Source organism: Comamonas trifloxystrobinivorans, from assembly GCF_043359985.1.
GTDB lineage: Bacteria > Pseudomonadota > Gammaproteobacteria > Burkholderiales > Burkholderiaceae_C > Comamonas > Comamonas trifloxystrobinivorans.
Window position 1 is genome coordinate 1 of record NZ_JBHZGV010000008.1, and the last position, 57,671, is coordinate 57,671.

Consider the following 57,671-nt stretch of genomic DNA (forward strand, 5'->3'; position numbering starts at 1 on the left):
TCTATAGCGGGGTTTGCGGGGCTGACTCATGCAGCAAGCCTACCGCTGGAAGAGCAACGATTTATGCAACAACGCCCATTAGATTTAGAAATTAAATTTTTGTCAAAATCATCATTACATTTAAATAGTTTTATTTTAAAAAATAAGCCAATATTATCTGACTCCTTGGAGCGGTTCGGGCAATCAGCCCCACTGTTACACCGCCTTCTCGTAGCGGGACACAAAACAGGTTACCTTCAGTATATTTTTTCATTGTCATGAAAAACAACCCCATCGGCATTTAAAAATTTACTCTTCATTACCACTATACCTAATAATATTTATTTCACACCACAATCCCAAACACCTCAAGAAATAAATATTCAACCACAAACAAAAATACAGATACTGGGATTTTATTGCATTTCTGGAACAATTACCTTTTTTAAAAATTCCAGCCTAGACTCCAAACTCTCTGCATTCTCCAATGTTGGCTCAACATCCACCGGAATTACGCTATTCAAATCATCGCCATTTCTAACAGCATCCACCCAATCTCCCATAACATCTATATAAACGAGCAATGCCTCCAGAGGCGTTCGCGTATCCCCCTCATACGTAATATAAGCCGAAGGCAGATCACCAACAACCACCCAGACTTGCTCATCCACGTCATCATTTATAGGTTCAATTTTAATAAGAAATATTGCCAAAATACCCGGAAATACAGACCCAACATACACATCATTAATCTTCACACACCATTTTTGACTTGCAATAAAATCCACAGCCTCACAATGCATTTTTATTTGCAAATCCACCGATCCAGCATTTTTTATGCAATTGAGTTGATATAAATTCCACTCAATTAAATTCAAATAATTAGTTTTACTCATATTCACTTAACCATGGACCAGCGGCCCATTTTTGCAGCGCCCGGCGCTATATCACCAAAATCGAGCAGCAGGCTTTTGCCCGCTGGCTCGTCCCCGACATAGCCGCCCAGGATCTGAAAGCTGATTGCCAGACCTTGGCGGTTTTCTACAATTTTGGGCTGGGCCGTGTCTATTTTGGTTTTATGCGAAGCGCCACCGCCCTGGTTTTTGATGCGGACGCCGAGCGTGAAGGGTTCGGCCACTTCAGTCTCAGGGGTGAAGGGGTCGTCGGCGTGGACGTCGCGTGGCAAGAAGTAGTCGAGCACCAGCTCAGGCTGCGGGCGCACAACAATGGCTTCGGGCGCAACGTCGACGGTGTCGGTTTTACCGTCCAAGGTGTAGGTGACTTTGGCGCCTACGTAGTAGACAGCGCCCTCGGGTTTGCTGCCACCGCTGCCAGCGGCGGGGATGATGAGCCAGTGGATGTCGGCAATGGCCTTGGGCTCGATCACGCCGCCGTTGAGGCTGGTGATGCCCGTTACCTGGTCGGTGCGGTAGAAGAAGGTGGCACCCTGGGCATTGGCGTCTGCCGTGGCGCTGACCGGGCTGTTGTTGGCATCCAGAAACAGCAGCTCGATTTGCACGTTCTCCAGTTTCTGGTCGCCCAGGCCGTTGGTGATGACCATCTTGGCGTCAAACGCCTGGCGCTCGAGTGAGAATTTTTGCTCGATGACTATCTTGACTTCGGCACACACCGCATCCGGCGCTTGCGCAAAAGCACTGCTGATGCTGTACAAAGCGCCCAACACCAACAGCACACACAAGCCCAGCCACCTTTTGCCAAACAGGCACTGACGCAATAATTTATGCATTGGACACTTCGATTAATTAACACTATTAATCAAAATGTAAGCAGCCACTCCTTTTGCTCAGCAGATCTAGATCAAAGTTAATTTAATTTCTGAATGAAAATTCAATTTTCAATTGAATCTTTCTTGTTAACCGAAAGAGCTTGTGTTGTATCAGTACATTTTGGGTGAGTGACTTGAGCGAGACCCATACCCATCAGCAACCACTTCGCTCAAGACAAATACTGCTACGCCCATCGCTCAAGACCTGAGACCAGCGTCTAACCAGCAGACTCCACCTGCCACAGCCGGTGCCCACCATTGTCCAGCCAGGTCAGGTAGAGCCGCGTTTCCAGCTCCAGCTGGTGGTACGCGGGCTCCATGTATTCGCAGAGCTGGTAGAAGGCTTTGTTGTGGTCGGTTTCGCGCAGGTGGGCCAGCTCGTGCACGGCGATCATGCGCAAGAAGGCTTCGGGCGCGTGTTTGAAGAGGCTGCCAATGCGGATTTCGTGGCGCGTCTGGGTTTTGCCGCCATGGTTTTTGCCGCTGCGCATGTGGATACCCAGCGCCTGGTAGACCAGTTGAAGCTTGCTGTCATAAACCACCTTGGCCAAGGGCGCTGCATTGCGCATGTGCTCGGCCTTGAGTTCGGTGACATAACCGTGCAATGCCTTGTCGGAGCGCAGCTGGTGCGCTTGCGGGTGGCGCTGCAGCAGCCAGTCGCCCAGCTTGCCCGATTGCAGCAAGCCTGCAGCCTGCTGCTGCAGTGCGGGCGGATAGGCTTGCAAATAGGGCAATAACACGGCTTGGGACATAGGGCTTTCAAACAACAAAGGCAGCGCGCTGGCTGCCTTGGTACACAAAACACGGGCAGCTACTGCTTCTGTAGATGCCGGCGCTTGCCTTATTGGGCAAGCAGCTGTTTCAATGCAAATGGCGTGGACGGCGGCCGCCGCCGTGTCCGCCCGAGCCACCGGCGCCGCGTGGCGGCTTGCCGATTTCCAGCGAATCGACCAGTGCATCAAAGCGCTGGCTGAACAGCTTGTCGATCTCGCCCACGACACCTTGCAGTTCGCTGGCGTCGAAATGGCGTTCCATCATGTTGACCACGTCTTGCACCAGCATGTCGCGCTGCACTTGCATGATAGCGGCCGGCGTGGGACCGACGAAGAGCATCATGAAGTCGTCGCGCGATTCGGCGCTGCGGTCCTGGTCTTCGTCGTCAAACTCGGCGTCGTAGAAGGTGACTTCGATGGCCGAGCCTTGTTCGGCCAGCTCGTTGAGGTTCATGCACATGTCGTCGAGCGACTGGCGGAAATCTTCGTCGCCGCGCACCGTCCAGCACATTTGCAGCATGTGGTCCTTGGGCTCGAACAAGATGCCCGGCTCTTCTTCGTAAGCGCTTTCTGCGCCATCCACCAGCGATTTGGCGCCTGCGTAGTGCCACAGGGGCTTGAGCGCCTCTTGCAACTGGTCAAAACCCACATCGGCGCGCAGCAGCACCTGGCCGTGGACATGGATCTCAAAGGGTGGGTTGTAACTGGGCATGTTCTGTACCTTCCTAAATCGGAGCGGCGGCTTGCACCGCCCGCCCCTGGCCTGAGGGTGCGCCTGCCGCCCACCCGAGCGGCGGCGCCTCCACACTATCTGGTATTGTGCCCGGTTTGTCGATGGACGGCCGAAGAAAAAAGGTTCATCACGAATGTCTCGGGGGGCGCAAGTGTAGTGGCGAAGCCAATTGCCATGCCTTGAAGGGAGTCTTCGTTTTGAGGTGGCGGCAGAGGCGCTTATGCTTTGTTGCGATGGCTGGCCGTACCCAGGTACTGTCTGCGCCATCGACGTCGCGCCTAAGCACCTCTGACGCCATTGTGGAGAACGATTCAAGCGCCCGCTTCTCTGCTAAGCCATGCTGCTCGAATACACGTCCATCACGGCATTGTCTTCCCCGTGAATCCATGAAAAACCAGAAAAAAGCCAACAGGACCGGCCTGTTGGCTTGTTGTTCTCGTGGTGCCTCGAGCCGGGATCGAACCGGCACGCCACTTTCGCGGCACGGGATTTTAAGTCCCGGGTGTCTACCAATTTCACCATCGAGGCAGCAGAGCCCACCATTCTAGCGTTTTTGGCTGCGTTTTCCGGCCAATGGGCGACTACGGCCCGCTACAACTGCGATTCGATGGGCAAAAGGCTGATCAGCCAGGTGAGGCTGCGCAGCGCCCAGCTGGTTTCGGGCTCGCGGTCCCAGGTTTTGCCATTTTGGCTGTCCAGCCACTGCAAGCTGCCGTTGGGTGCCAAGCTGACTTTGTAGCTGGTGTCGGGTTGTTTGGCATCGTCAAACAGGGCAATCAGCTCTTGGGCCAAGGCGGGGTGCTCAAACAGCACGCCCATTTCGGTGTTGAGCGAGGCAGAGCGCGGGTCGAAGTTGAACGATCCGACAAAGCCCCTCTCACCATCGACGATGAAGGCCTTGGTGTGCAAGCTGGCGCCGCTGCTGCCGATGACGGCGGTTTTACCGCTCGAATCCCCGCGATCCTCCGGTGCGCGAGCGCTGCTGCGGTCGCCCGGTTTCAGCTCCCATAAACGCACGCCCGATTGCAGCAGCGGCTGGCGGTAACGCTCGTAGCCGGCATGAACAGCAGGCACGTCGTTGGCGGCCAGCGAGTTGGTCAAGATGCCTACATCCACACCGCGCACGGCCATGCCGCTGAACAGCATGGTGCCGGTGTTACCGGGCACAAAGTATGGCGATATCAGGCGCAGCTCTTTTTTGGCGGTAAAGAGGCTTTGCAATACGTCGAACATCAGCCAGTATTCGGGCGCCCGGCCGGTTTCTACAGGCCCTGCCTTGGCCGGCGGGTCGGACAACACCCGCAGCTGCTTCACCCAATGCCAGCGCTCCGGGCCATACACGGCTTCTGGCTGTGCCATGAGCTGCGCTACAGCGGCCGAAAATTCTGAGGCCTGCAGCTTGGCACGCCACTGCTCGCGCTGAGCCTGTACTTTGTCCAGCAAGCCGACATCGCTCTCGCCGTGCATGGCGGCAATGGGAATGACGGATTGGCTGTTCCAGAATTCGTCAAAAATGGCGCTGGTTTGCGCCACGCCTTCGCCCACCATCAGCAAATCGGCATCGTGGAAGTTGACCTTGGCGGCGTCGAAGTACTCATTGCCAATGTTGCGCCCGCCCACCAGGGCGACGCGGTTGTCGGCCACCCAGGCCTTGTTGTGCATGCGGCGGTTGAAGCTGAATACGCGCAAGACCATTTCCATGCCGCGCGCCCAGGTGGAGCCCCGGTTGCGGGCCGGGTTGAACAGGCGTACTTCGAGGTTGGGGTGAGCGTCCATGGCCAGCAGGCTTTTGTCGAGGCCCATGCCGTTCATGTCGTCGATCAACACGCGCACTCGCACGCCCCGTTCGGCGGCGGTCAGCAACTCGTCTTTGAGGGCGCGGCCGGTCAGGTCGTCGTGCCACAGGTAGTACTGCACATCAAGGCTGCGGCCAGCATGGCGAGCCGTCTGTGCCCGTAAGGCATAGGCCTGCAGGTTGTCGTTGACGAGGATGGCCCCAGTCGTGCCTGGGTGCTCGGCCAATAGCGGCGTGGCCCAGCGATCCAAAGCGGTCTGGTCTGCCGAGATGGGCAGTGCCTTGGTGGCTTCGCCCACCGCACGGCGAGCGAACTGGCCCCAGGACCAGACGGATGCAGCGCCCAGCACCACCAATGCCAAACCTATCACCAGCAGCCATTTGAGCCATTTCATGCGCGCGTCCAGCCTTTCCTTGCTGGAGAGCAATATAGCAGCGCGTGTTCGGAATGCCGTAGGAGCGAGGCGGATGTTGGGCGCACCGCATGCCGAGGGCGTGCAGAAGATGCAGACACCAGACGCAAAAAAGGAGTCCGAAGACTCCTTTTGCTTTATTGGAGCGGGAAAACGGGTTCGAACCGTCGACCTATACCTTGGCAAGGTATCGCTCTACCAACTGAGCTATTCCCGCAGGGCTGGGGCAAAAAACTTTGCTCCAGCTTTGAAACTGGAGCGGGAAAACGGGTTCGAACCGTCGACCTATACCTTGGCAAGGTATCGCTCTACCAACTGAGCTATTCCCGCAATTTGTTCGTTTTTCCACGAACCCAAAACATACTGACCAGCATCTTTTGGAGGCGCGAACCAGAGTCGAACTGGTCTAACCGGATTTGCAATCCGGGGCATAACCGCTTTGCTATCGCGCCTTGGATTGTTTGCTGCCGTGGCGCTAGCCACAACTGCGAATTTGGAGCGGGAAAACGGGTTCGAACCGTCGACCTATACCTTGGCAAGGTATCGCTCTACCAACTGAGCTATTCCCGCGCATCCTTTTTATCGGAAGTCGATCATTATATACCGGCTTCGTGATGAGATGCATTGTAGCGCATATTTTTTCGTCCAAAAGCGAAACAGGCCCGTTTTTCACAACAGGCCTGTTTTATTGCTCTGGCTCCAGCGCTTTTACGCTCGCCTTCCGCGTTGGGCTCAGTGCTTGACGGCGCGTGCGCGGCGTGCCGGCGCGGCCTTGGCAGCTGTTGCAGCCACAGCGGCAGCAGGCGCCGCCTCGGCCACGGCTTCGTCGCTCAGCGGCACGGGCTTGGCTTCCAGGGCGATGTCGAGCACCTTGTCGATCCAGCGCACGGGCACGATTTCCATACCGCTTTTCACGTTGTCTGGAATCTCGGCCAGGTCTTTGACGTTTTCTTCCGGGATCAGCACCGTCTTGATGCCGCCGCGCAGCGCTGCCAGCAGCTTCTCCTTCAGGCCGCCAATCGCGGTGACTTCGCCACGCAGCGTGATTTCGCCCGTCATGGCCACATCAGCGCGCACGGGGATACCCGACAGTGCCGATACCAGCGCCGTCGTCATGGCTGCGCCAGCGCTCGGGCCGTCTTTGGGCGTTGCGCCGTCGGGCACGTGGATGTGAATATCGCGCTTTTCGAACACGTCGTCGCGAATGCCCAGCGAGCGGGCGCGGCTGCGCACCACGGTGCGAGCAGCCTCGACCGATTCCTTCATCACATCGCCGAGCGAGCCCGTGCGGTTGATGACGCCCTTGCCCGGCATGGCAGCGGCTTCGATGGTCAGCAGATCGCCACCCACCTCAGTCCAAGCCAGGCCCACGACCTGGCCGACCTGGTTTTTCTGCTCGGCGTGGCCGTAGGTGTACTTGCGCACACCCAGGTAATCGGGCAGGTTGTCAGCGGTCACCAGCACAGGCGCTTTGTCTTTGCCCAGCTGGATGTTCTTGACCACCTTGCGGCAGATCTTGGAGAGCTCGCGCTCTAGCGAGCGCACGCCCGCTTCACGCGTGTAGTAGCGCACGATGTCGCGCACCGCGTCTTCGCGCAATTCCAACTCGCCGTCCTTGACGCCGTTGTTCTCGATCTGCTTGGGCAGCAGGTAGCGCACGGCGATGTTGGTTTTCTCGTCTTCGGTGTAGCCCGAGAGACGGATCACTTCCATGCGGTCGAGCAGCGCCGGCGGGATGTTCATCGAGTTCGAGGTGGCGACGAACATGACGTCGCTCAAGTCGAAATCGACTTCCACATAGTGGTCGCCGAACTTGTTGTTCTGCTCGGGGTCGAGCACTTCGAGCAGCGCGCTCGAAGGGTCACCACGGAAATCCATGCCCAGCTTGTCGATTTCGTCCAGCAGGAACAAGGGGTTGCGCGTGCCGACCTTGGTCAGGCTTTGCAGCACCTTGCCCGGCATGGCGCCGATGTAGGTGCGGCGGTGGCCGCGAATCTCGGCCTCGTCGCGCATGCCACCCAGCGCCATGCGCACGTACTTGCGACCCGTGGCTTTGGCGATGGATTGGCCGAGCGAGGTTTTACCCACGCCAGGAGGGCCTACCAGGCACAGGATGGGCGCCTTGACCTTGTCAACGCGCTGCTGCACCGCGAGGTATTCGAGGATGCGGTCCTTGACCTTTTCCAGACCGTAGTGGTCGGAGTTAAGCACTTCTTCAGCGGCCACCAGGTCTTTCTTGACCTTGGTTTTCTTGGCCCAGGGCAGGTTGCACAGGGTTTCGAGGAAGTTGCGCACCACCGAGGCTTCGGCCGACATGGGCGACATGAGCTTGAGCTTTTTCAGCTCGGCCTCGGCCTTTTTGCGGGCCTCTTGCGGCATTTTGGCCAGCTGGATTTTCTTCTCCAGCTCTTCCAGATCAGCGCCATCTTCGCCTTCGCCCAGCTCTTTTTGGATGGCCTTGACCTGCTCGTTCAGATAGAAGTCGCGCTGGCTCTTTTCCATCTGCTTTTTGACGCGGCCACGGATTTTCTTGTCGACATTGAGAATGTCGACTTCGCGCTCCAGCTGGTCGTACAGGTTTTCCAGGCGCTCTTGCACCTTTTGCAGCTCCAGCACCGCTTGCTTGTTTTCGAGCTTGAGCGGCAGGTGTGCAGCAATGGTGTCGGCCAGGCGGCCGGCGTCTTCAAGCCCGGCGATCGAGGTGAGGATCTCGGACGGGATTTTTTTGTTGAGCTTGACGTACTGGTCAAACTGCTGCATCACCGCACGGCGCAGGGCCTCGATCTCGCTGGCCTTGTCGGCCGCGTCACCGGCCTCGATGGGCGTGACCTGGGCGGTGAAGTACTCTTCGCCTTCGGTGATCTGGTTGACCGTGGCACGCTGCACGCCTTCGACCAGCACCTTGACGGTGCCGTCGGGCAGTTTGAGCATCTGCAGAATGGTCGAGACGCAGCCGACGCCGAACATGTCAGCCACCGAAGGATCGTCCTTGGCGGCTGTCTTCTGCGCGACGAGCATGATTTTGCGATCCGCTTCCATGGCCATCTCCAGAGCCTTGATGCTCTTGGGGCGGCCGACGAACAGCGGGATCACCATGTGCGGGAACACCACCACATCCCGAAGCGGGAGCATGGGCAGTTCCGAGGGGAAATTGGCTGGGGTATGGGTTTCGGACATGAATATCCTTTAAAGACTTTCACGAAGATGCTTCGCAAAAGTGATTTTTCAAGCCTTGGCTGCTGAAAAGCCCGGGCCCTGGGCAGATGCAGCCCGGCACTTGCACCTGCTCGCCCGCGTACGGGCAAAAATTAGCAAGCGCTGGCAACTATTTTTTGATAGCTGCCAGCGCTTGCCACGTAGAGGTTTTAAGCCTTTTTCGCTGCTTCGCGGTAGACGAGCAGCGGCGGCTTGCCTTCGTTGATCGTGGCTTCTTCCACCACCACCTTGGCGACATTGTCGGTGGTGGGCAGGTCGAACATGGTCGTCATCAGCGATTGCTCCAGGATCGAGCGCAGGCCGCGGGCACCAGTTTTGCGTGCCAGCGCCTTTTTGGCGATGGCGGTGAGCGCATCCGGGCGCACTTCCAGCTCAACGCCTTCCATGCCGAGCAGCTTGTTGTACTGCTTGACCAGCGCGTTTTTGGGCTGGGTCAGGATTTGCACCAGCGCGTCTTCCGACAGCTCGGCCAGCGCGGTGACCACCGGCAGACGGCCAACGAGCTCAGGGATGATGCCGAACTTGATCAGGTCTTCGGGCTCGATGTCACGGAAAGCTTCCGAGATGGAGCGCTGCTGCTTGCTCTTGACCGTGGCGCTGAAGCCGATGCCCGAGGCCTCGGAGCGGTTTTCAATCACCTTCTCCAGGCCAGCAAAAGCGCCGCCGCAGATGAACAGGATATTGGTGGTGTCCACCTGCAGAAAATCCTGGTTCGGGTGCTTGCGGCCACCTTGGGGCGGGATCGAGGCCATCGTGCCTTCGATCAGCTTGAGCAGCGCCTGCTGCACGCCTTCACCCGAAACGTCGCGGGTGATCGAGGGGTTGTCGGCCTTGCGCGTGATTTTGTCGATTTCGTCGATGTAGACGATGCCGCGCTGGGCGCGCTCCACATCGTAGTTGCAGCTTTGCAGCAGCTTTTGCACGATGTTCTCGACGTCTTCACCCACGTAGCCGGCTTCGGTCAGCGTGGTGGCGTCGGCCATCACAAAGGGCACATTCAGCTGGCGCGCCAGGGTTTGGGCCAGCAAGGTTTTGCCCGAGCCGGTGGGGCCGATCAGCAAGATATTGCTCTTGGCCAGCTCCACCTCGTCTTTGCCCGCCTTGTCTTTGTGCAGCAGACGCTTGTAGTGGTTGTACACCGCCACCGCCAGCGTGCGCTTGGCCGCGTCCTGACCGATCACATAGTTGTCCAGATTGGACTTGATGTCGGCTGGCGTGGGCAGATCGTTGCCCTTGACCTTCTCGCCCTCCTTGCCTTCCGCCGCCACTTCGTCTCGCACGATGTCGTTGCACAGGTTGATGCATTCATCGCAAATGAACACGGACGGGCCAGCGATGAGTTTCTTGACCTCATGCTGGCTTTTGCCGCAGAACGAGCAGTACAGGGTTTTTTCGCTGGATGAGCCTTTTTTCTCGGCCATGGGGGCAATGCCTTCAATTCGAATCTATATGGAAACCAATGATAACCAACTACAAAGCGGCCGCAACCCGCAGGGTTTGCGCCGCTTTGTGGGGTTATTGTGCGCCGGGGGGCGTAGGCCTCAGGGGCGCTTTTCGACCACGGTGTCGATCAGGCCGTATTCCTGCGCCTCAGGGGCGGTCATGAAATAGTCACGCTCGGTGTCGTGCTTGACCTTTTCGTAGGTCTGGCCGGTGCGCTCGGCCAGGATGCGGTTCATCTGCTCCTTGGTGCGGATGATGTCGCGGGCGTGGATCTCGATATCGGTCGCCTGGCCGCGTGCGCCGCCCAGCACCTGGTGGATCATGATCTTGGAGTTGGGCAGCGAGTAGCGCTTGCCCTTCTCGCCAGCGGCCAGCAGGAAAGCACCCATGCTGGCGGCAAAGCCCAGGCACATGGTCGAGACCTGGGGCTTGATGAACTGCATGGTGTCGTAGATGGCCATGCCGGCCGTCACGCTGCCACCGGGCGAGTTGATGTAGAAGGAAATGTCCTTGTCGGGGTTTTCGCTTTCCAGGAACAGCATCTGGGCGACCACGAGGTTGGCGCTTTGGTCGTTGACCTCGCCCACCAGAAAGATCACGCGGTCCTTGAGCAGACGCGAGTAAATGTCAAACGAACGCTCTCCGCGACCCGATTGCTCGATCACCATGGGGATCAGACCCAAGTTTTGCATCTCTTGTGCGCTCATTACTTCTCCGTTGAAGAAAGGTTGGTAGCCAGCCCAGTGCCTGCAGCCTGCTGCGGCCTAGCGCCAACTGTACCCCAAGAAAATGGGGCCTGTGCCCAAAAGCACAAGCCCCGTCGATCCTGCGGCTGCCAGCCAACAACGGGCCAGCAGCAGCGGCCAGCCTTTAGGCTTGGCCCATCAGCTCGTCGAACGACACCTTCTTGTCCGTGACCTTGGCTTGGCCCAGCACGAACTCGGTGACATTGTTTTCAATTACCACGGCCTCGACTTCGGCCAGACGTTGGCGGTCACCAAAGTACCAGCGCACCACGTCTTCGGGCTTTTCGTAGCTCGAAGCCAGGTCGTCCACGTGGGCCTTGATTTGCTCAGGCGTAGCTTCCAGCTTGTTGGCCTTGACCAGCTCGGCCACCACCAGACCCAGGCGCACGCGGCGCTCGGCTTGGGGCAGGAACACGTCGGCAGGGATTTCAGCCTTGTCAGCGTCCTTGATGCCGCGTTGCTTGAGTTCAGCGCGGGCGCCTTCCAGCAGGCGGCCGACTTCGGCTTCCACGCTGGCCTTGGGCAGGTCGAGCTCAGCCTTGCCAACCAGGGCTTCCATCACGGCTTGCTTGTTGCGCGACTGGACGCGGAACTTCACTTCGCGCTCCAGGTTCTTCTTGATGTCGGCGCGCAGTCCTTCGACGGAGCCGTCAGCAATGCCCAGGGTCTTGGCAAAGGCTTCGGTCACTTCGGGCAGGTTGGCGGCTTCGACCTTGTTCACGGTCACCAGGAAGTCGGCGGTCTTGCCGGCCACGTCCTTGCCGTGGTAGTCCTCAGGGAATGCCAGCGGGAAGGTCTTGGATTCGCCGGTCTTCATGCCACGCACGGCGTCTTCGAATTCCTTGAGCATCTGGCCTTCGCCGATCAGGAACTGGAAGGCTTCAGCCTTGCCGCCAGCGAAGGGTTCGCCGTCGATCTTGCCTTCGAAGTCCACAGTCACGCGGTCGCCATCGACAGCAGCTGCATCGGCAGGGCGCTGGGCGAAGGTGCGACGCTGCTTGCGCAGAATGTCGATGGTCTTGTCGATGGCAGCGTCGTCCACGTCAGCGTTCAGCTTTTCGACTTCGGCCGAGGCCAAGTCGCCAATCTTCACTTCGGGGAACACTTCGAACACGGCGTCGAAGGCCAGTTCGCCCTCAGGAGCGCCTTCCTTCTCGGTGATCTTGGGCTGGCCGGCCACGCGCAGTTCAGCTTCGTTGGCAGCCTTGGCAAAAGCCTCGCCCACCTTTTCGTTCAGCACTTCGTACTGCACGGAATAGCCATAGCGCTGTGCCACCACGTTCATCGGCACCTTGCCAGGACGGAAACCGTCCATCTTCACGGTGCGGGCCAGGCGCTTCAAGCGGCTGTCCACTTCGGTTTGCACGGATGCGAGAGGCAAGCTCAGCGAAATTTTGCGCTCGAGCTTTTCAAGGGTTTCAACATTCACTGCCATGGTTATTCCTAGTTAGGCACGAACCCTGCTGGCCACAGTACAAAAGCACCGGTTGACAACCTGGGGTCCCGTTGGACAGGCGGCTGGCCTCAAGTCCAGCGCGCCCAATAAATCAAACGATCGCGGCGCCAGCCATCTGCGATGACCGGCAAAAACCAGGGCCTTCATCGGCCCGGCGCCGTTAACCGAAACCGAACATTATATATAAAGCTGCCTCTTTTCCCCGCAGCTTTCCACGGGCTTTGGCGCACAGGCGCCAGCTTTTGCCGCCGCCACCCGGCCAAGAAAAAAGCCGAACTTCGTTCAAGAAATTCGGCTTTATCAGTGTTTTCAGCAATACCAGCATACGCTGGCAGCTATCAATTTTGTGGTGCGCGGGGCGGGACTCGAACCCGCACAGTGTTGCCACCGTCAGGACCTAAACCTGGTGCGTCTACCAATTTCGCCACCCGCGCGGTGCCGGGCCGGGCTGGAGCACTGCTCCGCCCATCCCGTCTTAGGTCAATCGACAATTCTACATGCAAGCGCAAGGCATTTTGGCCAAAACTGGCCAAAATGCGCGCTAACGGTAGCCAACCTGCAGCGGCATGCTGCACCTCAAACTGCGGCCGACAAGGGCACGCCGCTGTGCTCGGTTTTCACCCGGTACCAGGCAGCGTACATGGCCGGCAGCGCCAGCAAGGTCAGCACCGTGGCAACGATCAGCCCGCCCATGATGGCCACGGCCATCGGGCCCCAGAAGATGCTGCGCGAGAGCGGAATCATGGCCAGCACGGCAGCGGCTGCAGTCAGCGCGATCGGGCGCAGGCGGTGCGTGGCCGCTTCGACGATGGCGTCGAAAGTAGACAGGCCAGCAGCATGGTTAGCCTCAATCTGGTCGATCAGAATCACCGAGTTGCGCTGAATCATGCCCATGAGCGCAATCACGCCCAGCAAGGCGACAAAGCCGAAAGGCCGGTTCAGCAGCAGCAGCGCCGCCGTCACGCCCGAGATGCCCAAAAAGCCGGTGATGTAGACCAGCACCGAGCGGCTGAAGCTGTGCAATTGCAGCATCAGCAAGGTGAAGACGATGAACACCATGATCGGCATGCCCGCCGCAATGGAGTCCGAGCCCTTGGCGCTTTCTTCCACCGCGCCAGCGATTTCGATGTGGTACTGGTTCAGCCCCTTGGCCGCCCAGCCTTGCTGCAGCTGCTGCAAGGCCGGCCACAGGCGCTGCGTGACCGTCGGCCCCTGCAGGCCGGCCGCCACATCGCCTTGCACGGTGATCGAGTACTCGCGCCCCTGGCGCCACAGAATGCCCGGCTCCCAGACAAAGCTGGGCTTGGCGATTTGCGACAGCGGTATGGCCCGCCCACTGCTCGAAGCCACGTAGGCATTGCCCACATCGGTGACCGCCTGGCGCTCGTCCACAGGCTGGCGCAAGACCATGTCGATCAGCTTGTCGCCTTCGCGGTACTGGCCAATGGTGTTGCCGGCCAATTGGGTGCGCGTGGCCTGGGCGATGTCCTGGTTGCTCACGCCCAGCGCCCGCGCCTTGCTCTGGTCTACCTCCAGGCGCAGCACCTTGATGGATTCGTTCCAGTTGTCGTTCACACCGCGCATGTCGGGCGATGCCTCCAGCTGCGCCCTCACCTCGTTGGCCAGTTGGCGCAGCAGCACCGGGTCTTGCCCCATCACGCGGAACTGCACCGGGTAAGGCACGGGCGGCCCGCTGGGCAGCAGTTTGACGCGGGCACGCACCTCGGGAAACTCCTGCGCCAGCAAGCCGGGCAGCTGCTTCATCAAACGATCACGCTCGGCCAGGTTGCTGGGCAGCAAAATCAGCTGCGACACATTGGTCTGCGGGAAGATCTGGTCCAGCGGCAGGTAAAAGCGCGGCACGCCCGAGCCTATCCACGAGGTGACCGATTCCATGCCCTCTTGCGCTTGCATGCGGGCTTCGATGCGGCGCGTCACCTCTTCGTTCGCGGCCATGCTTGCGCCTTCGGGCAGCCACACGTCCATCAAAATTTCGGTGCGGTTGGAATCAGGGAAGAACTGCTGCTGCACCTTGGTCATGCCAAACAGGCCGAGCACAAACACCGCAATCGTGATGCCGATGGTGAGCCAGCGGTGCACCACGCACCAAGCCACCGTGCGGCGGAAGGCGTTGTAGAACGGCGTATCGAACAGCTCGTGGTGCACCGCGCCGTCGGCACCGGCTGCATGCTTGGGCTTTTTCAGCAGCACCGTGCCCAGATATGGCACAAAGTACACCGAAGCCACCCAGCTGATGACCAGCGCAATCACCGTCACCGCAAAAATCGCAAACGTGTACTCGCCGGTGGTCGATTTGGCGATACCGATGGGCATGAAGCCGGCTGCCGTGATCAGGGTGCCGGTCAGCATCGGTTTGGAGGTGATGTCGTACGCCGCCGACGCTGCGCTGAGCTTGTCGTAGCCCTCTTCGAGCTTGCGCACCATCATCTCGACGGCAATGATCGCGTCGTCCACCAACAGGCCCAGCGCAATGATCAGCGAGCCGAGCGACACCTTGTGCAAGCCGATATTCCAGTACCACATGGCCAGAAAAGTGGCCGCCAGCACCAGCGGAATCGTGATGCCCACCACCAGGCCGGGGCGCGGGTCCACGCTGATGCGGCGCCACAGCGCTTCCGGCCCTTTGCGGATGTGCAGGCCCAGGCTGAGAAAGCTCACAGCCAGCACAATCACCACCGCCTCGATCAGCGTGTGCACAAACTCGTTGACCGAGGTGGACACCGCCTTGGGCTGGTCTTGCACATTGGCCAGCGTCATGCCGGCGGGCAGGGTTTGCGCAATCTTGGCGCTGGCTGCGTGCAGGTTCTTGCCCAGCGCAATCACGTCGCCGCCCTTGCGCATGGAAATACCCAGCGCCACCGTGGGCTGACCCTGGTAGTGCACCTTGGTCTTGGCCGGGTCGATATAGCTGCGGTAAATGTTGGCAATATCGCCCAGCTTGAGCTGCGCGCCAGCCGGGCCGCGAATCGGCATAGCCTTCACATCTTCCAGCCGCGTGAACTCGCCACTCACCTCCACCTGCACGCGGTCGGCAGCGGCTTGCACTTCGCCACCGCTTTGCACCGCGTTTTGCTGGCCGAGCTGGCCGATCACCTGGTTCATGTCCAGCCCGAGCTGGGCCAGTTTGCTGCGTGAAATCTCGATGAACAGCTTTTCATCCTGCACACCGAACAGCTCCACCTTGGCCACGTCTTTCACGCGCAACAGACTCTGGCGCACGCTGTCGGCGTATTCCTTGAGCTCGGCGTAGCTGTAGCCTTCGCCCTGCAAAGCGTAGATCACGCCGTACACATCGCCGAAATCGTCGTTGAAGAACGGCCCCAGCACGCCTTGCGGCAGGGTGGCGCGCATGTCGCCGATCTTTTTGCGCACCGTCAGCCAGGTCTGCGGCACCTCGGCGGGCTTGGTGTCCTCGCGCAGATTCAGAATGATCAGCGTCTCGCCCGGCTTGGAGTAGCTGACTATCTTGTCGGCGCCCGGCACGTCTTGCAAAGTGCGCTCGAGCTTGTCGGTCACCTGCTCGGCAATCTGCTGCGCCGTGGCGCCCGGCCAGTAGGCCGACACCACCATGGCGCGGAAGGTGAAAGGCGGGTCCTCGTCCTGGCCCAACTGGAAATACGCGCCCAGGCCCAGCACCAGCAGCACGATCAGCAAATAGCGCGTCAGCGGCACATGCTGCAAAGCCCAGCGCGAAAGATTGAAACCCTTGCTGACCCAGTGCTTTTCAGCCGGGGCCGTATTGGCAGGCGAAGCTTCAGAACCCGTAGCAGGCTCGGAAGACGAAGGTGTAGAAGGCGTTGCCCGATCTTGCATACCGCCCTCTCAAGGCTTGGCGGCGGCCGCTGCCGCATCGCCCGCCACCACCGAATTGCCCGCAGCCGCTGCCTGCGGGTCTTGCGTCTTGTCGTACTTGGACTGGAAAACCGTCACCTTCTGCCCGGCGCTCAGCACATGCACGCCTGCAATCACCACTTGCTGGCCAGCCTTCAAGCCGCTTTGGATTACCGCCTCGTTGCCATCAATGCGCGCCACACCCACTGCCTGCGGCTGCACGCTGGAGCTGGCGGCGTCAAACACCCATACCTGGCTTTTGCCAGCCTTCTCCCACAGCGCCGCCAAAGGCAGCTTGATGGCCTGCGCCGCCGGGCTGGCATCGCCTTGCAAGCCTTGTGGAATCACCGTCACCGTGGCGCCCAGCTTGGGCAAGCGCTCGGGGTCGGCCGCGTCCAATGTGGCCTTGACCTGGTAAGTGCGCGTGGCCGCATCAGCGCTGGCCGCCACTTCGCGAATATGGGCAGTGAGCAGTTCCTCGTCGGGCCACACCTTGAGCTGCACCGGCTGGCCAGTCTTGGTCTGCGCAATGCGGTCTTCGGGCACGGCAAACACGGCGTCGCGCGCGCCATCCTTGGCAATGCGCAACACGGGCGCACCGGCAGCTACCACTTGGCCGGGCTCTACGTTGACTGCAGTCACCACGCCGGCCACATCGGCCACCAGGCGCGTGTAAGCCGTCTGATTGCCCTGGGCCGCCGCGTTGGCCTTGGCCTGGTCCAACTGGGCCTGGGCCGATTTGAGCGATGCCGCATGACGCTCCATCTCGGCGGCGCTGATGAAGTTTTTGTCGCGCAGCTCTTTGAAGCGGTGGTAATTGGCCGCCGCCAGATCGCGCTGGGTAGTAGCCGCCTGCACCTGCGCCTGGGCGCCCTGCGCGGCCAAAGCGTAATCAGCGCCATCGAGCTGGGCCAGCAACTGGCCGGGCTTGACGGTCTGGCCCAGCTCGACGTTGCGGCTGAGCACCTTGCCCGCTACGCGGAAACCCAGTTGCGCCTCGGTGCGCGCCCGAATATCGCCAGCAAACTCGGCCTTGGCCACCAGCGGCGCGGCGCCCACGGTTTGCAACTTGACGGCACGCACCGGCTCAGGCGGCGCCTCCTGGCGCGAGCAGGCGGCCAGCAGACACAGCGCCAGCCCGACAGCGCCAGTACGCGCTGCCGTGAAAAGGGGATAAGACATGGATAGCTATCGAAAAAGCCCCGGAATGCTTGTGCGCCCACCGCAAAAACCACCGGAGCCGGGTCACTAATGACCAACGGGTCACTAATTTAGAGACAAGCCCGGTTGCTGTCAATCGGTGCCCAGGGCGCCTTCGGGGTTGTGGATGCGCTAGCATCGCCGCTGTGAACCGCCCTGCTCCCACATCCGCTCCCGCGCCCGCAACTGCATCCGCCACTGCGCCCGCCGTTACCCATTACGAGAACTTTCCGGTCGCCTCGTGGCTGTGCCCGCCGCGCCTGCGCCCGCCCATTGCCGCCATCTACCACTTTGCCCGCACCGCTGACGACATAGCCGACGAAGGCGAGGCCAGCGCCAGCGAACGCATTGCCGAGCTGCAGGCCTACCGCGACGAGTTAGCGCGCATTGCCACCGGCGCAGCACCGGCTGCGCGCTGGCAAACCGTGTTCGCGCCACTGCAAGCCAGCATTGCGCAATGGCAATTGCCGGTACCGCTGCTCGACGATCTGCTCAGCGCCTTCATGCAGGACATAGCCAAAACCGAGCAAGCCGCTACCTATGCCGACTGCGCCGAGCTGCTCGACTACTGCCGCCGCTCTGCCAACCCGGTGGGCCGCCTGCTGCTGCATTTATATGGCGTGAACGACGCGACATCGCTCACCCAAAGCGACGCCATCTGCAGCGCGCTGCAGCTGATCAACTTCTGGCAAGACCTGAGCGTGGACATTCCACGCGGCCGCTACTACCTGACCGACGCCGACCGCGCAGCTGCCGGCATCAGTTTGACGGCCATGCAACAGCGCCAGGATTCGCCCGCGCTGCGCCAGCTCGTCATGCAGCAGGCTGTCTGGGCACGCCAGCTCATGCTGCAAGGCGCACCGCTGGTCCACAGCATCCCCGGCCGCGCAGGCTGGGAGCTGCGCCTGGTGGTGCAAGGCGGCCTGCGCATTCTGGACAAAGTGCAAGCCCTGCAAGGCCGCAGCCTGTGGGAGCGCAAAACCGTAGGCAAGGCCGACGTACCGCTGATGCTCTGGCGCACGCTGGGGATGTGAGCAACCGGCGACTGCGAACAAGGCAGACCGAAAAAAGGCCGAACCCATACGGATTCGGCCCAAGGAGGGCTAAAACCCCCGAGGAGAGTGTAGAGGCAACCGGGCGGTGCAAGTCTGCCGCCCGCCAGGCCTGGCCGGGCTGTCTGCCATCGATCAGCCCAGCTGCACCGGGACGAAAATTTTCTGCCCATTGCGCTCAATCAGCAAGGCCACCGACTTGTCAGACTGCGCCACTTGTTGGCGTAGGGCGTCGATACCGCTGACGGGCACGCCGTTGACCGACAGCACCACATCGCCAGGCTGCACGCCCGCCATGGCGGCCGGGCCGGCGGCGCGCTCCACCACCAAGCCGTTCTGGGCGCCGCTGCCTTGCTTCTCTTGCGGCGTCAGCTCGCGCAGCGCCAGGCCCAGCTTGCCTTTACCCACTTGCTCGTTGGCGGCCTGCTTCACATCTTTGCTGGTGTTGCCCCCCAAAGTGGCTTGCACGCTGGTCGGCTTGCCTTGGCGCCACACCTGCAAATCCGCATTTGCACCCGGGCGTGCCGTGGCAATGGCGGCGGGCAGATCGTTCGACGACACAATAGCCTGGCCGTTGTAGCTGGTGATCACGTCACCGGGCTGCAGGCCAGCCTTGTCAGCAGGGCCGCCTTTTTCCACACTGGCTACCAGCGCACCTTCGGGCTTGGGCAGTTTGAAGGAATCGGCAAACGCCTGGTTCACCTCCTGGATCACCACGCCCAGACGCGCATGCTCCACCTTGCCGTGGGCGACGATCTGGTCCTTGATATTCACCGCCAGGTCAATCGGGATCGCAAATGATAGACCTTGGTAACCACCGCTTCGGCTGTAGATCTGCGAGTTGATGCCCACCACCTCGCCGCGCGTATTGAGCAGCGGGCCGCCGGAGTTACCGGGGTTCACCGCCACATCGGTCTGGATAAAAGGCACGGCGCTGTCGTCGGGCAAAGCGCGGCCTTTGGCGCTGACCACGCCGGCCGTCACCGAGTTGTCAAAGCCAAACGGCGAACCAATCGCCAGCACCCATTCGCCTTGCTGCACGGCCTTGGAATCGCCCAGCTTGGCCACCGGCAAATCCTTGGCATCGATCTTGAGCACGGCAATATCGGTCTTGGCATCCGAGCCCAGCACCTTGGCCTTGAACTCGCGCCGATCCGTCAGCTTGACGGTCACCGTCTTGGCGCCTTTGACAACGTGGGCATTGGTCAAAATCGTGCCATCGGCGCTGACGATAAAGCCCGAGCCCTCGCCCGCCATCGGCACCTCTTGCGGCATCTGCCGGCCAAAGCCACGCTGGCCCTGTTGCGGCATGGGCAAACCAAACTGCTTGAAGAACTGCAGCATGGGATCGTCCGGATCCATCTGCGAGCCGCGGTTGGCCGAGGGCGCTGCATCCGCATCATCGTCCCCATCGTCATTGCCAACCGTGCGCGTGCCTCGCACGCTGATATTCACCACCGCAGGCCCTGCCTGCGCCGTGATGGAGCTGAAATTGGGCAAAGCCACCGCCGCTGGCGCCACCGCGCTGGGCGCTGCTTGCGCCACTACCGCAGGCACTTGCGCCTGCGCATTCTTTTGCAGGTGCTGCACCGCCGTCGCGCCTACACCACCCAACACACCAGCAGCCAGCAAGGCCGCCACCAGTTTTTTGGAACCCAGTTGGAAAGCAGAACCGTTCATCTTGCACTCCTCTAACGCATGTTTTGTCAATGCGCACAGTGTGAAGAGCAAGACTTAGAGGAGGCTTAGAACTTGCTTAGGCGAGGCTTAGGTGGATGATGGAATGGCTGGCTGCTGCGACTGCCAGTTGGCATTACCGGTGTTGGCATTCCAAGTGGCCGTTCAAGACTTGCGATACGGAAAATAGGCAGGTGCTTCACCAATGGCCAGCATGTCTACCTCCACCAGCGCAAGCCCCGGCATATTGGCAAACTGCGCCACGGTGGGTGCCAAGTCATCAGCCAGCGCCACCTTGGCATAGGCCATGCCGGCCGATTGCGCCAGCGATTGAAAGTCGGGTGGTGCCAGATCGCCATAGACCCTGCGCCCGCCAAAGTTCGCATCCTGCATGTGTTTGATCACGCCGTAGCCCGCGTCGTTCATCACGATGCACAGCATGTCGAGTTTTTCCTGCATGGCTGTCCACAGCTCACACACATTCATCACAAAACCGGCATCGCCACTCAACACCACAGTCTTGGCACTCTGGGCGGCAAACGCTGCGCCTATGCCCAAAGGCAAGCCTTGGCCGATGCCAGCGCCTACCGGGTGCATGGCATCGCGTGGGCCATAGATTTCGAACAGGCGATTACCCCAGGTCGAATTGGCTACGGTGATATCCCGCGCCCAGACTGCATTTCTGGGCAGTTGCTTGCGCAGTTGTTCGGCGAAGTGCTCGTAGGGCCCCAGCGTTTTGGCAAACGACTGACGCGCCTGGCGCTTCATGCTGGCGAACTGCTCATGGTAGTGAGGTTCTGCCTGGTAGCCATCGCCCAAGCAAGCCACCAGCCGCTCCAGCACATCTTGTGCATCGCCATGAACGAAGTACTCGCAATCGTAAGCACGGCCATGCGCTGCGGTGTCGATATCGATCTGCACCCGGCGCGCTGGCAAGGCCAAACTCTGGTCAACCGTTTCCTGCCCACGCAACCGGGAACCGACAACCAGCATCAGATCCACTGTCTGGTAGAAGTCGACCACCTCGGGCGCGCCTGTGCCGTTGAGACCGCCGAGGTTTTGCGGATGGTCTTCGGGGACGATGCCCCGCCCCGCCCAGCTCGACACCATGCCAAAGCCCATGTCCAGCAACTGCTGCAAAGGCTTGCTGCAGGCCAAGGCACCACGCCCCACCCACAGCATGGGGCGCTTGGCCTGGCGCACCCGTCGGGCCAGCTCGTCAATGGCTTTATCGCTGGCGCGCACGGGCTCCGGCAGGGCCAGTGGCGAGCTTTGCCATGCAGGAATGGCAACCGGGAGCTTTTGTACATCGATGGGGATTTCCACGCTCACCGGCCCCATGGGCGGCGTCAGTGCTTGCGTGGCGGCCATTTGCAGAATACGGGCGGCATCTTCCGCACGCTCAATCCGGTAACTGGCCTTGCACACGCTTTGCAGCATGCCAAGTTGATCGCGCACATTGTGCGTAGCGCCGGTGTCGCGGCCCAAGAATTGGCGAGGCACCTGCCCGGTGATGTGCAGCAACGGCGTGGAGGCGAACGACGCCTCCAGCAAACCGGAAACCGTGTTGGCAGCTCCCGGCCCCGTACTTGAAACCAGCACGCCCAGCTTGCCGCTGCGGCGTGCATAGCCGTCGGCCATATGGGCAGCGCCCATTTCGCCGCGTGTCATCACCACGCGCATGCCGCCTTGGCGTGCTATACCGTCCATGATCGGAATGTTGTGCACCGAGATAATGCCGAAAATCAGCTCCGTATCGATAGCGTGCAGAAAGCGGGCGACCAGATCGCCGACGTTGGTTATGGACATGGTTTGAATCGCGTTGGAAGTCTTGGGTCTGTTTACTGGCTGGCCTGTACATCGGGCGCCAGCTTTTTGAAGAATTCGTAGTCGTAGGCAATCCGTTTTTTCAGCTCAGCAACGGAGACCGGATCCAGGTCGTAGCCAGAGTTCTCCATGTCAGCCACAAAGCTGGCATCCGCCACAATTTTTTGGTTGGCTTGCGCGAGCGCATCCACTACGTCCGGTGGCGTTTGTGCCGGCGCCAGCAATCCGATCCAGCCTTCAAAATTGAAATCCGGGTAGCCGGCCTCCACCATCGTCGGTGTATCTGGCAGCTTCTTGTTGCGCGTGGGCGATGTCAGCGCCAGCGCCCGCACGCTGCCGCTTTGCACTTGCGCAACTGCCGTCGTGTTCAGATCGAAGAGAATTGCGACCCGGTTTGCCATCAGCTCCGCCATTGCCGGAGCGTTGCCCTTGAAGGGCACATGCGTCATCGACAAGCCCGCGTATTTGCCCAGTAGCACACCCGAGAGATGGTTCGATGAGCCATTGCCGGCAGATGCATAAGTCAGCTGCCCAGGGTTGGCTTTGCCAAAATCCACCAGTTGCTGCAGCGTCTTGTAAGGCGACTGCTGCCCCACCAGCAGCACGTTGGTGTATTTGACCACCGAGCCTATCGGCGAAAAATCCTTGATGGGATCAAAACTGGTGGCCGTGACAGCCGGCGTGATGCTGATCGTCGGGCTGGCAACGAAGTACAGCGTGTAGCCATTGGGCGCGGCGTTTTTGACAAAGCTGGCCGCCACAGTACCGCTCGCCCCGGCCTTGTTTTCCACCACCACGCTTTGGCCCAGCAGCTCGGAGAGCTTTTGCCCGTACTTGCGGGCCACGATATCGACCGAGCCTCCCGGCGAGTAACCTACCACCAGCTTGATGGGCTGGTTGGGAAAAGACTTGGGTTGAGCTGAGGCTATGCTGCCCCAAACACAGCCCAGAGCCAGGGCAAGCACTGCAACGCGGTGGATCATGAGGGTCTCCTGATGGTTCTTATGTCCTCCCTTTATCCGCGAGCAGCCGATAAGCCGAATCCCTGCAAACCCTAGAGGTTCGCAGATTGAATGGAACGATTCTCGTGGCGAATCCCACCACCAGCAGCAGCTTGCGACCACCCACTTTTGCGCTGTTCAGCGCAGCAGCGGATCAGAACACCACCTGCACCCGCAAGCCGCCCAGTTGCGGCGATTCATCCAGCAGCAGGCGCGCCTGGTGCTGGCGTGCTACAGCGGCCACGATGGCCAGGCCCAAACCGCTGCCGTGAGCGCTGGTGCCGGGCACGCGGTAGAAGCGGTCCAGCACGCGTTCGCGCTCTTCGGCGGCGATGCCGGGGCCGCTGTCTTCCACACTCAGTACGGCCGCGCCGTCGGCACCCCAAGTGCATTGCACTTGGCCGCCGGTGGGCGTGTAGCGCAGAGCATTTTCCAGCAGATTGCGCAGTAGCAGCGCCAGCGCATCGGGCTGACCAATAACCTGGGGGGCGGCCGGGTCAGTAGTACACAGCAGTTGCAGGCCCGCTTGCTGCGCGAGGGGCTGCAGCTCTTCCACGCTGCGCTGGCACAGTTGCGCCATGTCGACTGGCTGCGGTGGCGCGGCCTGCATTTGGCCGGCCTCTTGGCGGGCCAGCGACAGGAGCTGCTCGACCATGCGCGTGGCGCGGTCGATGCCAGCGGTAACGCGCTCGCTGGCAACGCGGCGAGCCGCATCGTCCGGTGCGCGCGCCAGGCTTTGCACTTGCAGACGCAAAGCGGCCAGCGGCGTGCGCAGCTCGTGGGCGGCATCGCCGACAAAGCGCTGCAAAGCATCAAACGCGGCTTGCAGACGCGCCAGCAGCAAGTTCATCTCTTGCACCAGCGGCTGCACTTCCTGTGGCAGATCACCCTCGGGCAGCGGCGACAAATCATCCGCCTTGCGGGCTGCCAGTTGCTCACGCGTGCGCTGCAGCGGCGCCAGTGTGCGCGCCACTACCCACCACACCACCAGCATGATCAGTGGCGCCAGCAACAGCACTGGCGCGATGGAGCGCAGCGCCACGTCGCCAGCCATTTGGCGGCGCGATGCCATTTCTTGCGCCACCTGAATCACCTGCGTGGGCGTTTGCAAGGCATAGATGCGAAAAGCCGTGCCCTGCGCTCGCGCATCGCTGAAACCCAGCACTGCCACTTGCGGCAGCAAGCGGGCGTTGCTGGAGCGGTAGAGCATGATGCCGTCGGCGCGCCAGATCTGCACGATCATGTCTTGCGCCCGGCCTTGCGGATCGCTCAGCGCGTCTGACGCCACTTCTGACGCTAGGCCGGCGGATAAGGCCAGTGCAATGCGCTGCATCTGGCCGTCAAACAAAGCCTCAGTCTCGGCGCTCGCGGTACGGTAGATACTGAACGCTTGCACGCAAGCGGCCACAGCCACTACGGCCAGCAATGCCCAACTCAGGCGGGCACGCAGCGAGAAGCTTTTGCCGCTGGTGCGCTGCGCATCGGCCTGGCCGGCGCTGTTCACTCTGCGTTCTCCGCAGGCACCAGATAGCCCAGGCCGCGCACGTTCTGGATCAGCTCGGCGCCCAGCTTTTTGCGCACGCCGTGGATATACACCTCCACCGCATTGCTGCTGACGTCGTCGCGCCAGGAATAGAGCTTTTCTTCGAGCTGCGCACGCGACAACACCCTACCCGGGCGCGCCAGCAGCGGCTCCAGCACGGCCCATTCGCGGGCCGAGAGGCTGACCGGTTTGCCGTCGACAAAAGCCTCGCGGGTGGCAGGCACGATGCGCACGGCGCCCCAAACGTATTCCGGCTCGGCCCGGCCACTGGCGCGGCGCAAGAGGGCGCGAATGCGCGCCAGCAGCTCGTCGAGATCGTAGGGTTTGATGATGTAGTCGTCCGCACCGGCGTCCAGACCGGCCACGCGCTCGGCGATGGCGTCGCGCGCTGTGGCAACCAGCACCGGCGTGCGCTGTTTGCGGCTGCGCATCTCGCGCAGCACCTGCAGGCCGTCCACCTGGGGCAGGCCCAGGTCGAGCAGCACGAGATCGTATTCGCCGGTGGCCAGCGCCGTTTGCGCCATGGCCCCGTCTTTGACCCAATCTACCGCCCAGTGTTCGGCGCGCAGTGCGTCCAGCACCACTTCGCCAATCATGTGATCGTCTTCTACCAAGAGTATGCGCATGGGCGAATTATGAGCACAGAGACGACTTTGTGGCAGCAGCCAGCCTTGCTTGTTGCCAGCCCCGCCATGCGCCTGGGAGCAGAAAAATGGGCTGGCCGCCGCAATGGCTGCCAGCCCTTCTTCATATATTTGAGGCAAAAAATCAGCTGCAAACTGTGCATCAATCACACCGCTTGCAGCTGATTACCACGTAACAGTGTTGGTAGATCCAACACCGGCAGCATCTGCTTTGACTCACCCTCATGAGGCAGATGTGCTCTCCTCTTCCCCCTCCTTGGAGAGTTGAATTATATGCATATAATGATGTTGATTTACGTTTTCTATTGCGCACGAAACTTAATCTGGAACAAGAAACCAACATTTCTTCGCGCTATTCTACTGGGCCTATAAGGAAATACAACAACTTAATTAGTTGTTTTTCCTACAGAAATTGCGATTTTGCCTGACACGAAGCTGACACCTTCCAGACAATGTCAACAAAATTACTCGCCACAGTAAAAACCCGGTTTTGTAAGCGTTTGCCGTTGCACCTGCACCGAAACAGTGCAACACCGCGCATCTCACCCTGCCATCGCCCGCTTGCACGCCAAGCCGCCAGCCCATGGGACAATACGCCCCCTATGACCACGCCCCAGCAGTACGTACAAGACAAGGCCGCCGCCTCGGGCAGCAGCTTTTACTACGCCTTTCTCTTCCTGCCCAAGGACCGGCGGGCGGCCATTACCGCCTTCTACGCCTTTTGCCGTGAGGTGGACGATGTGGTCGACGAGGTGAGCGACCCCGGCGTGGCCGCCACCAAGCTGGCCTGGTGGCAGGGCGAGGTGCGCAAGAGCTTTGCCGGCCAGCCCAGCCACCCGGTGATGCAGGCGCTGATGCCGCACGCGCAGGCCTTTGGTATCCGCGCCGAGCATTTGCTGGCGGTGGTGGAAGGCTGCCAGATGGATCTGGAGCAAACCCGTTACCTCGATTTTGCCGGCCTGCAGCGCTACTGCCACCTGGTGGCAGGCGTGGTGGGCGAAGTGGCAGCGCGCATTTTTGGCCAGAGCAGCGAGCAGACCACGCAGTACGCGCACAAGCTGGGCTTGGCTTTTCAGCTGACCAATATCATCCGCGACGTGGGCGAAGACGCCATGCGCGGCCGCATCTATCTGCCGGTCAACGAGTTGCAGCAGTTCGATGTGAAAGCGCATGAAATCCTCAACCGCAAATACTCCGACCGCTTTGCCGCGCTCATGAAGTTCCAGGCCGAGCGCGCCCACCGTTTGTACGACGAAGCGCTGGCCCTGCTGCCGCCGCAAGATCTGCGCGCCCAAAAGCCCGGCCTGATGATGGCCAGCATCTACCGCACCTTGTTGCGCGAGATCGAGAGCGACCAGTTCCAGGTGCTGCACCAGCGCATCAGCCTCACGCCGCTGCGCAAGCTCTGGCTGGCCTGGCGCATGCAAGCGCTGGGGCGCATGTAAACGGGCATGGCAAGCCAACGCATCGCCGTCATTGGCGGCGGCTGGGCCGGCATGGCCGCAGCGGTGGAGCTGGCGTCTACCACCGCCCACAAAGTGACGGTGTACGAGGCCGCCAGCCACTGGGGCGGGCGCGCCCGCGGCATGGCACTGCAGTTACCCAACGGCCAGCAGGTGAGCGCGGACAACGGCCAGCACATTCTGATTGGCGCCTACACCGCCTGCCGCGCGCTGATGGAGCGCGTGGGCGTCAACGCCGAAGCGGCTTTTGCACAAATGCCGCTGAGCATGCGCTACCCCGACGGCTCCGGCATCCAGTTCCCCGATTGGCCCACGCCCTGGGATGCGCTGTGGGGCATTGCCAGCGCGCGGGGCTGGTCGCTGGCCGAGCGCAGCCAGCTTTTGCTGCGCAGCGCCCGCTGGCGGCGCCAGGGCTTTCGCTGCGCGCCGCAAACCACGGTGGCCGATTTGTGCCATGGCTTGCCGCAGCGCTTGCTGGCCGAGTTTTTTGATCCGCTGTGCATCTCGGCACTCAACACACCCATTGAGCAGGCCAGCGGCCAGGTGTTTTTGCGCGTGTTGCAAGACAGCCTGTTTGCTGTGGCCAAAGGCTCGCAATTCTGGCTGCCGCAGATCGATCTTGGCAGCCTCTTCCCTGGCACTGCCGTGGAATGGCTGGCTGCCCGCGGCCACAACAGTTACAGCAGCCGACGCGTGCAGCAGATCGCGCAAACGCCTCAAGGCTGGCAGGTACAAGGCATTCCGTTCGATGCGGTAGTGCTGGCAACGCCCGCTTGGGAAAGCGCTCGCCTGGTAGCCGCCGCCCTGCCGCAGGCGCAAGAATGGGCGCAGTGCGCGCAAGCGCTGCAGCACACGGCCATTGCCACCGTCTACGCCTGGCAAGGCCCGGGCTGCGGCCCGGCTCGCCTCTTGCCTGCGCCCATGCTGGCTTTGCACAACAGTGCGGAGCAGCCTGCGCAGTTTGTCTTTGACCGCGGCCAACTGGGCGGCCCGGCAGGTTTGTTGGCCTTTGTCATCAGCACCAGCGTGGGCAGCCGCGCCGAGATTGAGCAGCATGTGATCGCCCAGGCCAAAGCGCAGTTGGGGCTGGATCTGCAAGCCCTGCAAACCGTGGTGGAAAAGCGCGCCACCTTCGCCTGCACGCCCGGCCTGTTGCGGCCCGAGTTGGCCATTGCGCCCGGCCTGGTGGCTTGCGGCGACTATATTGACGGGCCTTACCCCGCCACCTTGGAAGGCGCGGTGCGCAGCGGCATTGCTGCCGCTCACGCGCTGCGCTGAATGGTCCGATTTAGCAGCTCGATTCAGCGGCCCAGCAGCTGGCACAGCTCAGCCAGATCGCGCACCATCGCCTGCGGCGCGGCACTGGCCAGCGGCCACTGCAAATGTGCGGCTTCGGCGGCAGTCTGGTGGTGCTCCAACTCTTGGCGCTGTACCCAGGCGGTTTGCATGCCGCAGGCCAGTGCGCCTTGCACATCCAAAGCGGCGTCATCGCCCACATGCAAGAAGGCATGGAGCGGCACATCCAGGGCCTGGGCTGCGGCCTGGAAGATGCGCGCATCGGGCTTGGCAGCGCCCACCTCGTGCGCGCTGGCCGCCGCCTTGAACCAGGGCGACAAACCCACCAGGTCCAGCCGCGCATTGCCGTTGGACACTGCTACCAAAGGGTAGCGGGCCGAGAGCCACACCAGCGCGTCTTCCACCTCGGCAAACCAGCTCACCTGGTTGCGCGCCGCATAGAACCGGGCAAAGGTGGGCTCCACCAGCTCAAGCGAATCACCTGCATGCGCCAGCGCACGGCGGATGAACTCCTGGCGGAAATGCGTCATGTCATGCGCCATGTGCGCAAAATCGGTGCGCACCGACAAGCGGATGGTGCTGGCCGCTGCTTTGTCCTGCAGCAAGGCCGCCGTAGATGGCGCGTGCTCGCTCAAAAAAGCGTGCTGCGCGGCCTCGGCCGCCTTCAAAGTGGGCAGCACGGGCCACAAGGTATCGTCCAGGTCGAGGCTGATGGCGCGGATTCGGGAGATGTCTAGCATGGCCGGCATTTTGCCCGTGAAGCCGGTGCCGGCAAGGCCAAACTGCGACAATCCCTGCCATGGCTCCACGCTTTCGCCCCGAACCGCAGACTTCTCCCGGCCCCATCCGCACCGGCATTTTGCTGTGCAACCTGGGCACCCCCGACGCGCCCACCACCGCCGCCACGCGCCGCTACCTGGCCGAATTTCTGAGCGACCAGCGCGTGGTGGAGATTCCGCCACTGGTCTGGAAGCCGCTGCTGCACGGCATCATCTTGCGCACGCGGCCCGCCAAATCGGCCGCCAAGTACCAGACGGTGTGGACGCCCGAGGGATCGCCGCTGCTGGTGTGGACCACCAAACAAGCCAAGCTCCTGCGCGGCTGGCTCGGTGAAGCCGGCCACCAGGTGCTGGTGCGGCCGGCCATGCGTTACGGCACGCCGTCCATTGCCAGCCAGCTCGATGCTTTCAAGGCCGAGGGCGTAGACCGAGTGCTGGTGCTGCCGCTGTACCCGCAGTACTCGGCCACCACCACGGCCAGCGTGATCGATGCCGTCAATGCCTGGACCCAGGACGTGCGCGCCATTCCCGAGCTGCGTTTTGTCGGCGATTACCACGATCACCCGGGCTACATCGCCGCGCTGGCTGCCTCGGTGCGCAAACAATGGCAAAGCGATGGCCGTGCCGAAAAGCTGGTGCTCAGCTTCCACGGCATTCCCGAGCGCAATGTGCGCCTGGGCGATCCGTACGAGCGCCAATCGCGCGCCACCGCCCGCTTGCTGGCCGCCGAGCTGGGCTTGCAAGAGAGCGAATACCTGGTCACCTTCCAGTCGCGCTTTGGCAAGGCCAAATGGTTGGAGCCGTACACCGAACCCAGCCTGATTGCGCTGGCTAAGCAAGGTGTCAAGCACGTACAAATCATGTGCCCGGGCTTTGCCGCCGACTGCCTGGAAACGCTGGAAGAAATCAACCAGGAAGTGCGCGAAGCCTTTGTCCACGCCGGTGGCCAGCGCTTTGACTACATTCCCTGCCTCAACGACCAGCCCGGCTGGATCACCGCGCTGAGCGAGCTGGCCCAGCAACACCTGCAAGGCTGGTCCACCCAGCGGCGCAGCGCTGCGCCCCAAGCATGATGCAGCTCGTTCCCTACACCGCAGACTGGCACGATCAGGTCAGCCGGCTCACCATCCTTCCGCACCAGCAGCCCTTCATTGGCGATCTGCCAGCGCTGCTGCAAACACTGGGCAGCCAGGGCTTGAGCGGCCACGTCATGGCACAAAACGGCACGGCGGTCGGTTTTTTCCGCCTGGACGAGTGCTTTGCCAGCAGCCACCCGTTTGCGCCCGCCAATGCCATCGGCTTGCGCTCTTTCCTGGTGGGCCAGGATTTTCAAGGCCGCGGCTACGCCAAGCAGGCGCTGCTGGCCTTGCCCGCCTATCTGCAGGCGCAGGCGCTGACCGGCGGCGATCTCTACCTCACCGTCAACTGCAAAAACACCAGCGCCTACCAGCTCTACCTGCACTGCGGCTTTCTCGACACCGGCGAGCTGTACCTGGGCGGCAGCTACGGGCCGCAACACGCCATGGTGCTGGCGCGCAACCCCTGAGCGCCCGCCAGCCAGGCTGCGCTGAACAAGCGCTACAGTAGCTATCCAAAGCAGGCCCGCGTGGCGAGCCTGCCGACTTCTTACCCAAGGAACCGTCTCCATTGTCTGAATCTCGCCCCTCCGCTGTCGCCCATCCCTCTGGCTGTGCCGAGCTGCTGCAGCCCGCTCAGTTGCGCCTGGCCATCGACCCGGCCAGCCTCGGCTTTGCCAGCACGGCCGAACTGCTGGGCACGCCCATCTCCTGGGTGGGCCAGCAACGCGCCCAGGCGGCTGCCGAATTTGGCCTGTCGGTGCTGCAGCCCGATTACCACCTGTTTGTGCTGGGCGACGAAGGCAGCGGCCGCACCTCGCTGCTACGCCAAGCCATGCAAGCAGCAGCCAGCCGACGCCCTGCCGCGCCCGATTTGGCCTTTGTGCACAACTTTGCGCTGCCCGAGCGCCCGCTGGCCGTGCGCCTGCCCGCTGGCCAAGGCCGCACCTTGCGCAAGCGCGTGGAAAACCTGGTCGAAAAACTGCCCGAACAACTGGACAAGCTGGTCAACGAAACACCGCACCGCCGCCAAATTGAGCAGCTCTACAACCAGGCGCGCCAGGCCGAGGAAGCCGGCTTTGTAGCGCTGTGCGATTGGGCCGGCCAAATGGGCCTGCGCATTCGGCGCGACGAAGGCCAACTGGTGGTGGAAAGCGCCAGCAACGACGAAGCCGATGGCGCAGACAACAAACCTGCCAGCCACGCTGACGCTGCCGCAACAAACGCGCCAGAATCGGACAGCGCCCAAAACCTTGGCCTGGATAGCGCGCCCCAAGAAACCAACACCGCGCAGCCAGATTCCCATGTACAAGCAGAACCAGAAAGCTTGGCTGACGCTGCAGATATGGCAGACACCGATGCGGACACCGCAGCCGCTGCGCCAGCCCCAGCGCACGAGCCCGCCGCCGAAGGCTACGCGCAAGCCATTTCGCACGCGGCGCCCAGCGCGCCTGTCGATCTGGAATACCAGCTGCGCTTGCAGTTGGCGCAGTTCCGCAGCCAGATGCGTGCCGCCCAGCACAGCCGCGACCAGGCCTTGCAACTGTTCTACCAATCGCTCGCCACGCCGCTGTGGCAGGCTGCCGCTGCCCAGGCGCTCGATGGCTTGACGCCCGCTGCCGACGACCTGGCCACCTTGCAACGCTGGCTAGCGCAAATGCAGGCCGAATGGCTCAAGAACATGGCTCTGTGGGTGCCACGCAGCATTGCACAAGACGCCGACGCCCTGCTCGACACCACCGACAGCCTGGAAGGCGAAGGCGAAAGCCAGGACGCCCGCGACGAAGCCCGCGCGCGCCAGCACGCCAAGTTGCGTGCGCTCAAGCACCGGAGCCAGCTCAACCTGGTGGTCGACCACCACGGCGAAACACGGGCACCCGTGGTGCTGGAAGACCAGCCCAGCCTGCGCAACCTGTTTGGCACCATCGACCCGGCCGACGACGAAGACCGGCACAGCGATTTCTCCTGCATCCGCGCCGGCAGCCTGCTGCGTGCCGATGGCGGCTACCTGCTGCTGCACCTGCGCGACATGGCGGGCGACGAAGCCTGCTGGCAAGCGCTGCGCCGCGTGCTGCGCACGCGCCAACTGCGCATTGACGATGTGCACGCCAGCCAAGGCCCCAGCAGCGCTGGTGGGTTGCTGCCCGAGCTGCTGCAGCTCAACGTCAAACTGGTGCTGATCGGCTCGGAAGAAAGCTACTACCAGCTGCAAGAAAACGACCCCGACATGGCCCGCCGCTTTCGCGTGAAGGTGGAATTTGCCGAACAGTTCAAAGCCACGCCCGCCACCTACCGCGCCACGGCGGCCTTGATTGCGCAGCGCTGCGCCCTGTACCAATTGCCTCAGTGCGATGCCAGCGCCGTGGCCCGTCTGCTGGAGCAATCGCATCGCGAGGCGGACGACCAGCAGCGCCAAAGCGGCCAACTCGGCCCGCTGGAAGCCCTGCTGATTGAAAGCGCGCAATGGGCCCAGCCCGGCCGCGCCAACCGCCTGGTGAATGCGGCAGATGTGGATGCCGCCATTGCCGCCCGCCGCCAGCGCCACAACGCCATGGAAGAGGCGCTGCACGACGCCATCGACGACGGCGAGCACATGATCGCCTTCAGCGGCACCCGCATCGGCCAGGTCAACGGCCTCTCGCAAATCGACACCGGCGACTACCGTTTTGGCCTGCCTGTGCGCATCAGCGCCCGCACCTATGCCGGCCAAGACGGGTTGGTCAACATCGAGCGCGAAGTCGCCATGTCCGGCCCCATCCACGACAAAGGCGTGCTCATCCTGCAAAGCTACCTGACCGCGCTATTCGGCCATCTGGCGCCGCTGGCACTGAATGCATCGGTGGTGTTTGAGCAGGAATACAGCGGCGTCGAAGGCGATTCGGCCAGCTGCGCGGAGCTGTATGCGCTGCTCTCGTCGCTCTCAGGCGTGCCACTGCTGCAAAACATTGCCGTCACCGGCGCGCTCAACCAGCACGGCGAAGTGCTGCCGGTAGGCGGCCTCAACGAAAAGATTGAAGGCTGGTTCGACCTGTGCGTACAACACGGCCTAGACGGCAGCCACGGCGTGCTGATCCCCGCGCGCAACCAGCGCCACCTGATGCTGGCACCACGTGTGGTGGATGCCGTGACCGCCGGGCGCTTCCACGTCTACACCGCATCGCACGTGGCCCAGGGCCTGGCCTTGATGATGGGCCAGTGCGACCCTGCAACCAGCACCAACGCCGCGCCACACCAGTTGCCGCAAGCCGTGCTCCAAGGCGCCGAAGCCAGCCTGCTGCAATACCGCCGCGCCGTGCAACACGCCGAAACCACCCGCCCCCGCGTGCAGCGGGCGCGCACACGCCAAGTGCGCCAACTGGCGCAGCCGCGAGGCTGAGCTTTAGAAAGCGGGCTCGTCCGAAGCTGGCAGATCGCTGGAATTGGCAGCCGCCAGCTGCAAGCGCAGCTGGGCGTTCTCGTTTTCCAGTTCCTGCACGCGGGCGCGCAACTCGCTGATCTGCTGCTGGGCTTTGTCCAGCGCAGCATCCACGGCTTCGGCGCCGTGGGCCAATGCGGCGGGCGCTTGCTCGGCGGCGGCGTCGGGCTTGTCTTCCTTGGGCTTGCGCTTGGCATCGCGCACACTCTTCACTACTTTTTTCAGCTCGTCCTTGCCGCCCTGAGCTGCGGCCTGCTGCTCGTCCTTGGGCAGGGTGGCCACCACGGCGGCGGCGTTGATCGAGATATCGCCCGCCTTCAAAGCCTCGACCAACTCTGGCGCCGCGTTTTTCTGGATCTTTTCGATCTGCGCCACCTGGCTGCTCGACAGGCGGGCAGCCTTGGCAATCGCTTCGCGGGTAGCGACTTTCTCCAGCTCGGCCGCATCAACCGGCGAGAAGGCCTCGTCAGCATTTGCCACCGCAGGCGCTTCGCCTTCAGCGGCGGGCTCTGCCGCTACCGGATGCGCTTTCTCCAGCTTGCGGTGCTCCAGAATCTCGCGCTTGCGCAGCGCCAGCACGCCCCGTTGAAAATCCGACACGCTGCGGCGGCCCAGGTGCTGGTCAATCATCCACAGATACACATCCTCCATGCTCTGGAAATGCGTGTTCTGCACCGTGTTGAAAGGCAGGCCGTGCTTTTGGCAGATGCCGTAGCGGTTGTGCCCATCGACCAGCACATTGCCCCACAGCACCAGCGCATCGCGGCAGCCTTCAGCCAGGATGCTGCGCTCCAGCGACGCGTACTCGTCCGGGGTCAGTGGGTCGATATAGGCTTTGAGTTCTTCGTTGACAACAATATCCATAACGCAGCACGGCGGCCAATAGCCGCCGCTTGGGTAAACAGTAAAACAATTGCTGCCGATTGTAGAAGCCGCCCCGCGCAGGGGTCGCTTGACAAGGATTTGGGAAACCGTCCCGGCTCGCATGCGGCGGCTCAGCGCCAACAGCATTCCGCGCTGAAGAGCGACCTCCCACCTGCCAGCGCTGCTCGATATAACCTTTTCGTCATATCTTTCATTGTTAAAGATGGTTTGATCAGTAAGCAAAGCGGGGGACAATGCGGGCCATTCCCTAGGACTGTCTCTATGAAATCCCTCGTTCTTGCCGCTGGCCTGCTGTGGGCCAGCGCCTGTGCAACGGCTGCGCAGCCCTTGCTCTCGCCGGCCGAGTTGGTGACTGCGCAGCAGGCCACGCCTGCGCCGGTAGTCATCGATATCCGCGATCCCAAACTCTTTGCCGCTGGCCATATTCCTGGCGCGCTGAACGCACCTTATGGCAAGTGGCGCGGCCCAGCCACCAACCCGGGCGAACTGCCCGACATCAGCAAGCTGACCACGCTGGTGCAGTCGCTGGGCCTCACGCCTGCCACGCACGCGGTGGTGGTTTCCACCGGTGCCGACACCACCGATTTTGGTGCCATGGCGCGTGTGTATTGGACGCTCAAGGCGCTGGGCCTGAAAGAGCTCTCCATTGTCAACGGCGGCATGAAAAGCTGGGTGGCTGACGGCAAATCCGTCAGCCAAGGCGATGCACCAGCCGTAGCCGCCAGCAACTACCAGCCTCAGCTCGACGAGAACCTGATCGCCACCCGCGAGCAAGTGCGCCAGCACGTGGATTTGAGCAACGCCGCCCTGGTCGATTCGCGCCCCGATGCTTTCTACAAAGGTGAGACGCGTGCACCCGCAGCCAAGCTCTCAGGCACCTTGCCGGGCGCGCAACAGCTGGATTTCAACCAGTGGTTTGTCAAAGGCACAACGCAGTTTGTCGACGCGGCTACGGCCAAGCAGATTGCCGACAAGATCAGCCGCAAAGACGGCCAGGACACGGTGGCTTTCTGCAACACCGGCCACTGGGCAGCCACCGATTGGTTCGGTCTGAGCGAGATGGCCGGCCTGCCGAACGTGAAGCTGTACGCCGGCTCGATGGTCGATTGGACGCAGCAACCCGATGCGCCCGCCATGCAAAACCAGCCCGGCCGCGCCGAATCGCTGGCCTATGACGCCAAGCAGTGGTGGCAGCGCAAGTTCAAGTGAACTGGGGCTTAGAGCGCCAGCCACTCTCCAACGGATAACTACAAGATTTTTATGAAGCGACTTCCCTTGTCGGTGCTGATGGCCGCCTTTTTTGGCTGGCTGTTGTGGACCGTGTCGGTGCGCCAGGCGGCGCTGTTTTTGGTGGGTATTGGCCTGGGTGCGATTTTGGCCGGCCAGCGCTTTGGCTTTACCACCGGCTGGCGCATGCTGGTCGAAGACAAAGACCCGCGCGGCGTCTTTGGCCAGTTGCTGCTGCTGGCACTGGCAGCCGCCATGGCCATGCCGCTGCTCGGCTACTTCCCAGAGTTGACCGCAGCGCTCGGCCCACCCAGCATCAGCCTGCTCGTAGGCGCTTTTGTGTTTGGTCTGTGCATGCAAATTGCCGACGGCTGCGGCAGCGGCACGCTGTACAAGGCGGGCATGGGCATCCCCATGAACACGGCGATTTTGCCGATGTTCGCGATTGGCAGCTTCCTCGGTTCGCTGCACCTGGGCTGGTGGCTGGATCTGGGCCGCATGCCGGCTGTCGGCCTGGTCAGCACCTGGGGCTGGGCGCCAGCGTTGGGCGCTACCTTGTTGGCGCTGCTGGTGATCGGCTTTGCCGTGAAAGCCTACTGCGCCAGCGCCAATACAGCCCTGCAACGCAACACGCCACCAGTGTGGCAACGCAAGTGGGTGATGGGCGCTATCGGCTTGGCCATTTTTGCCACACTGAACCTGGTGATTGCCGGCCAGCCTTGGGGCGTGGTTTACGGCTTTGGCCTGTGGGCCGCCAAGCTGGCCAACGGCGCAGGTTTGGTGGATTTGGCCGGCAACTGGTTCTGGAGCCAGCCGGGCAATGCACAGCGCTTGCAAGAGACGGTGTTGCTCGACATCACCAGCATCACCAATATCGGCATTCTGGCCGGCGCGCTGTGGATTGCTGCCGGCAAACCCGCCGCTGCCAAGGCGTTGACGGGCACGCAGTGGATCGTGGCGCTGGTCGCAGGCCTGGTGCTTGGCTACAGCTCGCGCCTGGCCTTTGGCTGCAATGTGGGTGCCATGCTCTCGGGCATCAGCACCGGCAGCATCCACGGCTGGATCTGGGTGCCGCTGGCCTTTGTCGGCACGATTTTCGGGCTGCGCATTCGCCGCCATTTCGGTTTTTAAAGCGCAAGGAATTCACCATGAACACCACTATTTTGCGCAGCGCTTTCTGGATTGTGCTGGTCGCTTTCATCGCCTGGGATTACAGCCACAGCAAGCCGGTCGATCTGCGCTACGAAGCGCCGCTGATCGCTGCCGGCTCAGGCCAACACGCCAGCGGCGGCCACTGCTCGATGCCAGACTGAGCGCCAGCCAGCAACTACACCCCAGCCATGTGCGGCCCAAGCCCACATGGCTTTTTTGTTGTCAACCGCATTCCTGAGCCGCCGGCTACCCAGCACAGACCGTGTTTCGAAAAAGTGACGTCAGCATGACAGTCACATATCCGTCACACACAGCGCCAACAATGGCGCTTTTCCCCGCCTTGGGTGCTTTGGAGCGCTGCGTTGACCGATTCTGACTGGCAGGAGCCGGACTCTCCTCCTTTTTTCACGCCGCCCGACCAAAGCGGCCTGGTCTGGGCCTTTGCGTTTGATGGCGGAGATGCGGCGCTTGCCTTGTCGCCGCAAGAGGTGCATCAGCGCCTGGCTGCCGAGCAGCCGCCGCGGGCTGGCAGCTTTGTCTGGTTGCATTTCAACCTGAGCCATGCGCACTGCCTGCGCTGGTTGCAGCAATATGCCGGGCTGGATGAGCAGTTTTACGAGGCGCTGCGCGAAGGCTTGGCGTCCACCCGCATCGAGCGGCTGGAGCACACGCTGCTGGCCGTCATCAACGATATCGACTTTGATTTCCACTTTGAATCCAGCGACATCCACACCTTGTGGATCCATGTGTCGCCCACGGTGGTGATCTCGGCGCGCACGCACCCGCTGCGCTCGGTAGATACCTTGCGCCAACACATCCGCAATGGCGACCGGCCGCAGTCGAGCACCGAGCTGCTGGAGCGCCTGCTGCGCGCCCAGGCCGATGTGCTGGTGCGCATTGTGCGTGATGTGACCCAGCGCGTGGACCAGATCGAGGACCAGTTGCTCGGCGGCCGCGTGCGCATGCAGCCGCGCCAACTGGGCGCGCTGCGCCGCTTGCTGGTGCGCTTCAAACGCTTGCTGGCGCCCGAGCCTTCGGCGCTGTTCCGCCTGCTGCAGACGCCGCCGCGCTGGATCAGTGAGAGCGATCTGCAAGGCCTGCGCGCTGCCAGCGAAGAGTTCTCGGTGTTCTTGCGCGATATGCAATCGCTGGAAGAGCGCATCAAACTGCTGCAGGAAGAGATTGCAGCCAGCATCAACGAGGACACCAACCGCTCGCTCTACACGCTGACCATGATCACCGTGCTGGCCCTGCCGGTGAACCTGATGGCCGGCCTCTTCGGCATGAACGTCGGCGGCATTCCGCTGGCGCAAGACGCGAACGGCTTCTGGATCGTGGTGGGCGTGATCGTGCTGTTCTCCGTGCTGGTGGCGCTGTGGCTGCTGCGCAAGCGCCGCGGGCCGCGCTCTTAGGGGCTTTTGCAGGGAATACCGGCAACCGTGTTTTGTAGAATCTGCGGCTGGGTGTCGTCACATGGGGTGCAGCGGCAGGTGTAGCGAAGGTCGGGCCGCCTCGCGGGTTGAACGCCGCCTGCTCCCGCATCCAAGCCTTGGGCTGTTGCACTGGCAGGCTGCTCTCGAAAGCGCAGCTCCATGTCTATCGACCACCTCGCGGCCGGCATTTTTGCCGTGGCCCTGCTCCACACTTTTTTGGCCAAACAGCTCGAGCGCCTGTCCAAACGCTACCCGCGCCATGCCGGCGTATTCCATTTGCTGGGTGAGGTAGAAATCGTCTTCGGCTTCTGGGCCATGGTGCTGATCGCCGCACTGGCCTTGGCCGCCAGCCCGCAGCAAGCGGTGCAGTACGCCGAATCGCGCAATTACACCGAGCCATTGTTCGTTTTTGTGGTGATGGTAATCGCTGCTTCTCGCCCTATCGTCGCCACCGTGCAGACCTTGCTGCAAGCCTTGGCGTCTGCCGTGCCATTGGCAACGCCGCTGGCTTTGGCCTGGCTGGGGCTGGCGCTAGTGCCCTTGATGGGATCGCTCATCACCGAACCGGCGGCCATGACGATTGCTGCGTTGACACTGGCTCCGCTGGTTTTCACGCCACGCATGCCGGCCCGGCTCAAATACTTGGCGCTCGGCGTGCTCTTCGTCAACGTGTCAATTGGCGGCACGCTCACCGCTTATGCAGCACCACCGGTGCTGATGGTGGCCACGCCCTGGGGTTGGGACAGCGCTTTCATGCTGCAGCATTTTGGCTGGAAAGCCGCGCTGGCCGTGCTGCTGAACGCCAGCCTGGCAACCTGGTTCATGCGCAAGCATTTGCAGCACGCCGCTGCTGCACCCGCTGAGCACGGCAAGATGCCGTGGACGGTGGTGTCAGTGCACATCGCCCTGCTGGCCTGCGTAGTTTTGCTGGCGCACCACCCGGTACTGTTCATCGGCGTATTTCTGCTTTTTCTGGCCTACACCCACGCCTATGCGCAATACCAAAGCCCGCTTATTTTGAAAGAGGCTTTGCTGGTGGGCTTTTTCCTGGCCGGGCTGGTGGTGCTGGGCGGCCTGCAAAGCTGGTGGCTGCAGCCACTGGTGGCCAGCATGGCGCCGCTGACGCTGTTCTTTGGCGCACTGGGCTTGACGGCCATCACCGACAACGCCGCGCTCACCTACCTGGGCTCGCAGATCGAAGGCATGAGCGACAGCGCCAAATACATGCTGATGGCCGGCGCCGTCGCGGGTGGCGGCCTGACGGTGATCGCCAACGCGCCCAACCCGGCTGGCGTGGCGCTGCTCAAGCACGGTTTCAGCAACGCCTCGATCAGCATTGGCGGCCTGCTGCTTGGTGCGCTGGCACCTACCGCGATTGCCGCCCTGGCCTTGTTACTGCTGTGATAGCCCACGCACCGAGCGCAGGCTTTACTTGTCAGGAGCTGGCTGTTGCTGAAGTCTGGTTTTGGTGCACGCCGTAGCCGGCATCTACCCAGGCATCAATGCCGCCCAGCAGCGGCCGCACCTTGGCCACGCCCGCTTTCTGCAACAGCTGCGCCACACGCGCGGCCGACACCTCGTTCGGGCAAGCACAGTACACCACCACCTGCGCATTGGCATCGATGGCTGGCAGCACGGCCTGCTTGGCATGCGGGTCGTAGGAATGCGCTCCGGGGATATGCGAGCTGTCAAAAGCCAGGCCCGAGCGCACATCCAGAATCACGGGCTGCTCGCCGCGTTCTAGCATGTCGCTCAGTTCGTTTACGGTCAGCCGGTCCATGCGCAGCGAGCGGATCACTTGGCGGCGCGACCACCAGCGCCGGCCAATGAACACGCAAAACACCAGCGCCAGCAGCAGCAAACCCCACTGGCCGAGCTGGCCCAGCACGGCCAGCAGGTCTTCCACCGTGGAGCTGAACAAGCCGCCCAGCAACACGGCCGAGCCAATCCAGAGCAAAGCGCCCAGGCCGTCGAACAGCACAAAACGAACAGGCCGCGTGCCCACTGCGCCCGCCAAGGCGCTGGCAATGGACGCAAAGCCGGGCACAAACTTGGCCACCAAGAGCGATTTGGCGCCCCAGCGGCTGTAGACTGATTCGGTGTTCTGCACGCAGGAATCCGGCGACAGCGATATCTTGCAAATGCGCGAGAGCACGCGCCGCCCGTAGCGCCGGCCCAGCAAATACCAGATGTAATCCGCTATCAGCGCCGCTACCCAGGCCACCAGCACCAGCTGCAGTTGCTGCTGCCAGGCGCCACCGTGCACGGCGGCCGTGACCATCAGCACCGGATACGCGGGAATGGGCGCACCCAGCTGCTCGATCAGCACGTTCAAAAACACAATCCCGACGCCGTATTCCCGGATCAGCGCAATGATGAAGTCCATGGCCTTGCTCTTTCGCTCCTAGCAGCACCATAGCGGAATTCGCAAATACCGATGGCCGGTGGGTGCTCGCGCTGGACGATCTACATGCGCCAGAAAAGACGAAGCCTGCTGAACCGGTCTCTAAACAGCGTCGCTCAGCAGCGGAGCGGGCGCTCGAACCTCTCACCCCAATGGTGAGATGGCCGCGTAGGCGCGACGCTTGGCTGCAGACAGTACCTTGGTACGGCAAAGCCGGATGGCCGGCCCCGCAGCAACAAAGCATTCGCGGCCATATCACCACCTCAAAACGAAGACTCCCAACACAGGCATTGCAGCCCGTTCCGCCACAACACTTGCGCCCAAAGAATCTAAAAAAGAACCAACAATAAAAAAGGCAACAAGCCGGAGCTTGTTGCCTTTGCTTGGTTGCCGGCGCACTGTGCACACCGGCAAGCAACTCTTTAAACGTGTTCGCCGTAAACCGAAACGTTCACTTCCACCACCACGTCGGTGTGCAGAGCCACTTCGACGGTGTTTTCGCTCACGGTCTTGATAGGACCGTTGGGCATGCGAACTTGCGACTTCACCACAGCGAAGCCCATCTTGTTCAGTTCTTCAGCGATGTCGTGGTTGGTCACCGAGCCGAACAGACGGCCGTCAACGCCGGCCTTCTGGGTCAGCTTCACGGTTTGACCAGCCAGCTTTTCGCCGGAGGCTTGGGCAGCAGCCAGCTTTTCAGCGGCAGCCTTTTCCAGTTCGGCGCGCTTGGCTTCGAACTCGGCCTTAGCGGCTTCGGTGGCGCGGCGTGCGCGGCCCGAAGGGATCAGGAAGTTACGTGCGTAGCCGTCCTTGACCTTGACGATTTCGCCCAGGTTACCCAGGTTCACTACCTTGTCGAGCAGAATGATTTGCATGGTTCGTGCTCCTTAGATCTTGTGCTGGTCGCTGTAAGGCACCATGGCCAGGAAGCGAGCGCGCTTGATGGCAGTGTTCAGCTGACGTTGGTAGATGGCGCGCGTGCCGGTCAGGCGTGCGGGGATGATCTTGCCGTTTTCGGCGATGAAGTCACGCAGGGTGTCAACATCCTTGTAGTCGATTTCTTCGACGCCAGCCACGGTGAAGCGGCAGAAGCGCTTGCGCTTGAACAGCAGCGACTGGGTGTTGCGCTTGGGGCGCTTGTCTTTGTTGAATTTCTTGAACGTGGCCATTTCGGACCTCTCAATAAGTATCTGGTTGAATATCTTGGATGTGCAGAACCAGCGCTTTGCTGTTGCGCGGTGTGGCGAGAAATCCCTGGAATGTCCAGACACTTCCAATCGCCTGCCGGGCCAACCGCTCTGCCAGTGCGCCAAAGGCCACGGCTTTGAGCAGTGCGTTCACTTGTCTTGGCTGGCCTGCCTCGGTTTGCGTGGAGCGGTGCTCCAAAGCCATGTCGAGTGCAGGTAAACCGGCCGGGGTGTATCGCATGGTTTTGACCTCTGCGAGTGTGGCCGTGACAAGTACGCGGTTCTCCACCTCCTGCTGTGAATTAACGCTCGGCGGCAGCGTGCTCGGCTTGGGTAGCCTTGCGAGCTTCTTCGCGTTCCACGGTCTTCATCATGGCGGAAGGAGCGGTTTCAGCCTTCTTCTTCTGCACAGTCAGTTGACGCAGCACGGCATCGTTGAACTTGAACGCGTGTTCCAGTTCAGCCATCACAGCCTGGTCGGCTTCGATATTCAGGCACAGGTAGTGTGCCTTGGCCAGCTTGTTGATCATGTAAGCCAGTTGACGACGGCCCCAGTCTTCGACGCGGTGGATCTTACCGCCGCCGGCCGTAATCATGCCTTTGTAACGCTCCAGCATGGCTGGAACTTGTTCGCTCTGATCGGGGTGGATCAGCAGCACGATCTCATAGTGACGCATGCAAACTCCTTATGGATTGCGCCACCCGCATCTTCACTGAAACTTATTTTTCGAGTGCGTCTGTCGCGGTGTGGCAAGGGAAACCCGGCATTATAGAAAGGCTTGCAAACCCTGTCAATGGCCTCAGGTTTGCCCGAGCGGCGGACCGGGCGTGCCTGGTCAGGCGCCTCTGCCCGCCTGTCAGCCTGGTCTGCGGCGCTTTGCCGAGTGACGGCGCGGGTTCCGACCGCCCCGAAAGCACGGTAAACACACGCTCTCGGCGCCAGCGGCAGAAATTCCTGCCCGCCAGCCTTGAAGCGCCCCGGATCAACCCTATATAGACAGAAGAATTTTTGTTTTGTTTTAGGGAAGACGAGTAAAAACAATGTCAGGCAACCTCCACCCCGAAGGCAGCGCGCCCATCACCCCCGAAGAGCTGGAAGCTGCCGCTGCAGCCAACGCAGCCGATGCCCAGAACGACCTGGCGGCCCAAGTGGCCGAGCTGCAAGCCAAGAACGCCGAGCTGGCCGACCAGTACCTGCGCGCCAAGGCCGACGTAGAAAACGCCCGCCGCCGCGCCGATGACGAAGTGGCCAAGGCCCGCAAGTTCGGCATCGAGAGCTTTGCCGAAAGCCTGCTGCCGGTGATCGACAGCCTGGATGCGGCCCTGGCCATCCAGAACGCCACGCCCGAGCAGCTGCGCGAAGGCTCGGACGCCACGCTGCGCCAGCTGACCGCTGCGCTGGAGCGCAACAAGGTGGTGGCCATCAACCCGGCCGCCGGCGACAAGTTCGATCCGCACCACCACCAAGGCATCTCCATGGTGCCGGCCGACCAGCCCGCCAACACCATCGTCAGCGTGCTGCAAAAGGGCTACTCCATTGCCGACCGCATTTTGCGCCCGGCTCTGGTCACGGTGGCTGCCCCCAAGTAAACGCACACGCACCTCCTGGTGATTTTTTGCACAGCCCCTCTTGAAGGGTGCAAAAGACGCCACAGATAACAGTCAATTCGGGCAGGGATACTGCCCACAAGGAATAAAAGGAGTTAGAGATATGGGAAAGATTATTGGTATTGACCTGGGTACCACCAACAGCTGCGTGGCAGTGATGGAAGGTAACAACACCCGCGTGATCGAGAACAGCGAAGGCGCTCGCACCACGCCCTCGATCGTCGCCTACCAGGACGACGGCGAGATTCTGGTTGGCGCCTCGGCCAAGCGCCAGGCGGTGACCAACCCCAAGAACACCATCTACGCTGCCAAGCGCCTGATCGGCCGCAAGTTCGAAGACAAGGAAGTGCAAAAGGACATCGACCTGATGCCCTTCCAGATCATCAAGGCTGACAACGGTGACGCCTGGGTGCAAGTGCGCGACCAGAAGCTGGCGCCTCCCCAGATCTCGGCCGAAGTGCTGCGCAAGATGAAGAAGACCGCGGAAGACTTCCTGGGCGAGCCCGTGACCGAAGCCGTGATCACCGTGCCTGCGTACTTCAACGACGCACAGCGCCAGGCCACCAAGGATGCTGGCCGTATTGCCGGTCTCGAAGTCAAGCGCATCATCAACGAACCTACCGCTGCAGCCCTGGCTTTTGGCCTGGACAAGGGTGGCAAGGGCGACCGCAAGATTGCCGTGTATGACCTGGGCGGCGGTACCTTTGACGTGTCGATCATCGAGATCGCCGATGTCGATGGCGAAAAGCAGTTCGAAGTGCTGTCGACCAATGGCGACACCTTCCTGGGCGGCGAAGACTTTGACCAGCGCATCATCGAGTACATCATTGCCGAGTTCAAGAAGGAACAAGGCGTGGACCTGTCCAAGGACGTGCTGGCTCTGCAACGCCTGAAGGAAGCCGCTGAAAAGGCCAAGATCGAGCTGTCGAACTCGGCCCAGACCGACATCAACCTGCCTTACATCACGGCGGATGCCACCGGTCCGAAGCACCTGAACATCAAGCTGACCCGCGCCAAGCTGGAAAGCCTGGTCGAAGACCTGATCGAGCGCACCATCGCTCCTTGCCGCACCGCCATCAAAGATGCCGGCATCAGCGTCAACGACATCAACGACATCATCCTGGTCGGCGGCATGAGCCGCATGCCCAAGGTGCAAGAGAAGGTCAAGGAATTCTTCGGCAAGGATCCCCGCAAGGACGTGAACCCTGACGAAGCCGTGGCCGTGGGCGCTGCCGTGCAAGGCCAGGTGCTGGGCGGTGACCGCTCCGACGTGCTGCTGCTGGACGTGACGCCGCTGTCGCTGGGTATCGAAACCCTGGGCGGCGTGATGACCAAGATGATCGCCAAGAACACGACCATCCCGACCAAGTTCGCCCAGACCTACTCGACCGCGGAAGACAACCAGCCGGCCGTGACGATCAAGGTGTTCCAGGGAGAGCGTGAGATTGCCAGCGCCAACAAGCTGCTGGGCGAGTTCAACCTGGAAGGCATTCCTGCCGCTCCCCGTGGCACGCCCCAGATCGAGGTGACGTTTGACATCGACGCCAACGGTATCTTGAACGTGTCGGCCAAGGACAAGGGCACGGGCAAAGAGAACAAGATCACCATCAAGGCCAGCTCCGGCCTGTCGGAAGAAGAAATTCAGAAGATGGTCAAGGACGCCGAGCTCAACGCCGCCGACGACAAGAAGAAGTTGGAACTGGTGCAAGCCCGCAACCAAGGTGAAGCCGCTGTCCACAGCGTGACCAAGAGCCTGGGCGAGCACGGCGACAAGATCGACGCAGCCGACAAGACCGCGATCGAAGCCGCTGTGAAGGAACTGGAAGAAGCCTTGAAGGGCGAGGACAAGGACGCCATCGAGTCCAAGACCACCGCCCTGATGACCGTGAGCCAGAAGCTGGGCGAGAAGGTGTACGCCGACGCCCAGGCAGCCCAAGCCGCAGGCGCAGCTGGTGCTGCCGCCGGTGGTGCCAGCGCTGCAGCGGCCGACGACAACGTCGTGGACGCCGAAGTCAAGGAAGTCAAGAAGGACTAAACCCCTTCGCCCGGCCCGCCGCAAAGCGGGCCACCCCACAAGCCATGCCCGGTTCTGCCCGGGCATGGCTTTTGTCCATTCTTGACATTGCCGGCCCGGCGGCCCATGCGCCAAGCACTTGCATTTGCCGCCCGCGCCCTCAGCTACCCCTGAGAAACACCATCCACTCGCCACGCACTGCCCTATGTCCAGCCCCACTGAAGCAGCCGCCGACGCCTTGCATGTCGAGGCGCTGAGCCACATCAACCAGAAAATCACCGCCAGCGGCGCCAGCCTGCCCAGCGTGACGCTCAAGGACGGCAGCGTGGTGCAAACCGGCACGGTGGCTGCGGTTCTCTACAATATCGCGCTCTACAACGCGGGCGAGCGCGGCCAGGTCGAGCAAGAGCTGGCCCTGGCGATCCCGACCCTTTTCAAAGTGGGACTGTTTGATCTGTTCCCGCCCCAGCAGTGGATTGACGGCGACAACCCCGGCCGCAGCTACGTCGGCCTGCAGGCCCAGGCCTTTTTGCGCGACGCCGGCTGAGCCAGCGCAGCACCGCTCCCCCCTGATTCGAGCAAAGAAAAACCATGTCTAAACGCGATTACTACGAAGTCCTCGGCATCACCCGCAGCGCCACGGAAGTCGAAATCAAAACGGCTTACCGCAAGCTGGCCATGAAGTACCACCCCGACCGCAACCAGGGCGACAAAGCCAAGGAAGCGGAAGAGAAGTTCAAGGAGTGCAAAGAGGCCTACGAAATGCTCTCCGACAGCCAAAAGCGTGCCGCCTACGACCAGTACGGCCACGCCGGTGTCGACCCGAGCATGCGCGGCGGCATGGGTGGCGGCGAAGGCTTTGGCGGTTTTGCCGAATCGTTTGGCGACATCTTTGGCGAAATGTTCGGCGGCGGCCGCCGTGGCGGTGGCCCACAGGTCTACCGCGGCAACGACCTGTCCTACGCCATGGACATCACGCTCGAAGAAGCGGCCAACGGCAAAAACGCCCAGATCAAGATCCCCTCGTGGGACGAGTGTGACACCTGCCACGGCAGCGGCGCCAAGCCCGGCACCCAGGTCAAAACCTGCTCCACCTGTAACGGCAGCGGCTCGGTGCAAATGCGCCAAGGCTTTTTCGCCGTGCAACAAACCTGCCCGCACTGCCGCGGCACCGGCAAGGTCATCCCCGAGCCCTGCACCGCCTGCCACGGCCAAGGCAAGATCAAGTCGCAAAAGACGCTGGAAGTGAATATCCCCGCCGGTATCGACGACGGCATGCGCATCCGCTCGGTCGGCAACGGCGAGCCCGGCCAGAACGGCGGCCCCCCCGGCGATCTGTACATCGAAATCCGCGTGCGCAAGCACGAGGTGTTTGAGCGCGATGGCGACGATCTGCACTGCGAAGTGCCGGTCAGCATGGTCACCGCTGCGCTGGGCGGCGAGATCGAAGTGCCCACGCTGGGTGGCAAAGCCGCCATCGACATTCCCGAAGGCACGCAAACCGGCAAGCAGTTCCGCCTGCGCGGCAAGGGCATCAAGGGCGTGCGCGCCAGCTACCCCGGCGATCTGTATGTGCACATCGTGGTCGAGACGCCCGTCAAGCTCACCGAACACCAGCGCAAGCTGCTCAAGGAGCTGGACGAATCGCTGAAAAAAGGCGGCGCCAAGCACACGCCCAACAACCAGTCCTGGGCCGACCGTTTGAAGAACCTGTTTACCTGATGAGGTCCTGGCTTGGCTAAAGCCAGTGCCCAAAAACAAAAGCTGCTGGCGTTTACGAGTTAAGCGCCAGCAGCTTTTTTTATTGCTTCTCCAGCGCCGCCCGCTCCGCCACTGCTTGCGCCAGCAGCCAGTCTTTGAGCGCCTGCGCGGCGGGCCGCAGCGGGCCGTGCTTGCTGTGCACCAGGTAATAGCCTTTGCCGACGGACATGCGGATCGGCAAAGGCTCGATCAGCGTGCCATCGCGTAGCTCAGCCTGCGTGAGGATGGCACTGCTCAGCACCACGCCTTGGCCGTGCACGGCGGCCTCGATCGCCATCATCGATTGGTCGAAGTGCAGACTGGGGATAGCCCGCGCCTCGGCAGCGGTGATGCGGGTGTAGCGCTTGAGCCATTCGGGCCAATGCGGCAGCAAGGTGTTGTGCAGCAAAGTGGCTCGTGCCACATCGCTCGGCTCGCGCAAACGCAGCTTGCGGGCATAAGCGGGCGAGCAGTACAAGCGGGCCTCGTCGGCATAGAGCAGCTCTGCTTGCAAATCGGCACTGTTTCCGGCGAAGTGGCGGATAGCCAAATCCACCCGGTCGCGGCCAAAATCCACCACATCGACGGACGCACTCAGGTGCAGCGACACATCGGGCCGCGCCTGCAAAAACGCCGCCATGCGCGGCGCAAACCATTTGGCGGCCAAGGTGGGCGGCATCGACAGCCACACCTCGCTCGACTGGCGCAAGCGCAGTTGCTCACTCGCCTGCTGAATACGCGCCAACGCGGGCTGCACAACGCTCCAATAGTGCTGCGCGTCCGCCGTGGGCTCGATCTGGCGCACGGCGCGCACAAACAGCGGCGCGCCCAGCCATTCCTCCAGCTTCTGGATCTGCTGGCCCACCGCGCCCGGCGTCACATGCAGCGTCTGCGCTGCCAAGGCAAAGCTTTTGTGCTGCATGACAGCGTCAAACACGAGAATGGCTTTGAGCGGAGCGGTGTTCATACGATAGAAATTCTATGCTGTTGCGCATTATTAATCGTTTGTCAGCAAAGCGATGGATTTGAATAATGGCGCGGTGCAACATCGACCAAAGCTACAACCATGACCAGCGCCGCCACCGCCCCACTGAACGCCCCGCCCAGCACCGCCACCCGCAGCTTTTGGCCGCTGGTAGCGGTGGCCTGCGCCATCTTGCTCATCACCATGGGCACGCGCCAATCGCTGGGGCTGTATCTGTCGCCCATCAACACCGCTACCGGCTTGGGCGTGGCCAAGATCAGTTTTGCCATGGCGATTGCGCAATTGGTATGGGGCGCAGCGCAACCGGTTTTCGGCGCCATGGCCGACCGCTGGGGCCCTGGGCGCGTGATTGTGCTGGGCGCATTTCTGCTGGCCGCCGGCTACGCCTTGACCACGCAAGTCACCAGCGAATGGGGGCTGATTTTTACCTTGGGCCTGCTCAGCGCGGCCGGCGCGGGCGCGGGCAGTTTTTCTATTCTGATTGGCGCCACCGCGCAGCGCATTCCTGATGACAAGCGCTCGCTCGCCGGCGGCGTGATCAATGCCGGCGGCAGCATGGGCCAGTTCATTTTTGCGCCGCTGAACCAGGCGGTGATGGCCGCGTTTGGCTGGGTGCAGGCCATGTGGATGATGGCCGTACTGGCCCTGACCACAGCGCCCATGGCCTGGTGGCTGCGCGGCAAACCACGCTCTGCCGCCCGCACCGCTGCTGTCGCGCCCACAGGCATCACGCTGCGCGAGCAATTGCGCATTGCTATGCGCAACAAGAGCTACTGGTGCCTGCACGCCGGCTTTTTTACCTGCGGCTTTCACATTGCTTTTCTGGTCACCCACATGCCGGGCGAGGTGGATCTGTGCGGACTGAGCGCCGGCGTGGCTTCCACCTCACTCGCCATCATCGGCCTGGCCAATGTGGCCGGCAGCCTGGTGGTTGGCGCACTGGGCGAGCGCATGCGCATGAAGATGATTCTGTTCTGGATGTATGCCTCGCGCGCCGTAGCCATCGTCATCTTCATGCTCGCGCCCAAAACGCCCACCACCTTTTACCTGTTTGCCGCCGCATTGGGCGCCACCTGGCTGGCCACCGTGCCACCCACGGCCGGCATCACCGCCAAGCTGTTTGGCACGCGCTACCTCGCCACCTTGTTCGGCCTCACCCTGCTCAGCCACCAGATCGGCGGCTTTCTGGGCGCCTGGCTGGGCGGCATCGCCGTGGTAGCTACCGGCAATTACGACTGGATGTGGTGGGCCGACGCGGTGCTGGCATTGCTGGCCGCGGTGGTGAACTTGCCGATCAAGGAGGCGGCACCGGTGGCTAAAGGGGCGGTTGCGGCGTAAGGTACACCGGCTCAAACACTATAAAAACAATAGCTGCTGGCGCGCATCCATTGCGCGCCAGCAGCTGTTTTTATATAGATTCTGGCTTCCCCAATATACGTTTGGTGCTGCAAGGGATCCAGGCTAATCCACTGCAATGACTCCCAAGTCCAGCCCATTGCCATGACGATCACGAAAACGCAGCGTCTCCATAGAGCGCCAAAAGGCCTAGAAATCAAGGCAAGTCTTGACAAAGAGGCGCCTGACACCGATCCGCAGGCGGCCGGCTTCTTGCGATGCCTCAGTTAAAAAAAACCTCTTTCATACGAAATTCAAATCATCTTATTTTTTAAACATGTCAATAGTCCATATGTACTATTGACCGTTCCATGTTCCTTTCATGTAATTGCCACTTGCATTCAGTTTCAAGACGTATCGACAAGTGCTGAAAAGTGGAATTTCGAGAGGCAACATGGTCAAAAGTTATCGCGTCAATGTTCTGATTGGGCGCGCCACCGCCTGCTTTGTAAAGCTTGTACACCTGTGGGGTTTGGTGCTCGGGTGCGCGACGCTGCAGGCGCAAACCATCGACACGGTAATCGGTGCCGTTGAAGGGATACCGGTGAGCGCTTTCAACCTCACCAATCCCGGCAGTGTGATGACGGATTCGGCAGGCAACATCTACATTGCAACGGGGAGGTTTGACCAGGCGATACGCAAGTACGACCGGGCCTCCGCAACGGTCAGCTTGTTCGCTGGGACCGGTGTCGCAACGTTCTCGGGTGACGGTGGCCTTGCTACTGCGGCCAGCCTGAACAACCCCGCCAGAGCCGTGATGGATGCCCAGGGCAATCTGTACATTGCGGATTACGGCAACCACCGCGTGCGCAAGGTGGACACACAAGGAATCATTACAACGGTTGCGGGTGATACCAGCGCAGGCATGACAGCGCTTAAATCGCCTTCTTCGCTGTTCTTTGACAGCAAAGGGCAACTCTATATCGTCAACAGCGGCTCCAAGACTGTGGTTCTGCTGGACATGGCGACAGGCAAGACCACGTCGTACTTCACAGGTGATTCGACCGTCAGCCGTATCGAGGACATCGTCTTCGACAGCAAAGACAACCTGTACATCACCGATTGGTTGAAACCATGCGTATACAAAATTGATGCCGTCACCAAGGCGAAGACTAATTTTGTGGGAACGTGCAAGTCCAACACCGGCACCTTGAGTACATCGCACACCAATGTGGCGCCTACGTCCATCCAGCTCGGAATGCCTCGCTATCTGGCCATTGATGCACAAGACAACCTTTATTTGACTGATTCGAATCAGTACACGATTTCCAAAATCGATGCATCGACCGGCTTGCTCTCGGTCATTGCAGGCAAAGGCAATGCTTCACTTGACCCCCCTACGTGGGAGTACAGCCCGGAGTTTTCTGGCGACGGCGGGCCAGCGCTGACCGCACGTTTTGGAGTATTTGGCGGAATCTTCTACGACAGAAATCGCAACGAGCTCGTGGTGGTTGATTACACCAATCAGCGCGTGCGTGTGATCGACGCACAACTGAAGGTAAACACCGTGGTGGGTACAGGCCAGGCCAACCAGTCGCCAACGCCCTCACTGCCGGGTACCCAGTCCAGTCTTTCCACCCCCGCCGGGATCGGCTTTGACAGCGCTGGCAATCTTCTGGTCGCTGAATCAGGCCGTGGCTCGGTCCGCATGCTGGCCGCGACGCCTGCGACCGGCTTGGTGGACAAGGCCAATCTGGTGAGCGTCAGAGCAAGTTCGTTCACTTTCCCTGTAGGCATTGCTGTGGATGCAGCTGACGCTGTGATGGTTGGAGATACCCGCGACAACAAGATTTTCAAGGTGGCCAAGGGAGCCAGCACTGGCGCCACTTTCGCAGGGACTGGGAATCTGGGCCAGACCGGAGACGGTGCAGCAGCAACCTCAGCAACCATGCGCTATCCCGCAGGCATGGTGGTGGACAAACTGGGCAACCTGCTGTTCTCCGACACTCAAAACCACGCGATTCGCAAGATCAACACATCAGGAGTCATCAGCACCGTGGTTGGCAAGCTCTACACAGGTGGTTTTGTCGACGGCGTTGCAAGCGATGCGCGGCTGATTTTTCCAGATGGCCTGGCGCTGGACGCAGCTGGAAATCTCTACATTGCAGACAGCACCAACAACGCCATCCGAAAAGTGATGGCGGACGCGAATGGAGAAATCACAACTTCGAGCATGGTCACCACGCTGGCGGGCAAAGGGTCTGGCAACTTCGGCTTCTCAGGCGACAACGGGCCTGCAACAGATGCGCTCCTCAATACGCCTGTCGGCGTTTCGGTGGATGCTCTTGGAAACATCTATGTGGTGGATTCCGGCAATGCGCGTGTACGCATGATTTCCGCGACCACGGGCACCATCAGCACCGTCGCGGGTGGAGGCAGCAATGGCACGGGTGACGGCGGTTTGGCTGTCAACGCGCAATTCATGAACCCGCAATACTCGGCGCTGGACAGGCAGGGCAACCTTTTCATTTCGGACAAGGCCACCGGCCGCGTGCGCAAAATCACCTTTGCTGCACCTGATGTTCCAACAGGAACAGCCGTTGCCGGTGATGCCATGGCAACGGTCAGTTTTGCTCCGCCAGCCAATATGGGCGGTGGATCGCCCGCGCGCTTTGTTGTCTATTACACCGATCCCAACAACACAACGCCGGTGCAAGGCTGCGACGTGGCCGCGTTCAGCGCCAGCGGAACGCCTGTGACGTCGTGCGAAGTGACCGGGCTGACGAACGGCACGCCATACACATTTACCGTCACGGTCAGCAATTCGCTGGCAATGACCAGTGCGCCGTCGGCCAACATCGGCCCGGTGACGCCGTGGCCTGTTCTGGGCTTTCCTGCGCCTTCTGCGCAGACGGCGGAAGTGGGCACCGCTTTCTCGCTCAGCTTGCAAGCCATGGGCGGATCGCAGGATTTCAACTACACGGTGATGAGCGGTGCGCTGCCCGACGGCCTGACGCTCGCGGCGGATGGCACGATCAGCGGCACACCGACAAAGGCAGGCCCGTTCAGCGCCACGGTACAGGTAAAGGATCAGCAGACCGGCAAAACCCTGTCTGGCACGGTCTCCTTCACGGTAAATCGTGGCCAACAGGTGTTGGCCATCCTCTCCAGCGCACCGGCATCGCCACGTTTGGGCGACACCTATACGGTCCAGGTAAAAGCGGGGCCATCATCGCAGCCGCCTCAGTTGAGCGTGAGCGGAACGTGTTCCGCTGCAGGCTTTGTCGTAACTTTCATCGCGGCTGGTGATTGCACGATCACGGTCAGCCAAAAAGGCGACACCAACTACCTGAACGCGGTCAATCAAACGCAAACCATCAAGGTGACGCAGCTGCAGCAGAGCTTGAAGATTCTCTCCACCGCGCCAACCTCGCCGCGCATAGGCAGCACGTATACAGTGAGCGTGCAAGCGGGGCCGTCATCGAAGCCGGTAACGCTGATGGCGAGCGGCGCGTGTTCTGCAGTGGGCTTGGTGGTGACATTCAACACCATTGGCGATTGCACCATCACCGCCAGCCAGAAGGGCGACGCCCAGTACCAAGACGCAACCGATCAAGTGCAGACCGTCAAGGTGACGCAGTTGCAGCAGAGCTTGAAGATTCTCTCCACGGCCCCGACATCACCAAGCTTGGGCTCTACCTATACGGTGAGCGTGCAGGCGGGCGAGTCATCGCAGCCGGTGACGCTGGTGGCGAGCGGCGCCTGTTCTGCAGTGGGCTTTGTGGTGAGCTTCAATGCGTCGGGCGATTGCACCATTACCGTCAGCCAGAAGGGCGATACCCAGTACCTGGACGCAAGCGATCAGGTGCAGACCGTCAAGGTGGGACAGGGCCAAAGTGGCGTGATCGTCAGCTCCACGCCCAACCCTTCGACTTCCGGCGATGAGGTGAGCATCCGGGTGAGCGTGGCTTTGGATTCCACCAAGCTCAGCACGGCCGCGGGCGTCAGCAAGGCGGCACCCATCGCCACCGGAACCGTCACGTTGATGGATGGCACTACCTCACTTGGCACCGCCAGCCTGGATGCGGCAGGCGTTGCCACGCTGAGCGCAAAGTCACTCACTACCGTCGGCGATCATTACCTGGTTGCCAACTACAGCGGTGACGCCAACTACCCTGCAACGCAGAGCGCGGCTTACCTGCATTCCGTGGTTGCCGTAGCAGCCGTCAGCCCCACCCCGGTTCCAACATTGGGGCAATGGGGGCTGATCCTGCTCTCAGCCGGCTTGCTCGCAGTAGCCGCTTTACGGCGCGCACGCACGAATGACTGAGCACGCCATGCAAACGCGGCCTAGGCGAGGTGCGGTGCGGGGCGGTGGTTCGAGAATCGCTCCTCACCCTTTCGCTTGGCGCAGCGTTTGCAGCATGAGCTGCTGCAAGCTGTCTACCGCCGCATTGCCGCGTGAGGCGCGGCTGCGGTAGACGGCTACTTCCATCGGGGCGAGCGGGCCCAGGCCGTGCTCTACGCCCAGTTGTTGCAAATGCGCGGGCGCGCTGCACTGGGTGAAAACGGCCACGGCCAGGCCGCTTTCCACCGCAGCAATCTGGCCTGCCAGGCTGGAGCTGTTGTAGACGATTTTGTAGCTGCGCCCTTGCTGCGCCAGCGCGTGGATGGCACCACGCCGCGCGAGGCTGGCCGATTCGTACACCGCAATCGGCAGCGGATCGCGCCGCCACAGCTCGAACTGCGGCGAGCCAACCCAGACCATGGGTTCGTGGAAAAGCACAATGCCGCGCCGCGCATGGTCGCGCGATACCAAGGCCAGATCCAGCTCACCTTGCGCCACACGCGGTATCAGCGCGGTCGATTGCTCGCAGTTCAGCTCTATCTCCACGCTAGCGTGGCGCAACGCAAAGCGGCGCAGCACCGGCGTCAAATAGCTCTGGGCGTAATCATCGGGCACGCCCAAGCGCACGCAACCGGTCAAAGGCTGGTGGTTCAGCGCCTGCTGCGCCTCGGTTTGCAGATCGAGCATGCGACGGGCGTAGCCCAGCAAGGTCTGGCCTTCCGGCGTGAGCTGCAGTTTGCGGCTGCTGCGTTCGAGCAAATGGTGGCCCACCGCGTCTTCCAGCTTTTTGAGCTGCATGCTGACGGCCGATTGCGAGCGAAACACCTCGCCTGCCGCGCTGGAGAGCGAGCCGGTATCGACCACCGCGACAAAGCATTTGAGCCAGTCGAGCTGCAGGTCGCGCATGGCGACAGCAGAGTCAGAAGAGTCGGCAGAATCCATGGCGGTTTATCTATTCGATTTTCGAAATTATGACCGCTGAATTATGCGCTTTTCATCAAAGCAGGCTGCAAGCAAACTGGCGCCCATGCAGTCGTCCAACGCCAATTCACTCTCTGCGGTCCACACGCCCGCCCACGCTACCCCGTCGCGCAACAGCGGCGTCTGGCCGTTTGTGCTGGGCAGCATGGTGTTGGGCACCGTGGGCGTGTTTGTGCACGAGGCCGGGGCCGCGCCGATCACGGCCGTCTGGTTTCGCAGCGTGTTCGGTTTGCTCGGCCTGGGCGCGTGGCTGCTGTGGCGCGGTCAGTGGTCGCAACTGCGTTTGACACGCCATACCGCGCCTTGGGCGCTGGCGTCAGGCGCATGCCTGGTCATCACCTGGCTGATGTTTTTCGAAGCCATGGCGTATATCCCGGCGAGCATGGCGATCGTGCTGTTCCATGTGCAGCCGTTGTGGCTGCTGCTGTTCGGCGCGCTGTGGCTGGGCGAGCCGGTGGGCAAGCAACGCTGGCTGGCGGTGCTGGCCGCCCTGCTCGGCTTGGCGCTGGCCACCGGCGTGTTGCAGCATTTGCCGGTGTTGGGCGGCAACAGCGCCAGTGCGCCGGGCTATTGGTGGGGCGTGGGTTTGTGCCTGGCGGGCGCGCTGATTTTTGCTGCGCAAATTCTGTTCACCAAAAAAGCGGCTCAGGTGCCTGCCAGCGCGCTGGCCTGGTGGCAATGCCTGGTGGGTGCGGCTGTGCTGTGGGTAGGCCCGGTAAGCAGCGGTTGGCCTGCGGCTGGCAGTTGGTGGTGGTTGGCGGGGCTTGGCCTGGTGCACACCGCGCTGGCCTATACCTTGATTTATGCCGGCACCACGCGCTTGCCGGTGGCGCGGATCGCCATCTTGCAGTACGTGTACCCAGCCGTGGCACTGCTGATCGACTGGTGGTACTTTGATCTGCAGCTGAGTGGCCTGCAACTTTTCGGCATTGTGCTGATGAGCGCCGCCATTGGTTATGCCGAGCGGCCGCAGCGCGGTACTGCGCACTGAAACACGGCGCAAAGCAAAATAAGGCAAAGCGGCTGACACCCATGCTGAGAGCGCCAGCCGCTGTTGTTTTGATTAAAGATTGGGCTTACAGGCGGGTATCAGCGCCGCGCACATCGTCGCTGCCCGCTGCCGATGCCGTGGAAGCGACCTCTTGGCGACGATTGCGCCGAGTCACCCAGAGCCACACCGGCACGCCCACTACGGTCAGCATCAGCAACCAGGGCAGCAGGCCGGCGCCAGTGATCACCATGGTTTGCAGGCTGCGGGCCATGGTGTCCCAGCTGTTTTGCCAGGTTTGCTGCCAGGGGCTGTAGGTGCCACTGACGATGACCCGTGTGGGCTGGAACTGCATCTGCACCAGCTGCTTGGCGGTTTCTATTTCCAGCAAGGCGCGCTGCGTGTTGGCGGCGTCGATCTCGGCCTGCACTTGCGACATGGTGTCGCGGATCTCCATCAGATCCTGCAGGCTGCGCTTCACGTTTTTCTCGCGCAGCAGCTCGCGCAGGCTGTCGCGGTATTCGCTGCGGTTTTTGATCTGCGCTGCCACGTCGATGACTTGGCTGGTTTTGTCGTCGGTCGCGGTCTGGTGGTTCAGCACCTTGGCATTGCCGCCCAGCGTGGCAGTAAGCATGGCGAAATCGCGCGGATTGACGCGCATGGTCAGGTAAGCGGAAGCCGCGGCGTGCGATGTCTCGCGCTGCAGGGCCGAGCCTTCCACATAGCAATCGAGCCGCTCGCAGGCCGCTTTGACCGATTCCCACAGCCCTGCCAGCTCAGCGGCCGGGCTTTCAACCTGCATGTTGTGGCGCACGGCCAAAAAGCGCTGCACGGGCGCTGCAGCCGCGCCTCCAGTGGGCGATACCGCCACTGGTGCCGGTGCTGACGCAGCCACCGCCTCTTCCATGACCATGCGCACGCGGCTGCTGCTGGCCGCTTTAGCTTTATCTTGTGCGGCAAAGCTGGCTGGCTTCTTCAAGCTGGCACCGGCCACTTCGGACTGGACATCCATTTGCGCGAGCGGCGCTTGGGGCTGTTCAGCCCGGTTGTCGGGCGAGCAGGCTGCCAGCATGGTGGCGGCGGCCAGCGCGACCGCCAGCAAGCCTGCGCCGCGCAGTGGAATGGAAGAAGCGGTTCGGGGGAGTGAGAACGGCATGGTGTGCTCCGGTTTGCCTGTTGGGATGGAGGCTGAATCGGGGCAGCGGCGCCAACGGGGTCGAACGTTTACAAAAGCAAACAAATTGGCGGCAGCCTGGCCGCCCTCGGCCCATAGTGACAGCCCACCAACAGCCAGGCCAGCCATCGCCAATGGCGAAGTCAAACCGGTTTTTTATGCGTAAAATGCCTTTTGATTTCTAAAACCACGATAGCTCACCGCCATGAAAAGCTCTGAGCGCAGTTTTGCGCGCCGTATCGATCTGACCTCGCTCCAGCTGTTTGTGGCCGTGTGCGAGCTGGGCAGCATCGGCCGGGCGGCAGAGCGGGAGTTCATTGCGGCATCGGCCGTGAGCAAGCGCCTGTCTGATCTGGAAACTGCCGTCGACACGCAATTGCTCTACCGCCACAGCCGCGGCGTAACGCTCACGCCCGCTGGCGAGAGCCTGCTGCACCATGCCCGCAACGTGCTTTTCGGGCTGGAGCGCATGCAAGGCGAGCTGAGCGAGTACGCCGATGGCGTGCGCGGCCATGTGCGCATCCACGCCAATATCTCGGCCATCGTGCAGTTTCTGCCCGAGGATCTGGGCAGCTTTGCGCGCCAGCACAGCCAGATCAAGATCGATCTGCAAGAACATCTGAGCGCCGATGTGGTGCAGGCGGTGCACGAAGGCACGGCCGACCTCGGCATTTGCAACCCCGACGCCGTGGCCAATGCCAGCGAGCTGGAGCTGCAATCGCGCCCCTACCGCTCGGACCAGCTGATGCTAGTGGTGCCGCTGGACCACGCACTCGCCAAGCGCGATGCCATCAGTTTTGAAGAAGCGCTGGAGTGGGACATTGTCGGCCTGCAATCGGGCAGCAGCATCAGCCAGGCCATGCGCTCGGCGTCGAGCCAGCTGCGCCGCCCGCTGCGCCAGCGCATCCAGGTGACCAGCCTCGACGCCATGTGCCGCATGATCGACAACGGCCTGGGCATTGGCCTGGTGCCCGACCGCGCTTTTGCGCTGATGCACGGCGTGGGCAATTTGCGCGGCATTCGCCTGACCGATGCCTGGGCCCAG

The 57,671-nt window shown here is 61.6% G+C and carries 46 protein-coding genes and 6 tRNA genes (1 of these 52 running past the window's edge); 20 read left to right on the top strand and 32 right to left on the bottom strand.

Annotation, left to right across the window (positions count from 1 at the left end; genetic code table 11):
• A partial coding sequence (locus tag ACFIQF_RS10580; RefSeq protein ID WP_393942639.1) for a hypothetical protein occupies positions 1–261 on the top strand: 261 nt, incomplete at its 5' end.
• Positions 262–395: 134 nt separating this feature from the next.
• Here the strand turns inward: ACFIQF_RS10580 and ACFIQF_RS10585 are convergent.
• The 17 genes from ACFIQF_RS10585 to ACFIQF_RS10665 all read right to left on the bottom strand — a co-directional run bounded on the left by ACFIQF_RS10585 (position 396) and on the right by ACFIQF_RS10665 (position 17,374).
• Positions 396–875, bottom strand: a complete 480-nt coding sequence (locus tag ACFIQF_RS10585; RefSeq protein WP_393942640.1) for a hypothetical protein — start codon at positions 873–875, stop codon at positions 396–398.
• 2 nt (positions 876–877) lie between these two features.
• Positions 878–1,726, bottom strand: a complete 849-nt coding sequence (locus ACFIQF_RS10590; protein WP_393942641.1) for a hypothetical protein — start codon at positions 1,724–1,726, stop codon at positions 878–880.
• A 257-nt stretch (positions 1,727–1,983) separates the two neighbouring features.
• Positions 1,984–2,517 (bottom strand): YgjP-like metallopeptidase domain-containing protein, encoded by a 534-nt coding sequence (locus ACFIQF_RS10595; protein ID WP_393942643.1) that lies wholly within the window; start codon positions 2,515–2,517, stop codon positions 1,984–1,986.
• Between the two features lie 109 nt (positions 2,518–2,626).
• Positions 2,627–3,250 (bottom strand): DUF6806 family protein, encoded by a 624-nt coding sequence (locus ACFIQF_RS10600; protein WP_393942645.1) that lies wholly within the window; start codon positions 3,248–3,250, stop codon positions 2,627–2,629.
• 460 nt (positions 3,251–3,710) lie between these two features.
• A tRNA-Leu gene (locus ACFIQF_RS10605) sits at positions 3,711–3,799 on the bottom strand.
• Positions 3,800–3,862: 63 nt separating this feature from the next.
• Positions 3,863–5,461 carry a phospholipase D family protein gene (locus ACFIQF_RS10610; RefSeq protein WP_393942646.1) on the bottom strand — a complete coding sequence of 533 codons (1,599 nt, stop codon included), beginning with the start codon at positions 5,459–5,461 and terminating at the stop codon, positions 3,863–3,865.
• A 159-nt stretch (positions 5,462–5,620) separates the two neighbouring features.
• Positions 5,621–5,696: transfer RNA gene (locus tag ACFIQF_RS10615), tRNA-Gly, on the bottom strand.
• A gap of 37 nt (positions 5,697–5,733) precedes the next feature.
• Positions 5,734–5,809, bottom strand: a tRNA-Gly gene (locus ACFIQF_RS10620).
• A gap of 48 nt (positions 5,810–5,857) precedes the next feature.
• A tRNA-Cys gene (locus tag ACFIQF_RS10625) sits at positions 5,858–5,931 on the bottom strand.
• 42 nt (positions 5,932–5,973) lie between these two features.
• A tRNA-Gly gene (locus tag ACFIQF_RS10630) sits at positions 5,974–6,049 on the bottom strand.
• 162 nt (positions 6,050–6,211) lie between these two features.
• A complete protein-coding gene (gene lon, locus ACFIQF_RS10635; protein WP_393942647.1) occupies positions 6,212–8,656 on the bottom strand; it encodes an endopeptidase La in 2,445 nt (814 codons plus the stop codon).
• Positions 8,657–8,844: 188 nt separating this feature from the next.
• Positions 8,845–10,116 carry an ATP-dependent Clp protease ATP-binding subunit ClpX gene (gene clpX, locus ACFIQF_RS10640; RefSeq protein WP_393942649.1) on the bottom strand — a complete coding sequence of 424 codons (1,272 nt, stop codon included), beginning with the start codon at positions 10,114–10,116 and terminating at the stop codon, positions 8,845–8,847.
• 120 nt (positions 10,117–10,236) lie between these two features.
• Positions 10,237–10,845 (bottom strand): ATP-dependent Clp endopeptidase proteolytic subunit ClpP, encoded by a 609-nt coding sequence (clpP, locus tag ACFIQF_RS10645; RefSeq protein WP_393942650.1) that lies wholly within the window; start codon positions 10,843–10,845, stop codon positions 10,237–10,239.
• A 163-nt stretch (positions 10,846–11,008) separates the two neighbouring features.
• Entirely contained in the window at positions 11,009–12,319 is a 1,311-nt protein-coding gene (gene tig / locus ACFIQF_RS10650) for a trigger factor (RefSeq protein WP_393942652.1), read from the bottom strand.
• Between the two features lie 368 nt (positions 12,320–12,687).
• A tRNA-Leu gene (locus ACFIQF_RS10655) sits at positions 12,688–12,774 on the bottom strand.
• Positions 12,775–12,916: 142 nt separating this feature from the next.
• Positions 12,917–16,174, bottom strand: a complete 3,258-nt coding sequence (locus tag ACFIQF_RS10660) for an efflux RND transporter permease subunit (RefSeq protein WP_393942653.1) — start codon at positions 16,172–16,174, stop codon at positions 12,917–12,919.
• Positions 16,175–16,183: 9 nt separating this feature from the next.
• Complete coding sequence (locus tag ACFIQF_RS10665; RefSeq protein ID WP_393942655.1) at positions 16,184–17,374, bottom strand: efflux RND transporter periplasmic adaptor subunit; 1,191 nt, start codon at positions 17,372–17,374, stop codon at positions 16,184–16,186.
• 164 nt (positions 17,375–17,538) lie between these two features.
• On the opposite strand from ACFIQF_RS10665, the gene hpnC reads away from it, so the two are divergent.
• On the top strand, positions 17,539–18,426 hold the full coding sequence (gene hpnC / locus ACFIQF_RS10670; protein ID WP_393942656.1) for a squalene synthase HpnC: 888 nt from the start codon (positions 17,539–17,541) through the stop codon (positions 18,424–18,426).
• Positions 18,427–18,579: 153 nt separating this feature from the next.
• Here hpnC and ACFIQF_RS10675 read toward each other — a convergent pair whose 3' ends face one another.
• The 5 genes from ACFIQF_RS10675 to ACFIQF_RS10695 all read right to left on the bottom strand — a co-directional run bounded on the left by ACFIQF_RS10675 (position 18,580) and on the right by ACFIQF_RS10695 (position 25,118).
• Positions 18,580–20,124 (bottom strand): DegQ family serine endoprotease, encoded by a 1,545-nt coding sequence (locus ACFIQF_RS10675; protein WP_393942658.1) that lies wholly within the window; start codon positions 20,122–20,124, stop codon positions 18,580–18,582.
• 162 nt (positions 20,125–20,286) lie between these two features.
• Positions 20,287–21,930 (bottom strand): thiamine pyrophosphate-binding protein, encoded by a 1,644-nt coding sequence (locus ACFIQF_RS10680; RefSeq protein ID WP_393942660.1) that lies wholly within the window; start codon positions 21,928–21,930, stop codon positions 20,287–20,289.
• A gap of 32 nt (positions 21,931–21,962) precedes the next feature.
• Positions 21,963–22,931 carry a Bug family tripartite tricarboxylate transporter substrate binding protein gene (locus ACFIQF_RS10685; protein WP_393942661.1) on the bottom strand — a complete coding sequence of 323 codons (969 nt, stop codon included), beginning with the start codon at positions 22,929–22,931 and terminating at the stop codon, positions 21,963–21,965.
• 172 nt (positions 22,932–23,103) lie between these two features.
• On the bottom strand, positions 23,104–24,453 hold the full coding sequence (locus tag ACFIQF_RS10690; protein ID WP_393942662.1) for an ATP-binding protein: 1,350 nt from the start codon (positions 24,451–24,453) through the stop codon (positions 23,104–23,106).
• Positions 24,450–25,118, bottom strand: coding sequence for a response regulator (locus ACFIQF_RS10695; RefSeq protein WP_393942663.1), 669 nt, complete (start codon positions 25,116–25,118; stop codon positions 24,450–24,452). The genes ACFIQF_RS10690 and ACFIQF_RS10695 overlap by 4 nt, the downstream gene beginning before the upstream one ends.
• Positions 25,119–25,738: 620 nt before the next feature.
• Between ACFIQF_RS10695 and hpnD the strand changes: the two genes are divergently transcribed.
• Complete coding sequence (gene hpnD / locus ACFIQF_RS10700) at positions 25,739–26,581, top strand: presqualene diphosphate synthase HpnD (RefSeq protein ID WP_393942664.1); 843 nt, start codon at positions 25,739–25,741, stop codon at positions 26,579–26,581.
• Between the two features lie 6 nt (positions 26,582–26,587).
• Positions 26,588–27,877 (top strand): hydroxysqualene dehydroxylase HpnE, encoded by a 1,290-nt coding sequence (gene hpnE, locus ACFIQF_RS10705; protein ID WP_393942666.1) that lies wholly within the window; start codon positions 26,588–26,590, stop codon positions 27,875–27,877.
• A 23-nt stretch (positions 27,878–27,900) separates the two neighbouring features.
• On the opposite strand, the gene ACFIQF_RS10710 is transcribed toward hpnE, so the two are convergent.
• Positions 27,901–28,635: an HAD family hydrolase gene (locus ACFIQF_RS10710; RefSeq protein WP_393942668.1), complete on the bottom strand. Its 735-nt coding sequence runs from the start codon at positions 28,633–28,635 to the stop codon at positions 27,901–27,903.
• Between the two features lie 59 nt (positions 28,636–28,694).
• Here ACFIQF_RS10710 and hemH point away from each other — a divergent pair, with 59 nt between their 5' ends.
• The 3 genes from hemH to ACFIQF_RS10725 all read left to right on the top strand — a co-directional run bounded on the left by hemH (position 28,695) and on the right by ACFIQF_RS10725 (position 33,126).
• Entirely contained in the window at positions 28,695–29,747 is a 1,053-nt protein-coding gene (gene hemH / locus ACFIQF_RS10715) for a ferrochelatase (protein ID WP_393942670.1), read from the top strand.
• Positions 29,744–30,220 carry a GNAT family N-acetyltransferase gene (locus tag ACFIQF_RS10720; protein WP_393942672.1) on the top strand — a complete coding sequence of 159 codons (477 nt, stop codon included), beginning with the start codon at positions 29,744–29,746 and terminating at the stop codon, positions 30,218–30,220. Before hemH ends, ACFIQF_RS10720 begins: the two co-directional genes overlap by 4 nt.
• 101 nt (positions 30,221–30,321) lie before the next feature.
• A complete protein-coding gene (locus ACFIQF_RS10725; protein WP_393942674.1) occupies positions 30,322–33,126 on the top strand; it encodes an AAA family ATPase in 2,805 nt (934 codons plus the stop codon).
• A 3-nt stretch (positions 33,127–33,129) separates the two neighbouring features.
• Here ACFIQF_RS10725 and ACFIQF_RS10730 read toward each other — a convergent pair whose 3' ends face one another.
• The gene (locus ACFIQF_RS10730; RefSeq protein WP_393942676.1) at positions 33,130–34,029 is read right to left on the bottom strand and encodes a plasmid replication/partition related protein; all 900 of its coding nucleotides are present in this window, start codon (positions 34,027–34,029) and stop codon (positions 33,130–33,132) included.
• 282 nt (positions 34,030–34,311) lie between these two features.
• On the opposite strand from ACFIQF_RS10730, the gene ACFIQF_RS10735 reads away from it, so the two are divergent.
• The 5 genes from ACFIQF_RS10735 to ACFIQF_RS10755 all read left to right on the top strand — a co-directional run bounded on the left by ACFIQF_RS10735 (position 34,312) and on the right by ACFIQF_RS10755 (position 39,266).
• A complete protein-coding gene (locus tag ACFIQF_RS10735) occupies positions 34,312–35,259 on the top strand; it encodes a sulfurtransferase (RefSeq protein ID WP_393942678.1) in 948 nt (315 codons plus the stop codon).
• A gap of 51 nt (positions 35,260–35,310) precedes the next feature.
• The gene (locus tag ACFIQF_RS10740; RefSeq protein WP_393942680.1) at positions 35,311–36,408 is read left to right on the top strand and encodes a YeeE/YedE thiosulfate transporter family protein; all 1,098 of its coding nucleotides are present in this window, start codon (positions 35,311–35,313) and stop codon (positions 36,406–36,408) included.
• A 17-nt stretch (positions 36,409–36,425) separates the two neighbouring features.
• The gene (locus tag ACFIQF_RS10745) at positions 36,426–36,590 is read left to right on the top strand and encodes a hypothetical protein (RefSeq protein WP_393942682.1); all 165 of its coding nucleotides are present in this window, start codon (positions 36,426–36,428) and stop codon (positions 36,588–36,590) included.
• A gap of 201 nt (positions 36,591–36,791) precedes the next feature.
• Positions 36,792–37,841, top strand: coding sequence for a transporter (locus tag ACFIQF_RS10750; RefSeq protein WP_393942684.1), 1,050 nt, complete (start codon positions 36,792–36,794; stop codon positions 37,839–37,841).
• Positions 37,842–38,021: 180 nt separating this feature from the next.
• On the top strand, positions 38,022–39,266 hold the full coding sequence (locus ACFIQF_RS10755) for a putative Na+/H+ antiporter (protein ID WP_393942686.1): 1,245 nt from the start codon (positions 38,022–38,024) through the stop codon (positions 39,264–39,266).
• Between the two features lie 31 nt (positions 39,267–39,297).
• On the opposite strand, the gene ACFIQF_RS10760 is transcribed toward ACFIQF_RS10755, so the two are convergent.
• The 5 genes from ACFIQF_RS10760 to rpsF all read right to left on the bottom strand — a co-directional run bounded on the left by ACFIQF_RS10760 (position 39,298) and on the right by rpsF (position 42,130).
• On the bottom strand, positions 39,298–40,248 hold the full coding sequence (locus ACFIQF_RS10760) for a rhodanese-like domain-containing protein (protein ID WP_393942687.1): 951 nt from the start codon (positions 40,246–40,248) through the stop codon (positions 39,298–39,300).
• Positions 40,249–40,688: 440 nt separating this feature from the next.
• A complete protein-coding gene (gene rplI / locus ACFIQF_RS10765; RefSeq protein WP_393942689.1) occupies positions 40,689–41,141 on the bottom strand; it encodes a 50S ribosomal protein L9 in 453 nt (150 codons plus the stop codon).
• A 12-nt stretch (positions 41,142–41,153) separates the two neighbouring features.
• Positions 41,154–41,435, bottom strand: coding sequence for a 30S ribosomal protein S18 (gene rpsR, locus ACFIQF_RS10770; RefSeq protein WP_092949104.1), 282 nt, complete (start codon positions 41,433–41,435; stop codon positions 41,154–41,156).
• A 10-nt stretch (positions 41,436–41,445) separates the two neighbouring features.
• Complete coding sequence (priB, locus tag ACFIQF_RS10775) at positions 41,446–41,742, bottom strand: primosomal replication protein N (protein ID WP_393942691.1); 297 nt, start codon at positions 41,740–41,742, stop codon at positions 41,446–41,448.
• 13 nt (positions 41,743–41,755) lie between these two features.
• Positions 41,756–42,130, bottom strand: a complete 375-nt coding sequence (gene rpsF, locus ACFIQF_RS10780) for a 30S ribosomal protein S6 (protein ID WP_393942692.1) — start codon at positions 42,128–42,130, stop codon at positions 41,756–41,758.
• Between the two features lie 364 nt (positions 42,131–42,494).
• Between rpsF and grpE the strand changes: the two genes are divergently transcribed.
• The 4 genes from grpE (at position 42,495) to dnaJ (ending at position 46,797) form a co-directional block, all read left to right on the top strand.
• Positions 42,495–43,043 (top strand): nucleotide exchange factor GrpE, encoded by a 549-nt coding sequence (gene grpE, locus ACFIQF_RS10785; protein ID WP_393942694.1) that lies wholly within the window; start codon positions 42,495–42,497, stop codon positions 43,041–43,043.
• A gap of 121 nt (positions 43,044–43,164) precedes the next feature.
• The gene (dnaK, locus tag ACFIQF_RS10790; protein WP_393942696.1) at positions 43,165–45,096 is read left to right on the top strand and encodes a molecular chaperone DnaK; all 1,932 of its coding nucleotides are present in this window, start codon (positions 43,165–43,167) and stop codon (positions 45,094–45,096) included.
• Positions 45,097–45,280: 184 nt separating this feature from the next.
• Complete coding sequence (locus tag ACFIQF_RS10795) at positions 45,281–45,622, top strand: DUF7709 family protein (RefSeq protein ID WP_393942698.1); 342 nt, start codon at positions 45,281–45,283, stop codon at positions 45,620–45,622.
• 44 nt (positions 45,623–45,666) lie between these two features.
• A complete protein-coding gene (gene dnaJ / locus ACFIQF_RS10800) occupies positions 45,667–46,797 on the top strand; it encodes a molecular chaperone DnaJ (protein ID WP_393942700.1) in 1,131 nt (376 codons plus the stop codon).
• 79 nt (positions 46,798–46,876) lie between these two features.
• On the opposite strand, the gene ACFIQF_RS10805 is transcribed toward dnaJ, so the two are convergent.
• Entirely contained in the window at positions 46,877–47,782 is a 906-nt protein-coding gene (locus tag ACFIQF_RS10805; RefSeq protein ID WP_393942702.1) for a LysR substrate-binding domain-containing protein, read from the bottom strand.
• A 99-nt stretch (positions 47,783–47,881) separates the two neighbouring features.
• On the opposite strand from ACFIQF_RS10805, the gene ACFIQF_RS10810 reads away from it, so the two are divergent.
• Both ACFIQF_RS10810 and ACFIQF_RS10815 read left to right on the top strand, forming a co-directional pair.
• Positions 47,882–49,138 (top strand): MFS transporter, encoded by a 1,257-nt coding sequence (locus ACFIQF_RS10810; RefSeq protein WP_393942704.1) that lies wholly within the window; start codon positions 47,882–47,884, stop codon positions 49,136–49,138.
• A gap of 451 nt (positions 49,139–49,589) precedes the next feature.
• Positions 49,590–53,465, top strand: a complete 3,876-nt coding sequence (locus tag ACFIQF_RS10815) for an IPTL-CTERM sorting domain-containing protein (RefSeq protein WP_393942705.1) — start codon at positions 49,590–49,592, stop codon at positions 53,463–53,465.
• Between the two features lie 63 nt (positions 53,466–53,528).
• Here the strand turns inward: ACFIQF_RS10815 and ACFIQF_RS10820 are convergent, their stop codons facing one another.
• Positions 53,529–54,425 (bottom strand): LysR family transcriptional regulator, encoded by an 897-nt coding sequence (locus ACFIQF_RS10820; RefSeq protein ID WP_393942707.1) that lies wholly within the window; start codon positions 54,423–54,425, stop codon positions 53,529–53,531.
• Positions 54,426–54,510: 85 nt separating this feature from the next.
• Here ACFIQF_RS10820 and ACFIQF_RS10825 point away from each other — a divergent pair, with 85 nt between their 5' ends.
• Complete coding sequence (locus ACFIQF_RS10825) at positions 54,511–55,455, top strand: DMT family transporter (protein WP_393942708.1); 945 nt, start codon at positions 54,511–54,513, stop codon at positions 55,453–55,455.
• Between the two features lie 85 nt (positions 55,456–55,540).
• On the opposite strand, the gene ACFIQF_RS10830 is transcribed toward ACFIQF_RS10825, so the two are convergent.
• Positions 55,541–56,608, bottom strand: coding sequence for a DUF4349 domain-containing protein (locus ACFIQF_RS10830; RefSeq protein WP_393942709.1), 1,068 nt, complete (start codon positions 56,606–56,608; stop codon positions 55,541–55,543).
• Positions 56,609–56,831: 223 nt separating this feature from the next.
• Here ACFIQF_RS10830 and ACFIQF_RS10835 point away from each other — a divergent pair, with 223 nt between their 5' ends.
• Positions 56,832–57,671 carry the 5' portion of a LysR family transcriptional regulator gene (locus tag ACFIQF_RS10835; protein WP_393942710.1) on the top strand. 168 nt of this gene lie beyond the right edge of the window, so 840 of the gene's 1,008 nt are visible here — the first part of the coding sequence; it begins with the start codon at positions 56,832–56,834; its stop codon lies off the right edge, out of view.

Coding starts and splice junctions, on each gene's coding strand:
- rpsF (WP_393942692.1), bottom strand. CDS start 42,130: ATGCGTCACTATGAGATCGTGCTGCTGATCCACCCCGATCAGAGCGAA.
- ACFIQF_RS10805 (WP_393942702.1), bottom strand. CDS start 47,782: ATGAACACCGCTCCGCTCAAAGCCATTCTCGTGTTTGACGCTGTCATG.
- ACFIQF_RS10660 (WP_393942653.1), bottom strand. CDS start 16,174: ATGCAAGATCGGGCAACGCCTTCTACACCTTCGTCTTCCGAGCCTGCT.
- ACFIQF_RS10730 (WP_393942676.1), bottom strand. CDS start 34,029: ATGGATATTGTTGTCAACGAAGAACTCAAAGCCTATATCGACCCACTG.
- ACFIQF_RS10735 (WP_393942678.1), top strand. CDS start 34,312: ATGAAATCCCTCGTTCTTGCCGCTGGCCTGCTGTGGGCCAGCGCCTGT.
- ACFIQF_RS10795 (WP_393942698.1), top strand. CDS start 45,281: ATGTCCAGCCCCACTGAAGCAGCCGCCGACGCCTTGCATGTCGAGGCG.
- clpX (WP_393942649.1), bottom strand. CDS start 10,116: ATGGCCGAGAAAAAAGGCTCATCCAGCGAAAAAACCCTGTACTGCTCG.
- hemH (WP_393942670.1), top strand. CDS start 28,695: ATGGCTCCACGCTTTCGCCCCGAACCGCAGACTTCTCCCGGCCCCATC.
- ACFIQF_RS10760 (WP_393942687.1), bottom strand. CDS start 40,248: ATGGACTTCATCATTGCGCTGATCCGGGAATACGGCGTCGGGATTGTG.
- ACFIQF_RS10745 (WP_393942682.1), top strand. CDS start 36,426: ATGAACACCACTATTTTGCGCAGCGCTTTCTGGATTGTGCTGGTCGCT.
- ACFIQF_RS10815 (WP_393942705.1), top strand. CDS start 49,590: ATGGTCAAAAGTTATCGCGTCAATGTTCTGATTGGGCGCGCCACCGCC.
- clpP (WP_393942650.1), bottom strand. CDS start 10,845: ATGAGCGCACAAGAGATGCAAAACTTGGGTCTGATCCCCATGGTGATC.
- ACFIQF_RS10610 (WP_393942646.1), bottom strand. CDS start 5,461: ATGAAATGGCTCAAATGGCTGCTGGTGATAGGTTTGGCATTGGTGGTG.
- ACFIQF_RS10675 (WP_393942658.1), bottom strand. CDS start 20,124: ATGAACGGTTCTGCTTTCCAACTGGGTTCCAAAAAACTGGTGGCGGCC.
- dnaK (WP_393942696.1), top strand. CDS start 43,165: ATGGGAAAGATTATTGGTATTGACCTGGGTACCACCAACAGCTGCGTG.
- ACFIQF_RS10600 (WP_393942645.1), bottom strand. CDS start 3,250: ATGCCCAGTTACAACCCACCCTTTGAGATCCATGTCCACGGCCAGGTG.
- ACFIQF_RS10810 (WP_393942704.1), top strand. CDS start 47,882: ATGACCAGCGCCGCCACCGCCCCACTGAACGCCCCGCCCAGCACCGCC.
- ACFIQF_RS10820 (WP_393942707.1), bottom strand. CDS start 54,425: ATGGATTCTGCCGACTCTTCTGACTCTGCTGTCGCCATGCGCGACCTG.
- hpnE (WP_393942666.1), top strand. CDS start 26,588: ATGGCAAGCCAACGCATCGCCGTCATTGGCGGCGGCTGGGCCGGCATG.
- ACFIQF_RS10755 (WP_393942686.1), top strand. CDS start 38,022: ATGTCTATCGACCACCTCGCGGCCGGCATTTTTGCCGTGGCCCTGCTC.
- ACFIQF_RS10825 (WP_393942708.1), top strand. CDS start 54,511: ATGCAGTCGTCCAACGCCAATTCACTCTCTGCGGTCCACACGCCCGCC.
- ACFIQF_RS10665 (WP_393942655.1), bottom strand. CDS start 17,374: ATGTCTTATCCCCTTTTCACGGCAGCGCGTACTGGCGCTGTCGGGCTG.
- ACFIQF_RS10590 (WP_393942641.1), bottom strand. CDS start 1,726: ATGCATAAATTATTGCGTCAGTGCCTGTTTGGCAAAAGGTGGCTGGGC.
- hpnD (WP_393942664.1), top strand. CDS start 25,739: ATGACCACGCCCCAGCAGTACGTACAAGACAAGGCCGCCGCCTCGGGC.
- ACFIQF_RS10585 (WP_393942640.1), bottom strand. CDS start 875: ATGAGTAAAACTAATTATTTGAATTTAATTGAGTGGAATTTATATCAA.
- tig (WP_393942652.1), bottom strand. CDS start 12,319: ATGGCAGTGAATGTTGAAACCCTTGAAAAGCTCGAGCGCAAAATTTCG.
- lon (WP_393942647.1), bottom strand. CDS start 8,656: ATGTCCGAAACCCATACCCCAGCCAATTTCCCCTCGGAACTGCCCATG.
- grpE (WP_393942694.1), top strand. CDS start 42,495: ATGTCAGGCAACCTCCACCCCGAAGGCAGCGCGCCCATCACCCCCGAA.
- ACFIQF_RS10695 (WP_393942663.1), bottom strand. CDS start 25,118: ATGCGCATACTCTTGGTAGAAGACGATCACATGATTGGCGAAGTGGTG.
- ACFIQF_RS10680 (WP_393942660.1), bottom strand. CDS start 21,930: ATGTCCATAACCAACGTCGGCGATCTGGTCGCCCGCTTTCTGCACGCT.
- dnaJ (WP_393942700.1), top strand. CDS start 45,667: ATGTCTAAACGCGATTACTACGAAGTCCTCGGCATCACCCGCAGCGCC.
- rplI (WP_393942689.1), bottom strand. CDS start 41,141: ATGCAAATCATTCTGCTCGACAAGGTAGTGAACCTGGGTAACCTGGGC.
- rpsR (WP_092949104.1), bottom strand. CDS start 41,435: ATGGCCACGTTCAAGAAATTCAACAAAGACAAGCGCCCCAAGCGCAAC.
- ACFIQF_RS10710 (WP_393942668.1), bottom strand. CDS start 28,635: ATGCTAGACATCTCCCGAATCCGCGCCATCAGCCTCGACCTGGACGAT.
- ACFIQF_RS10685 (WP_393942661.1), bottom strand. CDS start 22,931: ATGATCCACCGCGTTGCAGTGCTTGCCCTGGCTCTGGGCTGTGTTTGG.
- ACFIQF_RS10720 (WP_393942672.1), top strand. CDS start 29,744: ATGATGCAGCTCGTTCCCTACACCGCAGACTGGCACGATCAGGTCAGC.
- ACFIQF_RS10595 (WP_393942643.1), bottom strand. CDS start 2,517: ATGTCCCAAGCCGTGTTATTGCCCTATTTGCAAGCCTATCCGCCCGCA.
- ACFIQF_RS10740 (WP_393942680.1), top strand. CDS start 35,311: ATGAAGCGACTTCCCTTGTCGGTGCTGATGGCCGCCTTTTTTGGCTGG.
- ACFIQF_RS10830 (WP_393942709.1), bottom strand. CDS start 56,608: ATGCCGTTCTCACTCCCCCGAACCGCTTCTTCCATTCCACTGCGCGGC.